Source organism: Kitasatospora sp. NPDC091276 (genome assembly GCF_040684355.1).
In the GTDB taxonomy this organism is placed as follows: Bacteria; Actinomycetota; Actinomycetes; order Streptomycetales; family Streptomycetaceae; genus Kitasatospora.
This window is the reverse complement of the sequence record NZ_JBFBFU010000033.1, coordinates 1-56,647: the sequence shown is the minus strand read 5'-3', so window position 1 is coordinate 56,647 and position 56,647 is coordinate 1. Positions and strand designations below refer to the sequence as shown.

49 protein-coding genes and 2 pseudogenes (1 of these 51 cut by a window edge) are annotated in these 56,647 nt (G+C 73.2%); 33 read left to right on the top strand and 18 right to left on the bottom strand.

Features of this window, described 5'->3' with window-relative positions:
* The 3 genes from ftsH to AB0O19_RS31670 all read left to right on the top strand — a co-directional run.
* Nucleotides 1–480, top strand: partial view of an ATP-dependent zinc metalloprotease FtsH gene (ftsH, locus tag AB0O19_RS31680; protein WP_363624529.1) — the final stretch only. It extends 1,437 nt beyond the left edge of the window; only the last 480 of its 1,917 coding nucleotides appear in the window; the start codon falls outside the window, past its left edge; the stop codon is at nucleotides 478–480.
* A gap of 110 nt (nucleotides 481–590) precedes the next feature.
* Entirely contained in the window at nucleotides 591–1,424 is an 834-nt protein-coding gene (gene nadE / locus AB0O19_RS31675) for an ammonia-dependent NAD(+) synthetase (RefSeq protein WP_363624527.1), read from the top strand.
* 120 nt (nucleotides 1,425–1,544) lie between these two features.
* Nucleotides 1,545–2,015: an SAM-dependent methyltransferase gene (locus AB0O19_RS31670; protein WP_363624579.1), complete on the top strand. Its 471-nt coding sequence runs from the start codon at nucleotides 1,545–1,547 to the stop codon at nucleotides 2,013–2,015.
* Nucleotides 2,016–2,132: 117 nt separating this feature from the next.
* Here AB0O19_RS31670 and AB0O19_RS31665 read toward each other — a convergent pair whose 3' ends face one another.
* A complete protein-coding gene (locus AB0O19_RS31665; protein WP_363624525.1) occupies nucleotides 2,133–2,876 on the bottom strand; it encodes a hypothetical protein in 744 nt (247 codons plus the stop codon).
* Between the two features lie 168 nt (nucleotides 2,877–3,044).
* On the opposite strand from AB0O19_RS31665, the gene AB0O19_RS31660 reads away from it, so the two are divergent.
* On the top strand, nucleotides 3,045–3,200 hold the full coding sequence (locus AB0O19_RS31660) for a hypothetical protein (protein ID WP_363624523.1): 156 nt from the start codon (nucleotides 3,045–3,047) through the stop codon (nucleotides 3,198–3,200).
* Between the two features lie 64 nt (nucleotides 3,201–3,264).
* On the opposite strand, the gene AB0O19_RS31655 is transcribed toward AB0O19_RS31660, so the two are convergent.
* From AB0O19_RS31655 to AB0O19_RS31645, 3 genes are all read right to left on the bottom strand, one after another.
* Nucleotides 3,265–4,965: a DUF885 domain-containing protein gene (locus tag AB0O19_RS31655; protein WP_363624521.1), complete on the bottom strand. Its 1,701-nt coding sequence runs from the start codon at nucleotides 4,963–4,965 to the stop codon at nucleotides 3,265–3,267.
* 152 nt (nucleotides 4,966–5,117) lie between these two features.
* A complete protein-coding gene (locus AB0O19_RS31650; protein ID WP_363585795.1) occupies nucleotides 5,118–6,059 on the bottom strand; it encodes an SDR family oxidoreductase in 942 nt (313 codons plus the stop codon).
* A 121-nt stretch (nucleotides 6,060–6,180) separates the two neighbouring features.
* On the bottom strand, nucleotides 6,181–6,609 hold the full coding sequence (locus tag AB0O19_RS31645) for a DUF5997 family protein (protein ID WP_363624519.1): 429 nt from the start codon (nucleotides 6,607–6,609) through the stop codon (nucleotides 6,181–6,183).
* A gap of 58 nt (nucleotides 6,610–6,667) precedes the next feature.
* Here AB0O19_RS31645 and AB0O19_RS31640 point away from each other — a divergent pair, with 58 nt between their 5' ends.
* From AB0O19_RS31640 to AB0O19_RS31630, 3 genes are all read left to right on the top strand, one after another.
* The gene (locus AB0O19_RS31640; protein WP_363624518.1) at nucleotides 6,668–7,477 is read left to right on the top strand and encodes a LysR family substrate-binding domain-containing protein; all 810 of its coding nucleotides are present in this window, start codon (nucleotides 6,668–6,670) and stop codon (nucleotides 7,475–7,477) included.
* 107 nt (nucleotides 7,478–7,584) lie between these two features.
* Complete coding sequence (locus AB0O19_RS31635) at nucleotides 7,585–8,166, top strand: YetF domain-containing protein (protein ID WP_363624516.1); 582 nt, start codon at nucleotides 7,585–7,587, stop codon at nucleotides 8,164–8,166.
* Between the two features lie 113 nt (nucleotides 8,167–8,279).
* Nucleotides 8,280–8,738 (top strand): hypothetical protein, encoded by a 459-nt coding sequence (locus tag AB0O19_RS31630; RefSeq protein ID WP_363585791.1) that lies wholly within the window; start codon nucleotides 8,280–8,282, stop codon nucleotides 8,736–8,738.
* A 53-nt stretch (nucleotides 8,739–8,791) separates the two neighbouring features.
* Here AB0O19_RS31630 and AB0O19_RS31625 read toward each other — a convergent pair whose 3' ends face one another.
* Entirely contained in the window at nucleotides 8,792–10,123 is a 1,332-nt protein-coding gene (locus tag AB0O19_RS31625; protein ID WP_363624514.1) for a cytochrome P450, read from the bottom strand.
* Nucleotides 10,124–10,363: 240 nt separating this feature from the next.
* Between AB0O19_RS31625 and AB0O19_RS31620 the strand changes: the two genes are divergently transcribed.
* On the top strand, nucleotides 10,364–11,767 hold the full coding sequence (locus tag AB0O19_RS31620) for an amidase (RefSeq protein WP_363624512.1): 1,404 nt from the start codon (nucleotides 10,364–10,366) through the stop codon (nucleotides 11,765–11,767).
* A gap of 71 nt (nucleotides 11,768–11,838) precedes the next feature.
* On the opposite strand, the gene AB0O19_RS31615 is transcribed toward AB0O19_RS31620, so the two are convergent.
* On the bottom strand, nucleotides 11,839–13,788 hold the full coding sequence (locus AB0O19_RS31615; protein WP_363624510.1) for an FUSC family protein: 1,950 nt from the start codon (nucleotides 13,786–13,788) through the stop codon (nucleotides 11,839–11,841).
* A 453-nt stretch (nucleotides 13,789–14,241) separates the two neighbouring features.
* On the opposite strand from AB0O19_RS31615, the gene AB0O19_RS31610 reads away from it, so the two are divergent.
* From AB0O19_RS31610 to AB0O19_RS31585, 6 genes are all read left to right on the top strand, one after another.
* The gene (locus AB0O19_RS31610) at nucleotides 14,242–15,336 is read left to right on the top strand and encodes a YbiU family protein (protein WP_363624509.1); all 1,095 of its coding nucleotides are present in this window, start codon (nucleotides 14,242–14,244) and stop codon (nucleotides 15,334–15,336) included.
* Nucleotides 15,318–16,730, top strand: coding sequence for a DUF6271 family protein (locus AB0O19_RS31605; RefSeq protein WP_363624508.1), 1,413 nt, complete (start codon nucleotides 15,318–15,320; stop codon nucleotides 16,728–16,730). Before AB0O19_RS31610 ends, AB0O19_RS31605 begins: the two co-directional genes overlap by 19 nt.
* A gap of 114 nt (nucleotides 16,731–16,844) precedes the next feature.
* A complete protein-coding gene (locus AB0O19_RS31600) occupies nucleotides 16,845–18,023 on the top strand; it encodes a type III PLP-dependent enzyme (RefSeq protein ID WP_363624577.1) in 1,179 nt (392 codons plus the stop codon).
* Nucleotides 18,020–18,628, top strand: a complete 609-nt coding sequence (locus AB0O19_RS31595) for a GNAT family N-acetyltransferase (RefSeq protein ID WP_363624506.1) — start codon at nucleotides 18,020–18,022, stop codon at nucleotides 18,626–18,628. Before AB0O19_RS31600 ends, AB0O19_RS31595 begins: the two co-directional genes overlap by 4 nt.
* Before the next feature lie 5 nt (nucleotides 18,629–18,633).
* Nucleotides 18,634–19,887 carry an MFS transporter gene (locus tag AB0O19_RS31590; RefSeq protein WP_363624505.1) on the top strand — a complete coding sequence of 418 codons (1,254 nt, stop codon included), beginning with the start codon at nucleotides 18,634–18,636 and terminating at the stop codon, nucleotides 19,885–19,887.
* A gap of 194 nt (nucleotides 19,888–20,081) precedes the next feature.
* Nucleotides 20,082–20,831 (top strand): PIG-L family deacetylase, encoded by a 750-nt coding sequence (locus tag AB0O19_RS31585; RefSeq protein ID WP_363624503.1) that lies wholly within the window; start codon nucleotides 20,082–20,084, stop codon nucleotides 20,829–20,831.
* A gap of 42 nt (nucleotides 20,832–20,873) precedes the next feature.
* Here the strand turns inward: AB0O19_RS31585 and AB0O19_RS31580 are convergent, their stop codons facing one another.
* The 3 genes from AB0O19_RS31580 to AB0O19_RS31570 all read right to left on the bottom strand — a co-directional run bounded on the left by AB0O19_RS31580 (nucleotide 20,874) and on the right by AB0O19_RS31570 (nucleotide 22,107).
* Entirely contained in the window at nucleotides 20,874–21,044 is a 171-nt protein-coding gene (locus tag AB0O19_RS31580) for a hypothetical protein (protein WP_363624501.1), read from the bottom strand.
* 50 nt (nucleotides 21,045–21,094) lie between these two features.
* Nucleotides 21,095–21,289, bottom strand: coding sequence for a DUF1918 domain-containing protein (locus AB0O19_RS31575; RefSeq protein WP_363585780.1), 195 nt, complete (start codon nucleotides 21,287–21,289; stop codon nucleotides 21,095–21,097).
* Between the two features lie 140 nt (nucleotides 21,290–21,429).
* The gene (locus AB0O19_RS31570) at nucleotides 21,430–22,107 is read right to left on the bottom strand and encodes a TetR/AcrR family transcriptional regulator (protein WP_363624499.1); all 678 of its coding nucleotides are present in this window, start codon (nucleotides 22,105–22,107) and stop codon (nucleotides 21,430–21,432) included.
* Between the two features lie 363 nt (nucleotides 22,108–22,470).
* On the opposite strand from AB0O19_RS31570, the gene AB0O19_RS31565 reads away from it, so the two are divergent.
* The 7 genes from AB0O19_RS31565 to AB0O19_RS31535 all read left to right on the top strand — a co-directional run bounded on the left by AB0O19_RS31565 (nucleotide 22,471) and on the right by AB0O19_RS31535 (nucleotide 32,086).
* Nucleotides 22,471–23,268 carry a phytanoyl-CoA dioxygenase gene (locus tag AB0O19_RS31565; RefSeq protein WP_363585778.1) on the top strand — a complete coding sequence of 266 codons (798 nt, stop codon included), beginning with the start codon at nucleotides 22,471–22,473 and terminating at the stop codon, nucleotides 23,266–23,268.
* Between the two features lie 80 nt (nucleotides 23,269–23,348).
* The gene (locus tag AB0O19_RS31560; protein ID WP_363624497.1) at nucleotides 23,349–23,939 is read left to right on the top strand and encodes a DUF6309 family protein; all 591 of its coding nucleotides are present in this window, start codon (nucleotides 23,349–23,351) and stop codon (nucleotides 23,937–23,939) included.
* Nucleotides 23,936–28,258 (top strand): amino acid adenylation domain-containing protein, encoded by a 4,323-nt coding sequence (locus tag AB0O19_RS31555; RefSeq protein ID WP_363624495.1) that lies wholly within the window; start codon nucleotides 23,936–23,938, stop codon nucleotides 28,256–28,258. The genes AB0O19_RS31560 and AB0O19_RS31555 overlap by 4 nt, the downstream gene beginning before the upstream one ends.
* Nucleotides 28,259–28,391: 133 nt before the next feature.
* The gene (locus AB0O19_RS31550) at nucleotides 28,392–29,666 is read left to right on the top strand and encodes an aminotransferase class III-fold pyridoxal phosphate-dependent enzyme (RefSeq protein ID WP_363624493.1); all 1,275 of its coding nucleotides are present in this window, start codon (nucleotides 28,392–28,394) and stop codon (nucleotides 29,664–29,666) included.
* An 18-nt stretch (nucleotides 29,667–29,684) separates the two neighbouring features.
* Entirely contained in the window at nucleotides 29,685–30,545 is an 861-nt protein-coding gene (locus tag AB0O19_RS31545) for a TauD/TfdA family dioxygenase (RefSeq protein ID WP_363624492.1), read from the top strand.
* Entirely contained in the window at nucleotides 30,542–31,312 is a 771-nt protein-coding gene (locus AB0O19_RS31540) for an SDR family oxidoreductase (protein WP_363585773.1), read from the top strand. The genes AB0O19_RS31545 and AB0O19_RS31540 overlap by 4 nt, the downstream gene beginning before the upstream one ends.
* Nucleotides 31,313–31,315: 3 nt before the next feature.
* Complete coding sequence (locus AB0O19_RS31535) at nucleotides 31,316–32,086, top strand: methyltransferase domain-containing protein (protein ID WP_363624490.1); 771 nt, start codon at nucleotides 31,316–31,318, stop codon at nucleotides 32,084–32,086.
* 102 nt (nucleotides 32,087–32,188) lie between these two features.
* Here AB0O19_RS31535 and cpt read toward each other — a convergent pair whose 3' ends face one another.
* Nucleotides 32,189–32,755 (bottom strand): chloramphenicol phosphotransferase CPT, encoded by a 567-nt coding sequence (gene cpt, locus AB0O19_RS31530; RefSeq protein WP_363585771.1) that lies wholly within the window; start codon nucleotides 32,753–32,755, stop codon nucleotides 32,189–32,191.
* A 250-nt stretch (nucleotides 32,756–33,005) separates the two neighbouring features.
* Between cpt and AB0O19_RS31525 the strand changes: the two genes are divergently transcribed.
* From AB0O19_RS31525 to AB0O19_RS31515, 3 genes are read left to right on the top strand one after another with little or no spacing between them, the layout of a single operon-like run.
* Nucleotides 33,006–34,169: a terpene synthase family protein gene (locus AB0O19_RS31525; RefSeq protein WP_363624488.1), complete on the top strand. Its 1,164-nt coding sequence runs from the start codon at nucleotides 33,006–33,008 to the stop codon at nucleotides 34,167–34,169.
* A complete protein-coding gene (locus AB0O19_RS31520) occupies nucleotides 34,166–35,581 on the top strand; it encodes a cytochrome P450 (RefSeq protein WP_363624486.1) in 1,416 nt (471 codons plus the stop codon). The genes AB0O19_RS31525 and AB0O19_RS31520 overlap by 4 nt, the downstream gene beginning before the upstream one ends.
* Nucleotides 35,578–36,975: an FAD-binding protein gene (locus tag AB0O19_RS31515; protein ID WP_363585768.1), complete on the top strand. Its 1,398-nt coding sequence runs from the start codon at nucleotides 35,578–35,580 to the stop codon at nucleotides 36,973–36,975. The genes AB0O19_RS31520 and AB0O19_RS31515 overlap by 4 nt, the downstream gene beginning before the upstream one ends.
* Before the next feature lie 150 nt (nucleotides 36,976–37,125).
* Here the strand turns inward: AB0O19_RS31515 and AB0O19_RS31510 are convergent, their stop codons facing one another.
* Nucleotides 37,126–37,350 (bottom strand): hypothetical protein, encoded by a 225-nt coding sequence (locus AB0O19_RS31510; RefSeq protein ID WP_363585767.1) that lies wholly within the window; start codon nucleotides 37,348–37,350, stop codon nucleotides 37,126–37,128.
* A gap of 243 nt (nucleotides 37,351–37,593) precedes the next feature.
* Here AB0O19_RS31510 and AB0O19_RS31505 point away from each other — a divergent pair, with 243 nt between their 5' ends.
* Complete coding sequence (locus AB0O19_RS31505) at nucleotides 37,594–38,934, top strand: GH1 family beta-glucosidase (protein ID WP_363624484.1); 1,341 nt, start codon at nucleotides 37,594–37,596, stop codon at nucleotides 38,932–38,934.
* 223 nt (nucleotides 38,935–39,157) lie between these two features.
* Here AB0O19_RS31505 and AB0O19_RS31500 read toward each other — a convergent pair whose 3' ends face one another.
* Both AB0O19_RS31500 and AB0O19_RS31495 read right to left on the bottom strand, forming a co-directional pair.
* Entirely contained in the window at nucleotides 39,158–39,883 is a 726-nt protein-coding gene (locus tag AB0O19_RS31500) for a transposase (RefSeq protein WP_363624482.1), read from the bottom strand.
* A gap of 71 nt (nucleotides 39,884–39,954) precedes the next feature.
* Nucleotides 39,955–40,290 (bottom strand): annotated as a pseudogene (locus AB0O19_RS31495) (transposase); the annotation flags it as partial.
* Between the two features lie 105 nt (nucleotides 40,291–40,395).
* On the opposite strand from AB0O19_RS31495, the gene AB0O19_RS31490 reads away from it, so the two are divergent.
* Nucleotides 40,396–40,899: a hypothetical protein gene (locus tag AB0O19_RS31490; protein WP_363624479.1), complete on the top strand. Its 504-nt coding sequence runs from the start codon at nucleotides 40,396–40,398 to the stop codon at nucleotides 40,897–40,899.
* Nucleotides 40,900–41,022: 123 nt separating this feature from the next.
* Here AB0O19_RS31490 and AB0O19_RS31485 read toward each other — a convergent pair whose 3' ends face one another.
* Together AB0O19_RS31485 and AB0O19_RS31480 are read right to left on the bottom strand one after the other, a co-directional pair.
* Nucleotides 41,023–42,186, bottom strand: a complete 1,164-nt coding sequence (locus tag AB0O19_RS31485) for a hypothetical protein (RefSeq protein ID WP_363624477.1) — start codon at nucleotides 42,184–42,186, stop codon at nucleotides 41,023–41,025.
* Nucleotides 42,165–42,686 carry a DUF4365 domain-containing protein gene (locus AB0O19_RS31480; RefSeq protein ID WP_363624475.1) on the bottom strand — a complete coding sequence of 174 codons (522 nt, stop codon included), beginning with the start codon at nucleotides 42,684–42,686 and terminating at the stop codon, nucleotides 42,165–42,167. The genes AB0O19_RS31485 and AB0O19_RS31480 overlap by 22 nt, the downstream gene beginning before the upstream one ends.
* 187 nt (nucleotides 42,687–42,873) lie before the next feature.
* On the opposite strand from AB0O19_RS31480, the pseudogene AB0O19_RS31475 reads away from it, so the two are divergent.
* Nucleotides 42,874–43,002: pseudogene (locus AB0O19_RS31475) on the top strand (family 1 glycosylhydrolase); the annotation flags it as partial.
* A gap of 190 nt (nucleotides 43,003–43,192) precedes the next feature.
* Here the strand turns inward: AB0O19_RS31475 and AB0O19_RS31470 are convergent.
* Nucleotides 43,193–43,822: an ABATE domain-containing protein gene (locus tag AB0O19_RS31470; protein ID WP_363624473.1), complete on the bottom strand. Its 630-nt coding sequence runs from the start codon at nucleotides 43,820–43,822 to the stop codon at nucleotides 43,193–43,195.
* Between the two features lie 128 nt (nucleotides 43,823–43,950).
* On the opposite strand from AB0O19_RS31470, the gene AB0O19_RS31465 reads away from it, so the two are divergent.
* The 4 genes from AB0O19_RS31465 (at nucleotide 43,951) to AB0O19_RS31450 (ending at nucleotide 49,024) form a co-directional block, all read left to right on the top strand.
* Nucleotides 43,951–45,018 (top strand): alcohol dehydrogenase catalytic domain-containing protein, encoded by a 1,068-nt coding sequence (locus tag AB0O19_RS31465; protein WP_363624471.1) that lies wholly within the window; start codon nucleotides 43,951–43,953, stop codon nucleotides 45,016–45,018.
* 43 nt (nucleotides 45,019–45,061) lie between these two features.
* On the top strand, nucleotides 45,062–45,193 hold the full coding sequence (locus AB0O19_RS31460; protein WP_363624469.1) for a hypothetical protein: 132 nt from the start codon (nucleotides 45,062–45,064) through the stop codon (nucleotides 45,191–45,193).
* 39 nt (nucleotides 45,194–45,232) lie between these two features.
* Nucleotides 45,233–46,045, top strand: coding sequence for an alpha/beta hydrolase (locus AB0O19_RS31455; RefSeq protein WP_363624575.1), 813 nt, complete (start codon nucleotides 45,233–45,235; stop codon nucleotides 46,043–46,045).
* A gap of 321 nt (nucleotides 46,046–46,366) precedes the next feature.
* Nucleotides 46,367–49,024, top strand: a complete 2,658-nt coding sequence (locus tag AB0O19_RS31450; RefSeq protein WP_363624467.1) for a SpoIIE family protein phosphatase — start codon at nucleotides 46,367–46,369, stop codon at nucleotides 49,022–49,024.
* Between the two features lie 67 nt (nucleotides 49,025–49,091).
* On the opposite strand, the gene AB0O19_RS31445 is transcribed toward AB0O19_RS31450, so the two are convergent.
* Entirely contained in the window at nucleotides 49,092–50,117 is a 1,026-nt protein-coding gene (locus tag AB0O19_RS31445; RefSeq protein ID WP_363624466.1) for an alcohol dehydrogenase catalytic domain-containing protein, read from the bottom strand.
* A 397-nt stretch (nucleotides 50,118–50,514) separates the two neighbouring features.
* Nucleotides 50,515–51,642 (bottom strand): NADH:flavin oxidoreductase, encoded by a 1,128-nt coding sequence (locus AB0O19_RS31440; protein ID WP_363624464.1) that lies wholly within the window; start codon nucleotides 51,640–51,642, stop codon nucleotides 50,515–50,517.
* A gap of 476 nt (nucleotides 51,643–52,118) precedes the next feature.
* On the opposite strand from AB0O19_RS31440, the gene AB0O19_RS31435 reads away from it, so the two are divergent.
* A complete protein-coding gene (locus AB0O19_RS31435) occupies nucleotides 52,119–53,798 on the top strand; it encodes a DUF885 domain-containing protein (protein ID WP_363624462.1) in 1,680 nt (559 codons plus the stop codon).
* Nucleotides 53,799–53,997: 199 nt separating this feature from the next.
* Nucleotides 53,998–56,178, top strand: coding sequence for a DEAD/DEAH box helicase (locus AB0O19_RS31430; protein WP_363624460.1), 2,181 nt, complete (start codon nucleotides 53,998–54,000; stop codon nucleotides 56,176–56,178).
* Nucleotides 56,179–56,647 lie beyond the last annotated feature (469 nt).

Genomic DNA, 56,647 nt, shown 5'->3' with positions numbered 1-56,647 from the left:
CCGGCCGGCGTCTCCCTCGGCGCGACCGAACAACTCCCCGAAGCGGAACGCCACCTGTACACCGAGGGCTACCTGATCGACCTGATCACCGTCCAGCTCGGCGGGCGGGCAGCCGAGCTGGTGGTCTTCGGCGAGGGTTCCACCGGCGCCGCCAACGACCTCGCCCACGCCACCGGCGTCGCCACCCGGATGGTCCGCGAATTCGGCCTCTCCCCGGAACTCGGCCCGGTCGGCTACTCCAGCGGCTCCCCGAACTACCTTGGCGACGGCCCCGAGGACCTGTTCCGCCGCCCGTACTCCGAGCAGACCCAGCGCGCCGTCGACGAGGCGGTGGCCCGCCTGCTGCGCCGCGCCGAACGCCGCGCCGTCGACCTGCTCCGCGAACACCGCCACCACCTCGACGAACTGGCCGCCCTGCTGGTCGCCCAGGAGACCGTCGACGGCGCCGTCGTCCTCGACATCCTGCGGCACCCCGCGTAGGCGCTCGCCCCGGCCAGCCGCGGCACCGACACCACCTCGTCGAACGCGTCGAACCCGCTGGTAGCGTCCAGGGCGGGCACCCACCGTGTCACCTTCACCCGGGAGTCGATATGACCGAAACCCTGTCCGCCGACCTCCAGCGGGAGATCGCCCGCACCCTACGGGTGGCCCCCGTCCCCAGCCCCGAGCAGGAGGCCGAGCGCCGGGCCGACTTCCTGGCCGACCAGCTCCGGGCGGCCGGCGCCCGCACACTGGTGCTCGGCATCAGCGGCGGCGTCGACTCCACCACCGCCGGGCGGCTCTGCCAGCTCGCCGTCGACCGGTTGCGCGCCGCCGGACACCAGGCCGAGTTCTGCGCCATGCGGCTGCCCTACGGCACCCAGGCGGACGAGGCGGACGCCCGCCGCGCACTCGACTTCATCCAGCCGGACCGGACCCTGACCGTCGACATCAGGCCCGCGACCGACGCCGCCCTCGACGCGCTGGCGTCCGCCGGCCTCACCTTCGCCGACCGCTCCCACGAGGACTTCGTCCGCGGCAACGTCAAGGCCCGCCAGCGGATGGTGGCCCAGTACGCGGTCGCGGGCGCCACCGGCGGCCTGGTCGTCGGCACCGACCACGCCGCCGAGGCGGCCGTCGGCTTCTTCACCAAGTACGGTGACGGCGCCGCCGACGTGATGCCCCTGGACGGACTGACGAAGCGTCAGGTCCGCTCCCTGGCCGAAGCCTTGGGGGCTCCAGCGGACCTCGTCCACAAGACCCCCACCGCCGACCTGGAGAACCTCGCCCCCGGCCGCCCCGACGAGGACGCCCTCGGCGTCCCCTACGAGGCCCTGGACGACTTCCTGGAGGAGCGGCCGGTGAGCGAGGAGGTCTTCCGCACCGTCCTCGGCCACTACCGCCGCACCGAGCACAAGCGCCGCCCGCCCGCCACCCCGGCGTAGGGCGTGCCTTCAGGCCGGGTGGGGACACCACCGTCGGCAGCCCCCGGTGACGACCCGGGCGGGGGCGTGGTTACGTACGGGGAACAGGCTTCGACATCGAAGGGGGACGGCGTGGACGAGGTGACATCGCGTCCGGTGGCATGGGTGGTCGGCGGTCGGGAGGACGTCCGGGACGACGGCTGGGGGAGCGTCGGGGCGGTGATCCGGGTGGACGGCGCGCAGTTCGGTGAGGAGGCGCTGTACGGGCTGGCGGACTTCTCGCACCTGGAGATCGTGTACCACTTCGACCGGGTGCCGGCCGACAGGGTGGAGACCGGTGCCCGGCGCCCGCGCGGCAACCCGGACTGGCCGCTGGTCGGCATCTTCGCCCAGCGCGGCAAGAACCGCCCCAACCGGCTCGGCGTCTCGCGCTGCCGACTGGTCCGGGTGGAGGGCCTGGACCTGTACGTGACCGGGCTGGACGCGGTGGCCGGCACGCCGGTGCTCGACATCAAGCCCTACCTGGCCGAGTTCGGCCCGCGCGGAGAGGTCCGTCAGCCCGTCTGGTCGGCCGAGCTGATGCGCGCCTACTACGTCGCCGAGACGGACTGACGCACGGACGGGTCGGCGCCGGTTGGGGTGAGGAGTTCACGCCGGGGAGGTCGCGGACGCCCTGGTGGGCCGCGCCGGCACCCCCGCCGACGTCGCCGAGACGGGCCCCAGGGGCGGTCAGTCCCCGTCGGTGTCGGCGGCCGGGGTGGGGGAGCCGCCGGACTTGATGCCGAGTTTGGCCTCGGCTGTGGTCCAGTCGGTGGCGATGGCCTGCTGGGCGGCGGCGAGGGTGGCCTGGCCCTTGCAGATCGCGGTGTGCAGGTGCGTCTCCACCGAGTCCTTGGGGTTGTTGGGGCCCTTGCCCGGGACATGGCCGGGGGAGGGCGGCTGCACCCACAGGTTGCGCGGGTCGTTGGGGTCGCCGCCGAGTTGCAGGCTGATCAGGTGGTCGTACTCGGCGTCGCCCATCGGGCCGGTGTAGCCGTAGGACTTGGCGTTCTCGGCCTTCTCCTTGCCGGTGATGTTTGCCGGCGGGCGGATCGTCGAGGTGTAGCCGCCCGGTTTGCAGATGGTGTCGTTGATGTTGCCCTGGTTGACCGCCGGGCTGATCGCGCCCGGGGTGCACTTCGGGTCGGGCAGCGGCTGCTTGTCCGCGGTGTAGCGGTACGTGCAGCTGCCCGGCGCGGGCTGCGGCTGGACGTCGTAGGAGCTCTTCGGGCCGGCGCCGGTGACGATCGCCGCCGGGGCGGGCGGCGCTCCGGCGGCTGCGGCGTCGGCTGCGGGCGGGGCGCCGGCTGCGGAAGAGGCCGGGCCGTGTCCGGCCGGCCGGGCAGTGTGGCCGCCGCCGGACGAGCAGCCTGAGGCTGCGGCGAGCAGGGCGGCCACGGCTATGGCCAGGGCGGCGCGGGCGGGAGCCGGCACGGGTTCCTCCAGATCGGGGCGGTGGGGCGCGGGGCGGGCCGACGGACCTGCCGGTTGCCGCGCCAGCGGACACTACCGCCTGGAGGGGCCGAAGGGGTGACGGCACGTCCGGGCGCGGGAGGACCGCTCAGGGCGTGCGGAATCGTCGACCGGTACGGTCCCTGGGCCGTGCGCCTGGGCAGCCGAGGCGGCCGGGTTCCCGGCTACGACGCCGTCCAGCGGAAGTTCGCCGGTGCGGTGACCCTGACCGGCTACGAGGTGGCCGAGGTGTACCTGGTCGGGCCCAAGGGCGACGGCTCGTCCCTCCGGGTGGTCGGCTTCTGACCGCGGTGCCGCTGCGGGGCTGAACCCGGCCCCGCAGCGGTGGGCCCCACTGCGTCGACGGGCCCTACCGCGTCGCGATCCAGTCCGTGACCAGCGTGTCCAGCACTCCCAGCGGCAGGCTGCCGTGCCCGATCAGCTGGTGGTGGAACTCCCGGATGTCGAACCGGGCGCCCAGCGACGCCTGCGCGCGCTCGCGGTGCCGGACGATCTCCCGGCGGCCGATCAGGTACGCGGTCGCCTGGCCCGGCCAGGCGAGGTAGCGGTCGATCTCGTTGCGGACGTTGGCCTCGGTGGTGGCCGTGTTGTCCCGCATGAAGGCGATCGCCCGCTCCCGGGACCAGCCGTAGTGGTGCAGCCCGGTGTCCACGACCAGGCGCACGGCCCGCAGCGCGTCGAGCGACAGCATGCCGAAGCGGGAGAGGTCCGAGCTGTACAGCCCCATCTCGTCCGCGAGCCGCTCGGTGTACAGGCCCCAGCCCTCGACGTGGGCGGTCAGCTGGCCGCTCGGCCGGCGCCGGAACTCCGGCAGGTGGTGCAGCGTCTGGGCGACGGCGATCTGCAGGTGGTGCCCGGGCACGCTCTCGTGGAAGGCGATCGCCTCGTACTCGTACCTGAACCTGGTCTGCGGGCGCAGCGTGTTGATCCAGTGGGTGCCGGGCAGGCCGCCCGGGCCCGGCGGCTGGTAGTAGGCCAGTGGCCCGGTCTCCGCCTCGATCGGGTCGATCTCCCGGGTCACGCAGTCGGCGATCGGGTAGGCCCGGAAGTAGTCGGCCGAGGCGCGGCGGGCGCGCTCCAGCGCCTCGTCGACCAGGGTGATGATCTCCTCGGCGCTGTCGAAGCGCAGCGCGCGGTCCTCCCGCAGCGCGGCCAGCACGGCGTCGGGGGCGGTGATGCCGAGCACCTTGCCGCCCAGCTCGGCGAACTCCGCGCGCAGCTGCGCCAGGGTGTCCAGGCCGATCCGGTGGACCTCCTCCGGGGTGAGCCCGGGCCGGGTGTAGCGCGTGACGGCGTCGGCGTAGCCCTCGGTGCCGCCGGGCACGTGGCAGACCCCGGCCCGGTCGTCCGGCCGGGCGTCCGCGGCCAGCCGCTGGGCCAGGCCGGCCCGGTAGCGGGCCACGGCCGGGCGCACGCCGTCGCGGACGATCACCTGGCCCCGGTCGAACTCCGGGCGGCCGTGCAGTGCGCGCAGCAGCTGGTCGTCGTCCGGGCCGGTGACCAGGTACGCGTCGAGCTGGTCGAGGGCGGCGTCGACGCCGCTGCGCAGTGGCGTGCGGCCCTCGGCCGCGGCGTCCAGGTGGAGCTGCAGGGCGGCGTCGAAGTAGCCCGGCAGGCCGGCCAGCCGCTCCAGGTACGCGTCGGCGCCCTCCTGGTCGACGGAGGTCATGGCGAGCGAGGTGAAGGCCTCGTTCTGCGGCGCGGTGATGGTCGCCGAGATGCTGAAGTCGCCCAGCCCGTGGGTGATCCGGCCGGTGCCGTTGTCGATCAGCCGCCCGAGCACGCGGTGGGTGACCAGGTCCTCGCCGGCCAGCGCGTCCACCGGGATCGCGGCCAGTCGCGTCCCGAAGCCCGCCAGCGCGTCCCGGTGGCGCAGCGCGGCCGCGCGGGACGGGTCGGGCACCTCGTGGGCGTAGCCCTCGACCCCGCTCAGCGTCGCGTCGAACGGGGCGTGGGCGTTCTCGGCGGCGAAGTACTCCTCGGCCAGGGCGGCGAGTGCGGTGGGGGCGGTGAGCGCGGCGGGTCCGTCGTGGTGCGGTTGGTCGGTCATGCGCGCTCCCCGGTCCGGTGTGGTCAGAGTGACGGGGGTTGCCTGGGCGCCCCGGTGGCGCCGATTATTCGGAGTCTGCGGCGGCGCGGTCAATACGCGGCGCGGGGAAAGCGGTTCTCCCCGGCGCCCGGTGCGCCGCCGCCGACGCCCCGTCAGCGGTAGCCCTCCGGCGCGGCCGGCTTGCCCGCGTCCTGCACCTCGACCAGGTAGCGCCAGCAGTCCGGCCGGCTGCCGTCGCGGTCGGTGAAGCCGTACTCCAGGGCCAGCTGCCCGCTGGACACCGACCCGCCGTTCCAGCGGGAGACCTCGGGGTCGGCGGCGAGGGCGGCGACCGCCCGGCCGACGAAGTACGGGCTCTCGGAGATGCCGAAGTGCGGCTCCCGGGCCACGGCGTCGCGCCAGTTCTCCTCGGTGACCCCGAAGTGGCCCAGCATGATCTCCGAGCGCATCCAGCCGGGCGTGAGCGCCAGGGCGGTGGCGCCGCGCGGGCCCAGCTCGTGGCCGAGAGCGAAGGCCATCCGCAGCACGGAGGCCTTGGCGAGGTCGTAGAAGAACGAGTTGCGGTAGGTGTCGCGGTTGTACTCGGCGGTGCCGTCGGTCATCTCGACGACCAGGCCGCCCGGGCGGCGCAGCAGCAGCGGGAGGGCGTGGTGGCTGGTGACGGCGTGCGTCTCCACCGCGAGGCGGAGCAGCCGCAGGCCGTCGTCCAGGTCGTGCTCCCAGACCGGGACGTTCCAGCCGAACAGGTTCTCGCCGCCCCAGATGTCGTTCACCAGGACGTCCAGCCGGCCCTGCTCGGCGTCGATCCGCTGCACCAGGGCGGCCACCTGGGACGGGACCAGGTGGTCGGTCGGCACCGCGATGCCCCGGCCGCCGGCCGCGGTGACCAGGTCCGCGGTGTCCTCGATGGTCTCCGGCCGGTCGTACTCCGAGCGCTTCTCGCGGGTGCTGCGCCCGGTCACGTACACCGTCGCCCCGGCGGCGCCCAGCTCCACCGCGATGCCCCGCCCGGCCCCCCGGGTCGCCCCCGCGACCAGGGCGATCCGACCGTCCAGCACTCCCGCCGCCCCTGTTGCCCCTGCTGTCTGTGCCATCCGCAAGCTCCCTGTCCGCATGTCCGCCGACGACTGTGCCGACGCCCGTGGAACGGACGTCGGCACCAGCCTTGCGCAGGGGTCTGACAATCGGGCCCGGCCGGCGGCCGGAGCGCGCGGGTCAGCCGGCCTTGGCGGCCTTGGCAGCCTTGGCGGCAAGCGCCGCGGCGTCCTTCTCCTGCTTCTCCTTGATCCGGGCGGCCTCCTTGCGGACGTCCACCTGGTTGGCGCGCTCGTGCTGCAGCCAGAGCGGGTTCTCGGCCTTGACGGCCTCGATCTGCTCGGTGGTGAGCGCCTCGGTCACGCCGCCGCGGGCCAGGCCGGCGATGGAGACGCCGAGCTTGGCGGCGACCACCGGGCGAGGGTGCGGGCCGTTCTGGCGCAGCTCCTGGAGCCACTGCGGCGGGTCGGCCTGAAGCGCGTTGAGCTCCTCGCGGGAGACCACACCCTCCTGGAAGCCGGTCGGCGCCGCGTCGAGGTAGATCCCCAGCTTCTTGGCGGCGGTGGCCGGCTTCATGGTCTGGCTGGTCTTCTGCTTGAGCGATGTCATGGTGACAAGGGTAAGGGAGTGCGCGGGCGCTCCCGGTCACGGTCGGTAGCCTTGCCCTGTGACAGACATGCAGGTGAACCCGTCCTTCCGGCTCGCGTACGTCCCGGGCGTGACCCCCGGCAAATGGGTCCGGGTGTGGTCCGAGCGGCTCCCGGACGTGCCGCTCGACCTCCTCGCCGTCCCGGCCGGGGACGGCGAGGCGACCCTGCGCGAGGGCACCGCGGACGCCGGGCTCGTCCGGCTGCCCGTCGACCGGGACGTGCTCAGCGCGATCCCGCTCTACGCCGAGACCACCGTCGTGGTCTTCCCCAAGGACCACTGGCTCGCGGCCGCCGAGGAGGTCGCGCTCGGCGACCTCGCGGAGGAGGTGGTGTTCCACCCGCTCGACGACACCCTCGGCTGGCCGGGCGGGCTGCCCGGCCGCCCGGCGATCGAGCGCCCGGCGAGCACCGCCGACGCCGTCGAGCTGGTCGCGGCCAACGTCGGCGTGCTGCTGGTGCCGCAGTCGCTGGCCCGGCTGCACCACCGCAAGGACCTCACCTTCCGGCCGGTCGCCGAGGCGCCGCAGTCCCAGGTGGCGCTCGCCTGGCTGGAGGAGCGCACGACGGACCTGGTCGAGGAGTTCATCGGCATCGTCCGGGGCCGCACGGTCAACAGCTCGCGCGGGCGCGGCGCCCAGCCGGCGGCCGAGCCCCAGAAGGCCGCGGCGCCGCGCAAGTCCCAGCCGCAGAAGGGCGGCCAGCAGAAGTCCGGCCAGCAGAAGGCGGGTCAGCACAAGGGCGGCCAGCAGAAGGGCCGGCCGAAGCCCGCGGCGGGCGGCCGGGGTGCGGCCGCCGCCAAGCGCGGCAAACCGAAGCGCCGCTCCTAGTCGGAAGCCCGGGTTCGTCCGGGTGCTGGCCGGGGCCCGGCGGGGCGCGTACCGTCGGGCCCGGGCGCTGCCGCCCCGTCCGGCCGAGGGGTTGAAGGAGCGGGGCCATGTGGCACGACCTGGTGATCGTCCAGATTCCGATCGTGGAGAAGATCCTCCGCACGATCGCGGTCTACGCCCTGATCCTGATCCTGTTCCGGATCGCGGGGAAGCGCGGGCTGGCGGGCCTGAACACCTTCGACATGGTGGTCGTCTTCCTGCTGTCCAACGTGGTGCAGAACGCGATCATCGGCAATGACAACAGCCTGCTCGGCGGCGCCATCGGCGCGGTCACCCTGATCGCGGTGAACGCCGCCGTCACCCGCTGGCTGGCCCACGACCCTCGTGCCGCCCGGCTGTTGGAGGGCACCCCGACCACCGTGGTGCGCGACGGCAAGCTCGTCCCGGGCGCACTGCGCGGGCTGGCGCTGCGCGCGTCCGAGATCGAGCACGCCGTCCGCGTCCAGAACGGCGACACCATCCGCGACGTCGCGGTCGGGCGGCTGGAGCCCGACGGCCAGCTGGTGATCAGCCTCAAGCCCGCCGAGCAGAGCGCCACCCGCGGCGACGTCGAGGACCTGCACCGACGGCTGGAGGCCATCGAGCGGCTGCTCACCACCCTGGCGGCCGACCGGCGCAGCGAGGACTGACCCGGCGGCCACCCCAGAGGTCTGGGATGGGAACGGCCGCACCCGGCCCGGCAGGATCGGCGTAGACCACTTCCGTCCACACTCGCCGGACCGCCGTCCGGCCGGAGGAACGCATGCTGCGCAGACTCTCCTGGATCCCGGCCCTGACGGCCGTCCTGCTCGCCCTGGTGGCCGGGCCGACGGCCGGTACGGCATCCGCCGCGACCGAACGTGAATTCCTCCAGGGCTACGGGCAGTTGGTGCCGCTGCCGGCCCCGGTGACGCCGGCGCAGCAATGCGTCGAGCGGCGGCTGTTCCTGGACGCCGGCACGTACGCCTGGAGCTTCGGCACGCCGGGCGGCAACGTGCCGTCCCAGGACGTCCAGCTCTCCTCGGGCTGGTTCCGCTGGACGATCTGCGTGTACCCGCGGGCGTCCGTCTACGGCGCGACCACCTGGCTCGACCCGGAGACCCCCGGCCAGCCGCACCTGGAGCGGACCACCAGCTTCGACGTCACCTTCGCCTACACCTACACGTGGGACTCCATGCTCTACCGCTGGCAGGGCGTCCCCCGCCCGCCGCGCACCATGTGACGCATCGTCGGGCAAGGCTCCCGTCCGCCGCCCGCGCGGGGCGGGAGCCCCGGTCACCACGGCCGGCGGGCGAGGGTGGCCGTGAAGGGGCGGGGGGACAGCGAGGAGCTGCGGGTCGGGCGGACCGGGCGGCCGGGGGTGGGGGTGACGGTCCAGCGGGCCGCGATGGTGGCGATGGCGAGGGCGGCCTCGGTGGTGCCGAACACGTCGCCGATGCAGCGGCGGGGGCCGAGGCCGAAGGGGGCGTAGGTGCCGGGGGAGGGGCGGGTGTTGGTGAGCCAGCGGTCGGGGTCGAAGCGGGCGGGGCAGGCGAAGACGTCGGCGCGGCGGTGCAGCAGGTACGGGCTGAACAGGATGGTCGCGCCGGCCGGGACGCGGTGGCCGCCGAGTTCGGCGTCGGCGGCGACGACGCGGCTGAGGATCCACACCGGCGGGTAGAGCCGCAGCGTCTCGGTGACCACCCGGGCGGTGAGCGGCAGGGCGGGCAGGTCCTCGTGGCGGGCGGGGCGGCCGTCGAGCACGGTGTCCAGCTCGGCGTGCAGGCGGTCGCGGATGGCCGGGTGGGCGGCGAGCAGGGTCCAGGCCCAGGAGAGGGTGGCGGCGGTGGTCTCCATGCCGGCGAGCAGGAAGGTGACCACCTGGTCGTGGATCTCGGCGTCGGTGAGCCCCCGCCCGTCCTCGTCGCGGGCGCTGAGCAGCATGGACAGCAGGTCGTTGTGGTCGGTGCCGGCGGCGCGGTAGTCGGCGATCAGCCGCCGGGTGACCTCCTTCAGGTCCTGCCGGGCGCGGCGGAAGCGGCGGTTGCCCGGGGTGGGGATGCGGTCGGCGCCGGGCAGCGGCATCATGACGCGCCGGCCGACGCCGCGGGTGATGACGTCCATGCTGTCGTGGACGGGCAGCGCGCCGGCCCGCTCGTGGGCGGCGAACAGGCAGCGGGCGGTCACCGCGGTGGTGAGGCGGTACATCGCGGCGGGGACGTCGACCACGTCGCCGTCGCTCCAGGAGGCGGTGGTGCCGGCGATCTCCTCGGCCATCATCGCGGCGTAGCCGGGCAGCCGGTCGCGGTGGAACGCGGGTTGCAGCATGCGGCGTTGGCGCCGGTGCGCGGCGGCCGGGCAGGTGGCCAGGCCGTCGCCGAAGACCTCGCGGGCCTTGTCGAGGACGAGCCCGCCCTTGTCGTAGGTGCGGTCCTCGGTGAGCAGTTGGCGGACCAGCTCGGGGTGGCAGGCGACGTACGCGTCCAGCGGGCCGAGCCGCAGCCGGACGAGGTCGCCGTGGGCGGGCAGGCCGGCGACGAACTCCAGCGGCCGGCGGACGAAGGCGGGGGCGTGGCCGAGCAGGGGGAGGGCGCCGGGGGCGGTGGCCGAGGTGTACTGGGTGGGCACGGGCGTCACCTTGGGGTGGGGGGTGGACCGGATCGGTTCGTGATCCGGCCTTTCCCCGGGGCCGTCGGCGAAACGATCTCCGACCGGCGGGTGGGGTGAACACGGGGGCGCATGCCGAACGCCCGTGCGCCGTCGGGGTTCGGCGGCGGGTGCCGGGGGTGGGGTATCCCTCGGCGCGGCCCCGCGCCTACACTGCGAACTCTTGCGCGACTACCGGTCAGTAGGGATTGGGGAGTTCGGATGACCGACGAGCGGGCCCACGGGTTCACCGACGACGCCCTCGGCGCGCACGACGCCGTGGCCCTGGCCGCCCTCGTCCGCGCCGGCGAGGTGGCCCCCGCCGAACTGGCCGCGGCCGCCGCCGCCCGCGCCGCCCGGGTCGACCGGATGCTCACCCCCGTCGCCCACCCGTCCTACGACCGGCCCCGGCTCGGCCCGGACGGCACCGACGGCCCGCTGTACGGCGTCCCCACCTTCCTCAAGGACAACGTCGACCTGCGCGGCCTGCCGACCGGCATGGGCAGCGAGGCCTTCCAGGCCCGCCCGGCCCGGCGCAACTCCCGGTTCACCGACCAGTTCCTCGCCACCGGCCTGGCCGTCCTCGGCAAGACCCGGCTGCCCGAGTTCGGCCTCAACGCCTCCACCGAGTTCGCCACCGCCCAGCCGGTGCGCAACCCGTGGAAGCCCTCGCACTCGGCCGGCGCCTCCTCCGGCGGCTCGGCCGCGCTGGTCGCCGCCGGAGTGGTGCCGATCGCGCACGCCAACGACGGCGGCGGATCGATCCGGATCCCGGCCGCCTGCTGCGGACTGGTCGGACTCAAGCCCACCCGGGGCCGCCTGGTCACCAACGCCCAGGGCGGCAAGCTGCCGATCGACCTCGTCACCGACGGCGTGCTCACCCGCTCCGTCCGCGACACCGCCGCCTTCTACGCCGCCGCCGAGCGCCACCACCGCAACCCCGCGCTGCCCCCGCTCGGCCTGGTCGAAGGCCCGGGGCAGCGCCGGCTGCGGATCGGACTGGTCGTGGACTCGCCGCTCGCCACCACCGACGGACCCACCCGCGCCGCCGTCGAGCAGACCGCCGCCCGGCTGGAGGCACTGGGCCACCACGTCGAGGAGACCACCCTGCCGTTCGGCGAGGAGTTCTCCCGCGACTTCGTCCTCTACTGGGGCTACATCGCCTTCGCCATCGCGGTCAGCGGCCGGCTGATGCTGGACCGCAGCTTCCGGATCAACCGGCTCGACGGCCTGACCACCGGGCTGCGCCGGCTCTACCAGCGGGAGTTCCTGCACACCCCGGCCGTGCTGCGCCGACTGCGCGGCGCCGAAGCCGCGTACGCGGGCCTCTTCCGCACCCACGACGTGATCCTCTCGCCGGTCCTCGCGCACGCCGCCCCGCCGATCGGTCACCTCAGCCCGAACGTGGCCTTCGACGAGCTGATCGAGCGCCTCCGGCGCTACGTGGCCTTCACCCCGGTCAACAACGTGACCGGCGGCCCCGGCATCGCCCTGCCCACCGGCGCCGCGCCGAGCGGCCTGCCGATCGGTGTGCACCTCTCGGCCGCGCACGGGCAGGAGCGGCTGCTGCTGGAGCTGGCCTTCGAACTGGAGGCGGACCGGCCCTGGCGGCGGATCCAGGACTGACCGGGCCTTCGGCGGGGCGGACGCCAGGGCGGGCGCTCCAGGACTGACCCGGCCCCCGGCCGGCCCGGCGCTCAGGCGGGCACCACCGCCCGCGCCGCCTGCACCTCGCGGTGCAGCCGGCCCAGCGCGCAGTCGGGCGGGAGGGCGTCCGGTCCGGCCTCGGGCAGCGGCCCGCCGCCGCGCAGCGCCCCGGCCAGGTCGCCCAGCTCCCGGACGACGGCGCCGACCTCGGCCGGGGACGGCGCCGGAGCGCCGTGCTCGACCCGGACCCGGGTGGCGGTCGTGGTGTCCACGATCCGCTCGACCGCGATCACCAGCGGCCACCAGGCCTCGGCCCGGGCCCCGACCGGCGGCGGTTCGGTGAGCGCCCGCTGGAACTCGCTGCGCACGGCGGACAGGTCCCGGTAGAGCCGCCGCCGGTACCGGGCGCGGGCCGGCTGGTCGGCCCCGGGCGCGGTGGTGAAGGCCAGCGAGACGTACGCGGCGGTGTCCGCGACGGCGTCGGCCAGCCGCTCCCCGATCCGGGTGTGCCAGGAATCCGGCCACAGCAGGTAGCCGGTCAGCAGCGCGATGCCGCAGCCGATCAGCGAGTCGTACAGCCGGGGCAGCACCAGGTGGAAGCCCCGGTGGTTGAGCAGGTCGGAGAGCAGCAGGATCACCGGGGTGATCGCCGCGGTCTGGAACGCGTACCCCTTCGCCGACAGCACCGGGATCAGGGTTGCCAGCGCCGCCATCACCGGCACGTCCCACCAGCCGTGCGGCACCTCGGCCAGCACCGGAATGGCGATCAGCAGCCCGGCGGCGGTGCCGAGCGCGCGCAGCACCGCCCGGGAGAACACCGAGCCGAAGTCGGGCTTCAGCACGAAGGTGACGGTCAGCGACACCCAGTACGAGCGGGGCACCGCGATCACCGACACCAGGATCTGGGCGAGGCCGATGCACAGCGCCAGCCGCAGCCCGTACCGCCAGGACGCCCGGGACAGCAGCAGCGCGTGGGTGGCCCGGCGGGCGCGGACCTGCAGTGCGGCGGGCCGGCCGAGCGGGTCGTCGCCGGCGTACGGGTCGGGTGCGGGCTCGTGCGCGACGGCCCGGGCGTGGCCGATCGCGGCGACCAGGGCGCGGGTGGACGGTCCGGCCGGATCGGGCAGTCCGGGCGGCGGGGTCGACCCGACGCGGCCCCGCTCGACGGCCGCGGCCAGCTCGCGCACCGCCGCCGGGTAGGCGGGCGGCAGCGGACCGTACTCGCGCGGGCGCAGCTGTGCCGCCGAGGCGGCCTCCACCACCGGGATGGCAGCGTTGAGCTGGGCGAGCAGCCGGACCAGGGTGGGGGAGCGGCCGTGCCGGCGGGCCCGCCGGGCGAGCAGCAGATCGTAGGACTGGTTCAGCGACTGGGTGAGCGCCTGCCGCGCGTCGTCGGCTCCGGGAGTGCCGGCGGCCTCCAGGAAGTCGGCGACCGACCGGTAGGTGCCGGCCACGGCGAAGCGCTCCGGCGCGCCGCCGCGCAGCGGCCAGGCGAGCAGGGTGAGGCCGAGCACCAACAGGCCGCCGAGCAGCAGCAGTCCGGGCGGCAGCCACCAGGGGGAGGGCAGCGGCAGTCCGGCGCCGACCACCGCGTTGAGCAGCAGGAGCAGTCCGGACACCGAGGCGACCGCGCCGATCGAGGAGATCATGCCGGAGACCAGGGCGACGGCGGTCAGCACGGCGACGGCCGTCCAGCCCGCACCGTACACCAGGGTGCCGAGCAGGATCCCGAGGGCGCCGAAGAGCTGCGGCACGGCGATGTTGAACACCCGCATCCGGTACGCGTCCGCGGTGTCCCCGATGACACCGGACAGCGCACCCATCGACACCAGCGCGCCGTACCCGGGCCGGTCGGTGGCCGTGCCGACCGCGAGCGGCGCGGCCAGCGCCACCGAGGCCCGGGCGGCGGCGGCCCAGGGGACCGGCGCGGCCTTGGGGCGCAGGCTCGCGGTCAGCCAGCCGGGCGGGGTGAGCCGGGTGGCGGTGGGACGGTGTGCCATAGGCCCAACGTACGGCGCGAAGGACGGGGCGCAACGCTGGGGAACTCGTTTCGGTTCACGTCCGGGTATGTCAATTCCCGAAACATACTCCGACTTATGTCACTCTCCGAAACATAAAGCGAACCCCGAGGGGCCATCTGAACTGCGCGGATTTCCCTATTGGTAACCAGCCGTCGAGGGTTGACACCATTAGTTGGTCTAGTCCAACGTATGAGGGGCGCGGTTCGGCCGGGGCTGAGGCAGGGTGAGAGGCCGTGCCGGACCGACGAGTTGGCCCCCTGACGTGGCGGAACCTTGCACGGTCGGGGCCCGGGCGAGGTGGAGCGCATGCGGACGGCATGCGGTCCACGGGCTGAATTCCACGTACGGCCGGTGACGGGCCGTCGGCTCGCCGTGCCCGCACTGTGCGTCCAGGAAGCGCTGCGTCGACTACGAACCATGGAGTGACTGCCCATGCCGAGCCCTGACGGATATCTGCACCGAGCCGCCTCGGCGCGCCCCTACTTCAGCGAGGACGGGGAGAGCTACCTCGCGCGCACGGCGCTGCGCGAGGTCCGCAAGGAGCGCCCACTGCGGGTGCTCTCCGAGGAGGACTTCGCGTTCTGGCAGACCTACGGCTACATCGTGGTCAAGGAGGCCATCCCGGCCGAGGCCGCACGGCGCCTGCTCGACTTCGCCTGGGACTTCCAGGGCCTCTCGCCCGACCGCCCCGAGGACTGGTACCGCGAACGCGACTACCGCGACGAACTCGACCGGGAACTGCACATCTACGGCTTCGTCGAGGCCTACCACCACCAGCTGATCTGGGACAGCAGACAGGCCCGGAGGGTCTACGACGCCTTCGTCGACGTCTGGGACTGCGAGGAGCTCTGGGTCACCCTCGACCGGCTCAACCTCAACCCACCGAACGTCCGCAACCGCGACCGCGCGCTGATCGAGCCCACCGACCGGGGCTTCGACATCGAGCTGCACTGGGACGTCGACACCACCCAGGGCATGCTGCCCCAGCGCGTCCAGGGCATCATCGCGCTCGACGACACCCGGCCCGACCACGGCGGCTTCCAGTGCAACCCGGAGCTGTTCCGCCGCTTCAACGAGTGGCAGGCCGCCCAGGCCGCCGACCGCGACCCGATCCGCCCGGACGTCGACCGCACCGAGTTCCCGGTGGTGCGGCCCGAGTTGAAGGCCGGCGACCTGCTGATCTGGAACGGCCTGCTCGCCCACGGCGTCGCCCGCAACACCTCCGAGAACGGCGTCCGCGCCGTGCAGTACCTGTCGATGATGCCCGCGCTGGAGGAGGCCGCGCAGATGCGCCGCTCCCGGGTGGAGTCCTGGCGCACCCTCGCCACCCCGGACTGGAACCGCACCCTGGTCGGCGACGCGACCCGCCACGAGTCGCTGCGCTACGGGCCCGCCGAACTCACCGAACTCGGTGAGCGGCTGCTCGGACTGCGCTCCTGGCACGACCCGGATTCCACGGGCGACCGGCCCGCCCCGCAGCAGCCCGCCGAGTCCGCGGGGGAGCCGGCATGCGCGCCGTCTGCCTGACCCTGCCCACCAACCGCGAGTGCGCGGCCACCATCGCCGCGGTCGGCGCCGAAGCCGCCTACGCCGCAAGGCGGTTCGGCGTTCGGGTGCACCTGCTGGTCCTGGACTCCGCCGACCCGGCCACCTACCGGCGGCACGCCGAGGCCGTCGCCGCGCTGCCCGCCGTCGGGTCCGGTGCCGCCTCCGGCACCGATTCCGGCACCGATTCCGGCACCGCGTTCGGCGCTGCTTCCGGCACCGCGTCCGGGGCCGGGGAGGTGGTCGTCCACCACCTCGACGAGGCCGCCCAACGCGGCTTCCTGCGCGACGTGATCGAGCGCTCCGGCGCCGCCGGCCCGGACGGGCCGGTCGGCGACCAGCTGCTCGACCTGATGCTCCCCGACGCCGTCTCCTACGGCGCCTGCACCAACCGGGCGTTCCTGCTCGCCGGCGCGCTCGGCTGCGCCTCCGTGCACCGCCGCGACTCCGACAGCGCGTACCAACTGCTCGACGGCGAAACGGTGTTCCCGATCGAGCACGAGCTCGCCACGCTCGGCCTCAAGGCGGCCGACGCGGCCGCCGCCGTCACCGAGGTCACCCTCGACCCGGTGCACGCCGACAAGCCCGTCGCCCTGGTCGGCGGCTCCTTCGTCGGTGAACTCTCCGTCGACATCGGCGAGATCCGCGAACTCGACCCGGACGCCTACCACCAGGTCGTCGCGCTCTGGGCGCCCACCGGCGCGAGCGAGCAGGAACGCCGCGAACTCGTCGCCGACTCCTTCACCGGCGGCGGCACCGACCCGTTCCGCCACGACCGCGCCGTGCTCGACCTGCCCGACATCTGGCGGATCGACATGTGCAACGTCGCCCTCGACCACGAGGTCTACGACCGCGTCCCGCTGCCGCCCGCCACCGCCACCATCGGCAGCGACTACTTCCTGCTGCACCTCGTCCGCGACGCCACCCTGCCCGGCGTCGTCCACAACCGGCACATCGTCAACTACTACACCCCGGAACGGCGCACCGGCGCGGGCTTCACCGCCTACCAGCTGCGCTACGCCAAGTTCCTGCTCTCCATGCTCTACCTGTACCCGGTCTACTCCGAGATGGAGGCGGCCGGCGGGGCCCTCCTCGACGAGGCGAACCACATCCGCGCCGACGTCATCGCCGACTCCGCCCGCCGCAGCGCCGCGACGGACCGCGCGGAGAACCACCGACGGCTCGACGCGCTGGACCACTGCTACCGGCGACTCGGCGGGAAGTACGCCGAGTTCGCCGACCACCTGGCGCCCCAGCGGGCGCGTCTGCTCGACGAAGCGCAGGCGGACATCGAGGACTTCGCGCTGCTGATCGACGCGTGGGGCCCGCTCATGCGAGCGAGCAAGGCCACGCCCGCCGACCGGCTGCCGCGGTAGCCGCACCGGGAGCCATTCGTGATACGTCAGACCATCGCCCACCGCGCCCCGGCGCACCACACCACCGCCCACACCGGCGCCGCGCCCGACCCGGCCGCGCACGACCGGACGGCGATCCGCGCCGCCCTCGCCGCCGCCACCGACGACCGGATCATCTACGACCTCGACGGCATCGAGCGCCAGTACACCGACCTGATCGGCGAACTGCCCGACGTCGCCGTCCGGTTCGCCATGAAGGCCTGCCCGGTGGACGAGGTGCTCGGGCGCCTCGCCGCCCTCGGCTCCGGCTTCGACGCGGCCAGCCCCCAGGAGATCGCCCAGGCCCTGCGCACCGGGGTGAGCCCCGACCGCATCCACTACGGCAACACCATCAAGTCCGACCGCAACATCGCCGAGGCCTACCGACTGGGCGTGCGCGACTTCGCCACCGACAGCCTGGAGGACGTCGCCGCCATCGCCGAACACGCCCCCGGCTCCCGGGTGTTCTGCCGGGTCGCCACCTCGGGCGACGGCGCCCTGTGGGGCCTGAGCCGCAAGTTCGGCTGCTCGCCCGAGGACGCCCTGCGCGTCCTGGACGCCGCCCGTTCGGCCGGCCTCACCCCGTCCGGACTCTCCGTGCACGTCGGCTCCCAGCAGATGACCGCCGAAGCCTGGGGCGCCGCCGTGGACTCGCTCGCCGCCGTCCTGGAGGCGCTCAACTGGCGCGGCATCACCCCGCGGCGGATCAACCTCGGCGGCGGCCTGCCCGCCCTCGGCGTCCTGGACCGGCACGGCCGCCCGCTCGACCCGCCGCTGGACAAGATGTTCGCGGTCATCCGCGAGGGCATGGACCGGCTGCGCACCGTCAACGCCGCGCCGCTGGAGTTCCTGCTGGAGCCCGGCCGGCACCTGGTCGCCGACCACGGCGCCATCCGCGCCCACGTCGCCCGGCTCTCCTCCCGGCACCAGCTCGACGGCACCCGCGAGGACTGGCTCTTCCTGAGCTGCGGCAAGTTCAACGGCCTGTACGAGATGGACGAGCTCCAGTACCGGCTCGAATTCCCCACCCACCCCGGCGGCCAGTTCGTCAACGCCGTCGTCGCCGGCCCGACCTGCGACAGCGACGACGCGTACGCCCAGGAGGACGGCCTGGTCCGCGTCCCGCGCGCGATCGCCTCCGGCGAACCGGTCTGGATCCACTCCTGCGGCGCCTACGCCACCGCCTACACCACCCAGGGGTTCAACGGCTTCGAGCCGCTGCCCTACACCTGCATCGGCGGGACCGGCGGCCCGGACGGAGACACCGGCAGATGACCGACCTCCGCATCCGGCTGCTCCAGGAGGACGACTGGGACGGCGTCGTCGCGCTGGAGGAGCGGGCCTACGCCGCCAGCGGCCTGTCCGAAGGCCGCGAGGCGCTGCGCTCCCGCCACCGCGCCTCGCCCGACACCTGCTTCGTCCTGGAGCACGCCGACGGCCTCGGCGGCTACCTGCTGGCGCTGCCCTACCCGCTGTTCCGGTGCCCGGACCTCAGCCGGGCCGAGGCCGGCGGCGTCCGCGCGACCAACATGCACCTCCACGACCTGGTCGTCGCCGAGGAGCTGCGCGGCCGCGGCCTGGCCCACCGGATGCTGCGCGGCCTGGAGGAGACCGCCCGGGCCCGCGGCTACCGCACCATGTCCCTGGTCGCCGTCCGCGGCTCGCAGGTGGTGTGGGCCCCGCTGGGCTACCGCGCCCGCCCCGAGATCGGACTGCCCGGGAGCTACGGCCCCGAGGCGCTCTACATGGCGATGCCGCTGAGCCCGGCCGCTGCTTCTGTCGCCGTCCAGGCCCCGGCCGCCGTCCCGGCCGCCGTCCAGGAGTTGACCCCCTCCACCGACCCGTCCCCCGGGTTCCCACCCAGAGCCGAAGTGGGCTGATGCACATGTCCCCCGTTCGCGACGACTTCCGCCGGTCCCAACTGGCCATCGCCGCACTGTTCTTCCTGCTCGGATTCCAGTACGCGACCTGGGTCTCCCGGATCCCCGCGCTGAAGACCAGGCTCGACCTCGGCGAGGCCCAGATCGGCCTGCTGCTGATGACCTGCGGGGTCGGCGCCGCGGTGTCCTTCCCGCTGGTCGCGGTGCTGATGCGGCGGTTCGGCTCCCGCCTGCTGTCCGTGCTCTCCGCGCTCGCCCTCGGCGTCGTCCTGGTCGCCCTGTCCGTGGTGCCCGACTACCCGCTCACCCTGCTGGTGCTGTTCTGCGACGGCGTCGCCGTGGGCTGCCTGAACGTCGCGATGAACGCCCAGGGCGCGGCGCTGGAGGCCCGCTACGCGCGGACCACCATGTCCCGCCTGCACGCCACCTTCAGCGCCGGCTCGCTGCTCGCCGCGCTGCTCGCCTCCGGCGTCACCGCCTTCACCGGCACGCTCGCCGTGCACTTCGGGGTCGCCGCCGCGCTGCTCGCGGTGCTGGTCGTGGCCGCCCGGCCCGGACTGCTCACGGACGACGCGCCGGCCGCGGCGCAGGACGGGCCGGACCAGGAGCAGGCACCGGCCGCGAAGAAGGACCGCCGCCGCTTCGTCCTCCCGGCCGCGGCGACCCTCTGGATGGGCCTGGCGATGGTGTTCGGCACCGTCACCGAGGGCGCCATGAACGACTGGTCCGCGCTCTACCTCAAGGACGTCGTGAACGCCGGTGCCGGGCTCGCCCCGCTGGGCATCGCCGTCGTCTCGGTGATGATGGTGCTCGCCCGGATCTTCGCGGACGGCTGGCGCACCCGCTTCGGCGACGGCCGGATCGTGCGGACCGGCAGCCTGCTGGCCGGCGCCGGACTGGCCCTCGCGCTGCTCGTCGGCGGCGTCGTGCCGACCCTGATCGGCTTCGCCTGCGTCGGCCTCGGCGTCGCGGCGGTCACCCCGTGCGTCTACGTCGCCGCGGCCCGCCAGGGCTCGGACGCGCTCTCCCTGGTCGCCGCGATGGGCACCACCGGGCTGCTCGCCGGGCCCGCCGTGATCGGCTTCATCGCCGACGCCACCAGCCTGGTGTGGGGCATGGCCGCCGTCGCCGTCTCCGCCGCGGTCGTCTCGCTCTGCGCCACCCGGATCGGCTGGCCCGCCCCGGAGCCCCGCCCCGAGCCCAGCCCCGAGCCCCATCCCGAGCCCCTCGACGGCCGACTCGCCCCGGACGCGAGCTAGCCTCCCCACAGACCTCGCCCGGAACGCCGCGCCTCCCCCGTCGCGGTGTTCCGGGCGAGCCGTGCTGCGTCAGGGGCGACCCCGCCGGCCCGGGGTGGTGTCCGGCGGGGTGTCGGTGTGGGGTCTTCTAGAGTCGCCTGCGAAACGACCGTAGGACCATGCGACTGTGAGCCGCACCGAGAGGGACGAGCACCATGAGTGAGCAGGCCGTCGAGCCCTACCAGCCCGTCGACGAGGACTGGCGGACCGCGCTGGCCGTCGTCGCGCACCCGGACGACATGGAGTACGGCGCCGCCGCGGCCGTCGCACGGTGGACGTCGCAGGGCAAGAAGGTCGTCTACGTGATGGTCACCAGCGGCGAGGCCGGGATCGACTCGATGGACCCCGAGGAGTGCGGGCCGCTGCGGGAGGCGGAACAGATCGCCTCGGCGCGGGTGGTCGGCGTCGACGTGGTCGAGTTCCTCGGGTACCCGGACGGGATGGTGGAGTACGGGCTGCCGCTGCGCCGCGACATCGCCCGGGCGGTGCGCCGGCACCGGCCGGACATCGTGATCACCAGCAACTTCCGGGAGACGTACGGCGGGACCGCCCCCAACCAGGCCGACCACATCGCGGTCGGTCGGGCCGCCCTGGACGCGGCTCGGGACGCCGGCAACCGGTGGGTGTTCCGGGAACTGCTGGCCGAGGGCCACGAGCCGTGGAACGGCGTCCGGCAGGTGTGGGCGGCGGCCTCGCCGGAGTCGGGCCACGCGGTGGACACGACCGAGCACTTCGACCTGGGCGTGGCCTCGCTGGAGGAGCACAAGGCGTACCTGGCCGGGCTGGGCGGGTTGGGCGGTGCGATGGCGGACGCACGCGAGTTCCTGGAGGGTGCCGGGCGGGGAGCGGGCGGCCGGCTCGGGGTGCGGTTCGCGGCGCCGTTCGAGGTGTTCCCGCTGCGCTGAGCCGCCCGGCCATCCGGACGGGTCGGCTGCCCGGCTGCCCGGCTACTCGGTGTCGGCGTACACGGAGGCGAGCACCAGGACGGTCTGCCCGGGCACCGGGACGCCGCAGTCGTCGAGCAGCACGAGCAGCGCCACCGCGAGGTACCCGTAGTGGTCCAGCAGTGGCGCGAGCCCGGCGAGCGCTCCGGGCAGCGGGGCCGTGGGGACGGACACCGCTGCTCACCACCTCGCCCGGGTGGGGTGCGGGGCGGCGGGGGAGTCGGTCAGCGGTCCGCCGGGCGGTGCTCGATGGCGCAGTCGGGGCCGGGGTAGATCAGACCTTCGTGGCCGTCCTCGAAGCGGACCATGTACGGCGGTTCGCCGTCGACGCCGCGCACCTCGACGATCTCTCCCTTCTGGTCCGTCATGCCCACCGACCTGCTGTGGATGTGGAGCTGGTCACCTACCGCTGCGTGCATGGTCTGCTCCTCGGGTCGTGGCGGCCGCCTCCGCGGCCGTTCCGCTTTCCACTGTGCTGCTGCGGCGACGGGCTCGCAACGGCGCGGGCGGGCGGGACACGGGGGCGGGGCGGGACCCGAGGGGCGTGCGGGGACCGGTCTCAGCCAACGGGCGGCTGCTCCGCGAGGTAGGCGCGGACCAGCCGCTTGCACTCGGCGATCAGCGCCGGATCGCCCTGCGGATCGCCGCGGAAGGCCAGCTTGAGCACCGCGTCGGCGGCCTCCAGGGCGACCCGCAGGGCGAGGGTGAGCGCCGCCGGGTCGCCGGTGGCGAACACCTCGCCGCCGAGCGCCTGGAGGCGCAGCGCGACGGCGGTGTTGTTGTCCACGCCCGGGTCGAGCAGGTGCCGGTCGTCCCGCAGCCCGGCGGGGGCGGCCGCGTCGGCGAGGCCGAAGTCGAGCTGGCCGAATCCGGGCACCGCGCGCTTCATCGCGACGAACTCCTCCACCGCGAGGTCGGTGAACCCGGCCGGGCCGAGGGGCGCGGCGGTCGCCAGCCGGTGGTCGAGCCGCTGGAGGTAGCGGTCGAGGTTGCGGCCGGCGAGGGCGGCCAGCAGGTCTTCCTTGCCGGCGAAGAACTGGTACAGGGTGCCGATCGGCACCTGGGCGCGCTGGGCGACCTGCTTCGTGGTGAGCGCGGTGGCGCCGACCTCGTCGAGCAGCCCGGCGCAGGCGTCGAGGATCCGGCCGTACCGCTCCTGGCTGCGCTGCTGGACCGGACGGCGCCTGGTCACGGGGCCCCGCCCGGCGCTCTCGTGACTCCTGGTGTCGCCGCTCATGACGTCACTGTGCCGCATCCGCTGTGCCAGCGGCGAATCACCGGGGCTCAACGGGTCCGGAGTTTCGGGTGGGGAACGAGTCGATCGGTGGCTGGAGCTGAACGTCACGGTGGCGGGAAGATGTCCAGGAGTCGGCGATGGTCTTGTGGTGGACACGAACAACGGTTCATACTCCTCAGCGGACTACCTTGCGTGATCAACTCGTGCCCTTTCGTGGTGAACGTGTGTCAGCTGTGGCGACGACGGACGAACCCGGCGCCACCCGAGGTCTGGATGATCCCGTGCGTTTCATAGAACCCGTTCAGGTCCCATCCGCCGTGCCCGACTGTGCGACCCGTCATCCGGAAGGAGGGGGCCGGTTCGGTGACGCAGACTTCCGGAGGGCGTGAAGCCCTAGACACCGAGCAACACCGCCAGTTCCTGGAATCCGGATACCTGGTCCTGCCCGGCCTGGTGCCGGAGCCGCTCGGGGCCAGGCTGGCCCCCGAGGTCGACCGCTGGGTGGACGAGGGCCTACGGGCCCGCTCGATCGCCGCCTGCACCGACCCCGCCCGGCACGGCCCGCCCCCGGTGCTGGAACTGGAACTGCCGGCCCACGGTGAACTCCTCACCCACCCACCGCTCTTACGGACGCTGTCCGGTCTGATGGGGCCGTCCTTCGTCTTCCACCACCTGCACAGCGACCGCCAGGCCCCGGGGATCCCCGGCAAGGCCTGGCACCACGACTGCGAGCCCAACGACCGCGCCGACCCGTCGCTGCTGATGGTCCACGCGCTGCACTACCTCGGCGGCCTCGACGAGAAGGTCGGCAGCCTGGCCGTCCTGCCCGGCTCGCACCGGCGTACCGTCGGGAAGACGGCGTACGCCCACCACGGCACCGCCGAACTGCCCGGCGAGGTGGTCATCGACCGGCTGCCGCCCGGCTCCACGGTGCTGCTCAACTCGGCGCTGTTCCACACCCGCAGACCGGCGCCGGACGGCCCGGGCAGGCCCCGGTACTTCATCGACGCGTCCTACTGCCAGGTGGGGGCGCGCTGGCGCCCGGTGAAGCCGCACTGGCGGCTGATGCTCGCCCGGGCCCGTGAACTCGGCCTGGCGGAGGGCCGGTGGCCGGAGCTGTTCGCGGAACGGCACTTCACCGAGTACGTCGGAACCGCCTGACCGGAACTGTTCGATCGGAACCGCCTGACCGGAACGCCCTGGCCGGAACAGCATGATCGGAACTGTCTGAGGAGCACCGCGTGGAGATCGTCACCGCCGTCGCCTACGCCGAGGTCCACCACGCCTACCTGCGGGACCACCCGGTGGAGCGCGCCCACGAGGCGAACAGCAACCGGGACGGCGAGGAGAACGTCGAACGCGCCGGCCGGATCCCCGGCGGCTGGTGGCGCGTCCGGCTCTCGCGCTCGGACGTCCTCGGCGTCGTCCTGCCCTGGCACCTGAGCGAGGGCGGCGCGCGCGAACTCGTGCCCCGCTCCGGCCTGACGGTGGCCGAGGCGGCCGAGCGCATCCGCTCCGACGAGGCCGCCTGGTCGGCCGCGAACCCGGTCTGCGCCGCCAAGCTCCGGCTGCTGCGGTGGGCCCCGTTCACCCCGGTCTACCTGAGCACCGGCGCGGTCGACCACCCCGACTACACGGACCTGCTGGTCCGGGAGGGACTGATCCACATCGACGGCCTGCACCGCATGCTGGCCTGGGAGCTGGCCGGACGCCTGCCCGACCGGCCGCGCCTGGACGCGTTCCTCGCGGGCGATCCCCTGGTCGTGGACCCGCACGCGACGGGGCCGGTCCGCGCCGGGCGGGCGGCCCGGACGGGAGGCGAGCCGGAGTGACCTTCGCGACGCAGCACGTCCGGTCCACGCCGTCCGCACCGTCGGCATCGTCCACGCCGTCCAACCGGGCCGCGTCGTCCGCCCGGTCGCTGTCCGGGTTCCTGTTACGGCTCGCCCGGGAGCACCCGGACCGGACCGCCCTGACCGACGGCGACCGCACCCTCGACTACCGCACCCTCGACGCCGCGGCCGGCCGGATCGCGGCCCGGCTGGCCGCGTCCGGCACCGGCCCGGGCGACCGGGTCGCCCTGCTCGGGCCCCGGGACGCCCGCATGCTGGTGCTGCTGCACGGCGTGCTGCGCTCGGGCGCGGCGGCGGTGATGGCCGACCCGGACTGGTCGGCGGCCGACCTCGCCCGGAGGCTGGCGGCCGTCCGGATCGGCCGGGTGCTCAGCACCGAGGCGGCCTTCCCCGGGCCGGAGGGCCATCCGGCCGAGGTGGTGGACGTCGACCGGCTGGCCGGGCCCGAGGGCCTGCCCGACGCGCCGGGCAGCGTGCCCGCCACGACCGGTGACCTCATGCCCGGCGGGGCCGGTGACCTCATGCTCTGCGGGGCCGAGGAGCTGATGCTCGGTGCGGCCGAGGACCCCGCGTACCTGTCCTTCACCTCGGGGTCGAGCGGCGAGCCCAAGGCGGTGGCCGTCACCCACGCCAACGCGGTGCACTACGCGCGGGCGCTGGCCGACCGGCTGGGCTTCACCGAGGCCGACGCCCCGTGCGTCGCGCACGTCACCACGCTGGCCGCCGACCTCGGCCACACCGCCTGGCTGCTGGCCCTCGCGGTCGGCGGTTCGGTGCACGTGGTGCCGGACGGCGAGGTGCGCGACCCGGAGGCGTTCTGGGCGTCGCTGCGGCGCGCCGGGGTGTCCGTGCTGAAGACCACCCCCTCGCACCTGACCGTCCTGCTGGAGGGCCGGCCCGGCGACGCCCCGCCCCTGCACACCGTGCTGCTCGGCGGTGAGGCGCTGCCGCGCCCGTTCGCGGCCGCCCTGCTCGACACCGGCGTCACCGCCCGGCTGGTCAACCACTACGGCCCGACCGAGACGACCGTCGGCGCCACCTGCTTCCTCGCCGCCACCGCCCGCCAGCTGCCGGCCGAGGAGCCGACCGTCCCGATCGGCACCGGGATCGGAGAGGTGCGGCTCGCCCTGCTGGACGGCGACGGGCGGCCGGTGCCCGACGGCGCGGTGGGGGAGCTGCTGATCGGCGGCCGGGGCGTCAGCGCGGGCTACTTCGGCCGGCCCGCCGAGACGGCGCGCGGCTTCGTCCGCCACGACGGTGAACGCATGTACCGCACGGGCGACTTGTGTCGACGCCGGGCGGACGGGAGCCTGGTCTTCCTCGGCCGGGTGGACCGCCAGGTCAAGATCCGGGGCTACCGGGTCGACCTCGCCGAGATCGAGCGGGCGATGGACGACTTCCCGGGCGTCGCCCGGTCCGCGGTGCTGGTCCGGGAGACCGCCGTGGGGAACCAACTCCTGGCCGCCGTACGGTTGTCGGCCGACGGCGCCGGGCTGGCCGGGATCGGCTCCTACCTGCGCGACCGACTGCCCGGCTACTCCGTGCCGCAGCCGATCCTGACCCTGCCGGAGTTCCCGGTCGGGCCGAACGGCAAGCTCGACCGGGATCGGCTGGCCGAGCTGGTCGCCGAACTGGTCGAGGCCCGGGCGGAGTCGGGGCCGTCCTCGGACGGGGACGCGCTGGCCCGGTCGATCGCCGGGTTCTGGGCGGCCGCACTGGGCCTGCCCGGGGTCGGGCCGCACACCGACGTGCTGGACCTCGGCGGGGACTCCATCCTCGCCATGCGCACCGTCGCCTTCCTGCGCCGGTCGGGCCTGCGCGTCCACTACGACGACTTCTACCGGCACCCGACGGCGCACGGCCTGGCCGCGGCCGCCGCAGCCGTACCGGTTCCGGCCTCCGCTCCGGCCGGGCGGACCGGAAGCGGCGACCGGGGGAGTCAACTCGCCCCCGCGCAGCGGTGGCTGTACCTCCAGCGGTCCGTCGACGACCTGCGGCACTGGAACCAGTCCGTCCTGCTGCGCTGCCGGACGGCCGTCGACCCGACCGCGCTCTCGGCCGCGCTCGCGGCCGTCCTGGAACGCCACCCGGCGCTGCGGCGGCCCGTCTCGCCGGAGGGCTACGACGCACCCCGGCCGGTGGCCGACCTCGACCCGCTGTCCTTCTCCCGGATCCCGCGCGGGACGGCCCCGATCGCCGAGACCGTCGCCGGGGCCTGCACCGAACTCCACCGCAGCCTGGACCCGTTGGCCGGCCGGCTGCTGCGCGCCCACCTGTTCACCGGCCCGCCCGGCACCGACGACCGGCTCGCCCTGATCGCGCACCACCTGGTGGTCGACGGGCTGTCCTGGCGCATCCTGCTGGACGACCTCGCCCACGCCTACCGGGCGGTGCTCGACCAGAAGCCGGCCGACCTGCCGCCGACCCCGGACTTCTACCAGTGGGCCGCTGCCGCGCCGCCGCCCCCGGCACCGGCGTCGCCTTCTCCGGCGTCCGCGCCGGAGTCCGCACCGGAGTCCGCGGTCCGCGCGCAGCCGGCGGCCGTCGGCTGGACGCTCGACGAGGACGGCACCGCCCGGCTGGTCGGCCGCCACGGTGGCGGGACCGGCCTGGAGGCCTTCCTCCTGGCCGCCTTCGCCGACGCCGTGACCGGCTGGAGCGGCCACCCGCGGCTGCCCGTCGAGGTGGAGACCCACGGCCGGGACACCGCCGGCGATCCGGGCGAATTCCTGGACACCGTCGGCTGGTTCACCGCCGTCAAGCGGCTGGTGGTCGAGGCGTCGGCCGGCCCCGAGGGGGCCGCTCAGCGCCTGCGCGAGGCCCCCGTCCAGCCGATGGACGCACCAGGCACCCGCCCCGCCGCCGGGTTCAACTTCCTCGGCACCTTCCGGCTGCCCGACGAGCCCGCACTGGACTGGACCGTCGCGGACGAGCAGGCCGGAGTGGCCCGTTGCACCGGCGGAGACCCGCTGTACGACCTGCGGCTCACCGCCCGCATCGTGGAGAACCGGCTGGTCGCCGACCTGGTGTACGGGTGGCCCGGTCTGCCGCACCCCGCCGCCGAGCGGATCGTCGCCGCGTTCGCCGGGACGGTGGCCGCCGAGGCCGGTACCGGTGCCGGTACCGCCACCCGTCCCGTCCGGGCGCCGCTGTCGACCTCCGGCCAGCTGCTCCACCCCGGCACCCGGGCACCCGCCGTACCGGCGGCCCGCACCACGGTGCGCGAACCCGCCCGGGTACTGCTCACCGGCGCCACCGGCTACCTGGGGCGGCACCTGCTCGACGCCTTCGTCCAGCGGGGCGCCCACGTCACCTGCCTGGTCCGGGCCGAGCACGACGCCGGCGCCGTCCGGCGGTTGGGCGCGGGCGCCGGCGACGGCCGGATCCAGGTCGTCGCCGGGGACATCGACCGGGAGGGGCTGGGCCTGTCCCCGGCCGGACTGGCGTGGGCCCGGGGCGCGCAGCTCGTCGTGCACGCCGCCGCGGACGTCCGGCTGGTGGCCTCGCCCGACGACCTGGAGCGGACCAACCACACCGCGGTGCGGCGGCTGCTCGGCTGGATCGACGAGCACGCCCCGGCGGCCCGCGTCCACCACGTCTCCACGCTCGCCGTCGCGGGCGGCGTGGACGGCCCGCCCCGTCGCTTCAGCGAGGCCGACCTGCGGATCGGCCAGCACTTCCGCACCCCGTACGAGCGGACCAAGTTCGCCGCCGAGCAGACCGTCCGCGCCTGGGCGGCCACGGGGCGGGCCGCCTACCTGTACCGCAGCGGCCACATCGCGGCGCACAGCCGGACCGGCGCCTTCCAGGCCAACATCGGCGACAACCGGATCTACCAGCTGATCCGCGGCTACCTGCTGGCCGGCGCCGCCCCGCGCCGGCCGCGCACCACCTACGCGTTCTCCTACGTCGACACCGTGGCCGCCGGGATCGCCGCGATCGCGCTGGACCCGTACGCCGCGCCCGGCGCCTACCACGTCGAGAGCCCGCACGAGACGCCGCACGACGAGCTCGTCCGCTGGCTCGCCGGCCACGGCCACCCCGTCCGGCTCACCGACGACGAGGCCTTCGCGGCGGCGATCGCCCGGGCCGAACGCGACCACCCGACGGCGGCGGGGCTGGCCGCCGCGTGGTCCCTCCAGGAGGAGCGCAACGTCCTCGTGGACCGCGCGTACACCACCTCCGTGCTGGACCGGCTGGGCGTCCGGTTCGCCGAGCCCACCCCGCAGTGGTGGTCGGCCGCGCTCACCCGGGCCGCCGAGGCCGGCTACCTGCCGCCCGTCGCACCGCCGCACTGACCCCCGTCCGCCGCACTGACTCCCGCGCGTAGGACCGACCCCCGTCCGCCGTACCGATCCGTCCGCCGCGCCGGCGCCCCGTGAGCCGCGCCCCCACCGACCCGTACCCCCAGACCCATGGAAGGCGGACCTCGTGTCCCAGCTCTCCCCGGTGCTCAAGCAGGCCACCCACGTCGTCGCCACCCGCGGCGAAGGGCTCCACCTCTTCGACGCCGACGGCCGCCGCTACCTCGACTTCACCTCCGGCGTGGGGGTGACCAGCACCGGCCACTGCCACCCGCGCGTGGTGGAGGCGGTGCGCGAGCAGGCCGGCCGGCTGATCCACGGCCAGTACACCACCGTGCTGCACGACCCCCTGCTCACCCTCACCGAGCGGCTCGGCGAGGTGCTGCCGCCCGGCCTGGACTCGCTGTTCTACGCCACCGCCGGCACCGAGGCGGTGGAGGCGGCGCTGCGGCTCGCCCGGCACGCCACCGGCCGGCAGAACGTGATCGTCTTCGAGGGCTCCTTCCACGGCCGCACCATGGGCGCGGCCGCGCTCACCACGGCCGGCAGCCGCTTCCGCGCGGGCGTCGGCCCGGTGATGCCCGGTGTCGCGGTGGCGCCGTTCCCCGACGCCTTCCGGCTCGGTCTGAGCCTCGGGCTGAGCGAGGCGCAGGCCGTGGAGCACGCCCTGCGCGGACTCGACCAGGTGCTCGCGACCGTCAGCGCCCCCTCCGAGACCGCCGCGATGTTCGTCGAACCGGTGCTCGGCGAGGGAGGCTACGTGCCCGCGCCCGCCGGGTTCCTCGCCGGGCTGCGCGAGCGCGCGGACCGGCACGGCATCCTGCTGGTCGTCGACGAGATCCAGACGGGCTTCGGCCGCACCGGCCGGTTCTGGGCCCACCTGCACCACGAGGGCGTGGTGCCCGACGTCCTGATCACGGCCAAGGGCCTGGCCAGCGGCTTCCCGCTGTCCGCGATCGCCGCGCCGACCGACCTGATGCGGCGGGCCCGGCCCGGCTCGCAGGGCGGCACCTACGGCGGCAACCCGGTGGCCTGCGCCGCCGCGCTGGCCACGCTGGACGTCATCCGGGACGAGCAACTGGTCGACAACGCGGCCGAACAGGGATCGCGGCTGCTGGACGGCCTGCGGGCGGTCGCCGCCGGAGCGCCGGGCGTCGCGGACGTCCGGGGCCTCGGGCTGATGATCGGCAACGAGTTCTGCCACCCGGACGGCTCCCCGGACCCGGACACCGCCAAGCGCGTCCAGCAGGCGGCGGCCGACCTCGGCCTGCTGCTGCTGATCTGCGGTATCCACCTGAACGTGGTCAGGATGATCCCGGCCCTGACCGTCACGGCCGGGCAGGTCGACGAGGCGCTGGCGCTCTGGTCCAAGGCGGTGGCGGCGGCCGCCGCCCAGCGGTAGAGAGGAGTGGTTCCGCACATGTACGACGACACGGTGTCCGAAATCGGCTGGAGCAGCGAGGAGTTGGAGGCGCGGCGGGAGCAGTGGTCGCTCCCGCTCGACGAGGGCGAGCGACAACTGCTCTGGGCGGACGCGCGGGCCGGGCGGTGGGGCGCGGCCGAGCCGGTCCGGGCGAAGCTGCGCGCGCTCGTCCAGGGCGGTGCCCGTTCCGTCGGCGTCGCCCACGTCACCGGGCTGATGGATCCGACCGCCCCGGAGGAGGAGGTCGCGGCGGCCCTGTCCTTCCTGCTGCGGGACTTCGGCGAGATCGTCCCGCAGAACGGGCGCGGCGACCTCACCCAGGTGCTGCACGACCAGGACGGCGACGGCAACACCGAGCTCGGATTCCACTGCGACACCTGCGACCTGCTCGTCCTGCTCTGCATCCAACCCGCCTACAACGGTGGAGGGTTGACCAAGCTGGCGAGTGCGCGGCACGTCTACGACCTGATCAAGCGGGAGCGGCCGGACGCCCTCGCCACCCTCACCGAGGACTGGACGTTCGACCGGACCGGTCGGGCCGGGCCGCAGGTCGTGGTCTCCCCGATCCTCTACACCCAGAAGGACGGGACCATCGCCTGCTACTACCAGACCCGCACCGTCCGCTCGTCCCCCGACCGCGGCGGCCCGCCGCTGACGGACCGCCAGTGGGACGCGCTCGGTGTGCTCGACGAGGTGCTCTACCGGCCCGAGATCGCCTTCGGCCTCCCGATGGCCGCCGGAGACCTGCTGATCATCCGCAACAGCCGGGTCCTGCACGGGCGTTCGGCCTACGTGGACGAGCCTGCGCCGAACTCCCGGCGGATGCTGCGGATCTGGATGAACGCGGAGGACATGTGACCGGGAGCGTACAGGCACCACACGGGCGGACGGCCGTCGTCACGGGCGGCGGCAGCGGGCTCGGCCGGGCCGTGTCCCTGGCCCTGCTGGGCGCAGGCTGGTCCGTCGCGCTGGCCGGGCGACGCAAGGACGCCCTCCAGGAGACCATCGCCCTCGCGGAGGTCGACCCCGCCCGGGTGCTGGCCGTCCCGACCGACATCCGCCAACCGGAGGAGGTCGCGGCCCTGTTCGACGCCGTCCGCGACCGCTTCGGCCGGGTCGACCTGCTGTTCAACAACGCCGGCGCCGCCGCCCCGCGCCGACCCATCACCGAGACCCCGTTCGAGGACTGGAACCGCGTCCTGGACACCATCGTCACCGGCGGCTTCCTCTGTGCCCGTGAGGCCTTCCGGGTGATGAGCACCCAGTCCCCGCAGGGCGGGCGCATCATCAACAACGGCGCGCCGTCCGCCCACGTCCCGCGGCCCAACTCCATCGCCTACACGGCCGCCAAGCACGCCGTCCTCGGCCTCACCAAGGTGCTCTCCCTGGACGGCCGCGCGCACGGCATCGCGGTCGGCCAGATCGACGTCGGCAACGTCACCCCGGTCGACGGCGGCCCGCAGCCCGCCGCCATGCAGGCGGACGGCACGATGGCGGTCGAGGCGACCATCCCGGTGGAACGCTTCACCGAGGCGGTCCTGCTGATGGCCTCGATGCCGCCGGACACCAACGTCCAGTCCCTGACCGTCCTGCCCACCACCATGCCGTACATCGGAAGGGGCTGAACCGTGCTGGTCAGCGCACGTTCCTTCGACGAATACCGCGCGATGTTCGCGCTCACCGACGGCGACCTCGCCCCCGGCCGGCGCATCCTGGACTGCCCGGGCGGCGCCGCCGCCTTCACGGCCGAGGCCGGCCGGCGCGGCATCGACGCGGTGGCCGTCGACCGCGAGTACGCCCACCACCGGGAGGACCTCGGCGTCCTCGTCGAACGGGAGACCCGGCACAAGCGCGACCAACTGGTCCGAGAGGCATCGGACTTCGTCTGGACATGGTACGGCGACCCCGACCGCCTCACCCGGCAGTGGATCGCCAACGCCCGCGACTTCCAGGCCGACATCGCCGCCCGCCCGGACCGCTACGTCGCCGGCTCGCTGCCCGAACTCCCGTTCGCCGACGACTCCTTCGACCTGGTTCTCAGCTCGCACCTGCTCTTCTCGTACGGCAACCGGCTGGACGGGGACTTCCACCTGGCGGCCCTCCTGGAACTCGCCCGGATCGCCCGCCGCGAAGTCCGGCTCTTCCCCGTCATGGTGTACGACACCGGCGTCCGCTACGGGGAGCTGGACGGGATGCGCCAACACCTGGACGCCCTCGGGATCGCGAGCCGCGTGGAGCGGGTGGACTACGAATTCCAGCCCGGGGACAACGAGTTGCTCGTGCTGTCGTGCGCCGACTACCGGCCGCTGGCGCGGACCGGGGCCGGAGCACCGGGAGCCGACGCGTCGGTGCCGAGCGCCGCCGACCCGGTGCGGTGGCGGCACCGGGAGAACCCCTGACCTCAGGCCTGAGCCCTGCCCGTGCCCCTGGCCCTGGCCGACGCCGACTCCGCGTCGGTCAGGGCCAGGGGCACGGGCAGGGCCAGGGCCCACAGGCCCAGGTCACCCGCCCACGGGGGCGGATCCGGCGGCGCCGCCCCCGAGGTGGGCGGCAATCCTCCGCGCGCACTCCAGCGACTCGGTGCGCGAGGTGTCCACCTCCAGGTCGTAGCGCACGCCCTGGTGGACCAGCTCCGCCTGCGAAGCGGCCATCCCCAGGATCCGGTTCCCCCGGGCAAGCTCCCGGCCGGTGGCCACCGCCGCCTCGCAGCGGACCCCGACCCACAGCACGTCCAGGCCCACGAGTGCCTTCTCCCAGCGGAGTTGGGACTCCGACCGGCCGAGGAAGACCTCGTCGACGATCACCCTCGCGCCCGCCCCCGCCATGGCCGCGACCCCCGCGATCCACGCCGCCTCCAAGGCCCGGAACGCCGCCCCGACGCTCACCCCGCCATCGGCCGCGAAGCCGATGCCCCCGTCCGTATCGTGCAGGGACGCGGGCGCCGCCTCGATCAGGGTGTCGACCCCGACCGTCAGCCAGGGCTCCGGCAGCACCGCCTGCAGACACCGGGCGATCCCGGACTTGCCCGAGCTGGAACCACCGTTCAGCACAATCACCTGAGTCGCCATCCCGCCACCGTAGCCACTCCGGCACCACGTCCCAACCGGTTATCGGACGCCCGGCGAGAGCCTGGCCGTCGAGGGGTGGGGCGCGTCGGGAGGGGGTGGGATCGGTCACGGTCCGTGTCGACGTGGTGACGGCGCGATCACTCGTGCGGGGGAAAAGCGATGGTTGCGCTTTGAACAGTCGCGGTGGCTGGCCAGACTGGTCCTTCTCCGACCGGCCGGTCGGAGGTGGTGAGCGAGGGGGAGCACGGGCATGGGCATTTCGCCGTACCGCGGCATGTGCGGCCTCGCCGCCGAGCACCCTGGAGGCCCGGACCTCCTCGCGGGAGTCGCCAGACCGGCGCCGCACGGCGAGGCCGACGCCCTCCGCCGGGACGTCGGGGCGTGGCTGGTGGCGAGCGGCGTGCTCGGCGGTGACGTCCAAGGGTTCCTGGCACAGGGCCACCTGGACCTGGTGGCGGAGGCGTGGGGCGACGTTCCCCGGGGTCCGCGACTGGTCGCGGCGGCGAAGTGGCTGGTGCTCACCTGGATCCTCGACGACCGCTTCGACGACCAGTGGATCGGCGGGCCCGTCACGGCGGCCCGGCGGACCGTCCGGGCACTCACGGACGTCCTGGGCGGCGGTTCGGGCGGCGGTTCGGACGGCGTTCCGGGTAGCGCTCCGGGCGGCGGCTCGGGTGGTGCTTCGGGCGGCGTTCCGGGCGGCGGTTCGGATGGCGGCTCGGATGGCATCGAGCCGCCCGGCGACGCACTCGTCGAGGCGTTCGCGGTGCTGTGGCGGGAGACGGTCGAGCTGACGCCGCCGCAGTGGCGGGCGCGCTACGCGGCGTACTTCCGCGCGTACCTGGACACCTCGCTCGGCTACCTCGACGAGGCCTCGCTCCGCGACACCCCCTTCCGCGACACCCCCTTCCGTGGCACCGCCTTCCGCGACCTCGGGGCCGCCGCCCCGGCCGGCGCCGTGCAGACCGTCCCCGAGTACCTGCGCCGACGGGACCAGGACGGCGCCGTGTCGTGCGCGGCGGGCTGGATCGAGCTCGCCCACGGCCTGGACCTCGCCGACGAGGTGTTCCGGCACCCGAGGGTGGCGGACCTGCTGATGCGCTTCAACCACGTCGTCTGCTGGGTCAACGACCTCTACTCCGCCGAGGGGGAGTCCGCCGCCGGGAACGGCAAGAACCTGCTGCGCTCGTTCACCGTCCACGAGGGCCTGGCCCCCGAAGAGGCGTCGGCCCGGCTCGGGGCGCTGTGCGAGGCCGAGTCGACGACGCTGGAGTTCCTGGCGGACGGCATCGCCCGCGACCCTTCGTCGCCCGGCGAGGTGCGGGCCTTCGCCCTCGGACTGGTCCGCTTCACCCGCGCGCTCATCCACTGGACGGCGACGGCCGCCCGCTACCGTACGGAGTCACCGCGATGATCCCCCGTCCGCCCGGCGGCCTGCCGCTGCTCGGGCACCTGGTGCCGTTCCTGCGCGACCCGCTGGCGTTCCTGCGTTCCCTGCCCCGGTACGGCGGCCTCGTCCAGATCAGACTGGGGCCGGTCTCGGCGGTGGTGGTCTGCGACCTGGAGCTGACCCGGCACGTCCTGCGCGAGGACCGGGTCTTCGACAAGGGCGGGTTCCTGTTCGAACGGGTCCGCGACTTCGCCGGCAACGGCCTGGTGACCTGCCCCCACGCCGACCACCGCCGCCAGCGCCGTTACGTCCAGCCCGCCTTCCGCGCCGACCGGATCGCGCGGTACACGGAGGTGATGGCCCGGGAGGCCCGGCGGCTGGCCGGGTCCTGGAGCGACGGGCAGGAGGTCGACATCACCGCCGAGTTGAGCCTGGCCGCCGGGCGCAGCCTGGTCTCGACCCTGTTCACCCGGCTGCCGTTCACCGGCCTCCAGGAGACCGTCGACGACTTCGTGCTGCTGATCGGCGGCTCCTACCGGCGCATGCTGCTGCCCCACCGGCTCAACCGGATCCCGCTGCCGGCCAACCGCCGCTACGACGCCGCCCGCACCCGGCTGGTGCGCCTGGTCGACGAGGTCGTCACCGCCTACCGCGCGGATCCGGAGGACCGGGGCGACCTGGTGTCGACGCTGGTGGCCGCCGACGCGGGCGGGCAGGTGCTCTCCAACGCGGAGGTCACCGACCAGGTGATGACGATCTTCGCCGCCGGCTTCGACACCATCGCCAACTCCACCGTGTGGGCCCTGCACCTGCTCGCCCAGCACCCGGACATCGCCGATCGGGTCCGGGCCGAGGTGGACGCGGCCCACGTGCGCGCGGCCGGGGTGAACGTGCTGGGGGTGAACGCGCCCGAGGCCGACGCGCTCGGTGTGGGCGCGGCCGAGACCGCCGCCACCCCGGCGGCCGGCACGTCGGCGAGCGTGGACGGGCTGGAGCTCACCACCCGGGTCGTCCGCGAGGCCGTCCGGCTGTACTCCCCGGGCTGGCTGCTCACCCGCGTCACGGCCACCGACACCGAACTCGGCGCGCACCGCCTGCGCGAGGGCACGACGGTCGTCTACAGCCCCTACCTCCTGCACCGCCAGTCCGCCCTGTTCCCCGACCCCGACCGCTTCGACCCCGAGCGGTGGGTGGGCGTCCACCCGCAGCGCGGTCCGTTCATCGGCTTCGGCGCGGGACCGCGCCGCTGCGTCGGCGAGCAGTTCGGCATGACCGAGTCCGTCCTGCTGCTCGCCACGATCATGCGGGCCTGGCGGCTGGAGCACGTCCCCGGCCGGACCGTCCGCGAGTTGCCGCTCGCCACGCTGCGCCCCGGCCCGGTGTGGATGCGCGCGACCCGCCGGGACGGCCTCGCCTCCACCGGAGCCGCCGGGTGAGCACGGCCCTCGTCCTCGGCGGCGGCCTGGCCGGCACGCTGGCCGCCGCCGCCCTGGCGCCGCACGCCCGGACCGTCACCGTTCTCGAACAGGACGTCCTGCCCGTCCTGCCCGGCCCGCGCCGGGGCCTGCCGCAGGGCGAGTTCAGCCACATCCTGCTCGGCGGCGGCGCGGACGCCGTCGAGGAGGTCCTGCCCGGAACGCTCGACGCCCTGCTCGCCGCCGGCGCCCACTACCGCTCGATCCCCGCCGGCCTGCTGATGCGCCTCGGGCCGGGCTGGCTCCAGGGCTTCGACTCGCCGGCCTACCTGATCGCGTGCAGCCGCCACCTGCTCGACCACGTCGTGCGGCGGCGGCTGCGCGAGCAGGCGAACGTGACGGTCCGCGAACGCACCTCCGTCCTCGGCCTGGTGGGCGGCCCGGGCCGGATCGTCGGGGTCCACATCGAGAACCCGGACGGCTCGCGGGAGACCCTGCGGGCCGACCTGGTCGTGGACGCGACCGGCCGCCGCTCCCGCGCCCCGGAGTGGCTGCGCGCGCTGGGGGTCAAGGGCCTGTGCGAGGAGACGGTGGACGCCGGACTCGCCTACGCCGCCCGGGTGTTCGAGACGCCGGGCGGAAACGAGGGCTTCCCGGTGGTGAGCATCGTGCCCGTCCCGGGGCGTGGCCGGCCCGGTCGGGGCGCCACCATCATCCCGATCGAGGACGGGCGCTGGATCGTCACGCTCTCCGGCACCCGGGGCGGCGAACCCGCCCGGGGCGAGCGCGAGTTCCACGACTTCCTGAAGGCGCTGGACCACCCGGTCGTCCACGACCTCGCGCGCGCCGCCCGCCCGCTCGGCCCGATCCGCACCTGCCACGGGACACTGAACCGCCGGCGCCGCTACGAGTGCTACGAGGGCGGCCCGCTGGCCGGGTTCGCCGCCACCGGCGACGCGGTGGCGGCACTGAACCCGGTGTACGGGCACGGCATGACGGTCGCCGCCCAGTGCGCCGCCGCCATCCGCGCCGCCGTCGACAGCGAAGGCCTGCACCCGGGGGTGAGCGCACTGATCCAGCGGCGGATCGCCAGGGTCGTCGACACGCCCTGGGACATGGCCAAGGACCAGGACGAGGGCTTCCCGGACGCGCTGTCGAGCCATCCCGCCACCGCCGCCGGGCCCGCCGCCGTGTTCACCCGCTGGTACACCCGCCGGGTGCTGGGCGCGGCCCTCACCGACCCCGCCGTCTCGGCCGCCTACTTCGAGGTGTTCTCCCTCGCCGCCAGACCCGCCCGGCTGGCCAGGCCCGCGGTGGCCCTCGGCGCACTGCGACCCCGGCGCGCCCACCCGCCGACCGCGGGCCAGGCGATCGCCCGCTTCCCGGGGGTGGCCGCACTGGCCGGGCCGTACTGACCGGCCCGGACGGTCGGAACCGCCCGACCTCCCGCTCCGGCACTCCTGTTCACGCCCTCGCCGTTGCCGTTGCCGTCGCCGCCCTCGGACGCCCAGGTCCCGTCCCGCCAAGATCGGCCGGACGGACCTGGGGCGACCTGACGGCGTCGGTCACCGAGCCGCCGCGGCCATGGCCTCGCGAACGGTGATCAGGCATGGATCGCAGTAGCGGTCCGGGCCCGCCGACTCCCCGCCGCCCGCGGCCGGCGCGACGCGCTGGGCGGGTTCGAGGAAACGTCCGCACAGGGACGTCGACGAGTCGTTCTTCGTCACCACGTGCCACACCACGGCCGGCGGTGACACCGCCGGGTCGTGCTCGGCCCACATCTCGTACACGGCAGCCTCCCGAATCGCTGGGGCCCGGTCACCCCATGCAACCTCCCTCCCCGGCGGTCGGCCACCGGACGGGGCCCGGTGGGATGGCGCGCGGGCGGTCGGGGCCCGTCCGACCGCTCCCGCCGGGGCGCGCGCCGCGCTCCTCCGGCCGGGTTTCCCTTGTCGTGGTGGCCGGTTGCCCCTGGCGTTTCGGTGTCGCGTCAGTAACATGAGTTCCCCTCACGTTCACGTCAGGAGGCAGTCATGCCGGACCGCTACGACCTGCCGACGGGGTTCCGCTGGGGCGCCGCCACCGCCGCCTACCAGATCGAGGGGGCGGTGACCGAGGACGGCCGCGGGCCCTCCGTCTGGGACGTCTTCGCGGCCCGCCCCGGCACCGTCCGCGACGGCCACACGGGCGCGGTGGCCTGCGACCACTACCACCGGTACCCCGAGGACATCGCGCTGATGAAGAACCTCGGGCTGGACGGCTACCGCTTCTCCATCGCCTGGCCCCGCGTGCTCCCCACGGGCAGCGGTCCCGTGAACCCCGCCGGACTCGCCTTCTACGACCGCCTGGTGGACGCTCTCCTCGACGCCGGCATCACCCCGCTCCCCACCCTCTTCCACTGGGACCTCCCGCAGGCCCTGGAAGACGGCGGCGGCTGGTTGAACCGCGACACCGCCCACCACTTCGCCGACTACGCCGCGATCGTGACCGACCGCCTCGGCGACCGCGTCCCCGCCTGGATCACCCTCAACGAGCCCTTCGTCCACACCGTCTTCGGCTACGCCCTGGGCACCCACGCCCCCGGCCGCACCCTGATGCTGGAGGCCCTCCCGGCCGCCCACCACCAGCTCCTCGCCCACGGCCTGGCCGCCTCGGTCCTCCACGACCGCGGCCTGGAGGTGATGCTCTCCAACAACCTCACCCCGGTCGAGCCGGCGACCTCCTCCGACGCCGACCTCGCCGCCGCCCAGGCCTACGACGCCCTCCACAACCGCCTGTTCACCGACCCCGTCCTCCTCGGCCGCTACCCCGACCTCTCCGCCCTGGGCGTCCCCGACGACCTCTACGGCGCCATCCACCCCGGCGACACCGACCTCATCGCCGCCCCCGGCCTCGACGGCCTCGGCCTCAACTTCTACAACCCCACCCGCATCGCCGCCCCCACCGAGCCGGGCCTCCCCTTCGACTTCGTCGACATCCCCGACGTCCCCCACACCGCCTTCGGCTGGCCCGTCGTCCCCGACGCCCTCCGCCAACTCCTCCTCTCCCTCCGCGACACCTACGGCAAGACCCTCCCACCCATCACCATCACCGAGAACGGCTGCTCCGTCACCGAGTCCACCACCCCCGACCAACCCCGCATCGACTTCATGTCCGCCCACCTCGACGCCCTCGCCGCCGCCACCGCCGAAGGCATCGACATCCGCGGCTACTACACCTGGTCCCTCCTCGACAACTACGAGTGGGCCGAGGGCTACCACCAGCGCTTCGGCCTCATCCACGTCGACTTCGCGACCCAACAGCGCACCCCGAAGGCCTCCTACACCTGGTACCGCGACCTGATCGCCGCCCATAAGGCGCGGCATTCGAAGTAGGAAGCTGATATGTCTGGCAAATCCAACTGTCGGATGGGTGGGGCATAGTACTGCAGCGGCACTTGTAAGTGGTGAGGGTAGCCGCGTCGTCGCCAGTAGCTGATCTTGGCCTGGGCCTGGTGGTGGCGGAAGCGAGACCAGGCCAGGATGTGGGCAAGGTCGTCGAGCGGCCGTAGGAGTGTGCGCGCGAGGAGCTTTCGGATCTCGTTGCAGGACAGGCGAATCAGGCTGATTTGTCCCGCGTGACTGCCCCCTTTGGGGTCGGGTGGTCGGCCCGGATCACCGCCAGGAGGGCGGTGGCGAGCATCGCCAGCGTTATGTGTCGATACCAGGCCGGCCACTTGCGGACCTCGTACTGGTCCAGGCCGCACTCATTCTTCGCGGTCTCGAAGCACTCCTCGACCGACCAGCGCGCGCCCACCGCGGCCACCACCTCCGCCAGCACGGTCCTCACCGGCGCGTGGACGAGAAAGAACGCGAACTCGGCCGGACCAGCGATGGAACGCCGTACCGGCAACAGGTGCTCGAAGCCCGCGGCTGGTGCGGCCAGTGCCGCGCCCCGTCGGGCCGAGTGCCGCACTCCCACCTCTACGGTCGCCCAGTCGTAGCGCCGTATCCCCTTGGAGCCCTGACCACAACTACGCCGCTCCCACGCCTCTTTCGGGATCCGGGGCAGCAGGGTGTGAACCTGGACGGACCGGCCGGCCGCCGTGACCTTGAAGTGCGACGGGACCGCCATCGCATACCGCAGGGACTTCGCCTCGCACCACTCCCGCAGACCCGGATGCTGACCGTAGACCGCATCCGCGGCCACCCACGCGAACGGAGCCCCAGCCGCCAGCGCACGGGCCAACATGCGACGGCCCAGCTCCGGCCAGGACGGCCACCGCCTCCTGGACCTCCATCGCGTCGCCGTCACACCACTGCCCGGGTCAGCCGCCCGAACCATCGAACAGCTTCGCGTTCGCTTACCTGACGCGGATCACCAGGAAGGTCGACCCTGACATTCATTCAGAAACGCCTCCCCGCCGTGCCCGTGTACTGCCGCTGTACGCCCGCCGACCGGCTGCCATTCTTCAAGAACCCCGTCTCGTCCAGGACCAGCACCGCGTCAGGCTCACCCAGACGCTCGACCACGTAGGAGAGCACCACATCGCGGACCCCGTCCGCATCTCAGCGGGCGGCCCCCGACAGCCGCTGCGTCGACCAGGGCGTCGCGGCCCCGGCCTGCTCAGCCAACTGCCATCCGTTCTTGCGCGGCACGTCCGCCAGCAGCCCCCTCGCATAGGCGACCGCTGTCGCCCGCGGCTCCGACCGCTCGAAACACCCAGCGACCCGCGGCCCCAGACCCGCCAGCTCCGCACCCCACAGCTCCACCTGATCCGAAGTCACCACACGACGATCATCGCAGGCAGGATGATCCACGCGGCGAGTGCCGCCGCGGCACCAGGGAGACCTCGAATGGCTGACTACTATCCGTACCGAATCGCGACCAGGCGAGGGGACCTGACGCTGATCTGGCGGCCCGGAGAGGGCGATGCCCCCGATGGGCTCGCCATTGACGACCTCGGAAGACTCCTCGCGTTCCATGACCTCAAGGCGCTGCGGGAATACTGCGATCGCAACGGCTGGGAGCTTGCCTGGGAAGGCGAAGGCACTCTCGACCTGGGCGTCGTACGGCGGTGGGTCGAGCATCCTGACCTTGGCCCGGTCCCGGCAGGGCTGCTGCTGGACGCGTGGAACTTCTTCGAAGACCTCTCCCATAGCCTGAAGGCCAGCCCACCCCTTCCCTCCCAAGGATCGATCCACGACAGCGCCTATGAAAAGATCTTCGGCGGCGAAGCTCTCGAACCGGCCGCTGGCGAGGGAGCCTGGACGGACGAGGAGACCGCCGCCGTGCGCGAACTCCTCCGCGCGGGGCTGGACCTCTGGGTACAGGCCGCAAACGGGTCCGGCACCGGCTGATCGAATCTACGAGTCTTCAGCGCACACCCAGCTCAACTGCCGCTGTAGTAATAGGAGAGGCGCCAATTGCAGTTGCGGTCCCGAGTTACGGGCACGGTGACGGGTCCACGCATGGCCTCCAACTCACAGAAGCGGCAGGAGGATCTCGTCAATGGGGCGGCACTTCACCGGATCGTCGACGATCAGGCGGCGTCCGGGGCCGATTCGTACCTGACCCTCGACGATGACGGCACGTTGGGCATGGTGCCAGGAGACGGCCTCCTGGTAACGTTCGAACGGGAGTTGGATCCGGATCTCCGATACCCGTCCTCGGCGGACTGTCGAGATGGTGACCCAACCGAAGGGCTCATCGGTGACGTGACGCAGTTCCACGATGCTGCCCGAGAATGTCGAACGGGCATCGATGCGGCTCCGCTTGAGCTGTATCGCAACCTCCTCGATCTTCTGAGAGGCGTCGCTGTCGATGACCACGGAGTCAGGCATGGTGGATGGAGCAGGTAGTGATTCGGCCCAACCGAACCTGGTCTCGAACTCGCCGACCGCCGGTTCGGCCAGGATCTGTGCCAGGGCTGAGCAGAATTCCCTGCTGACACCGCGTTCCACGACCGAGTAAAGGTCGCTCTCGGTAGGTGAGTGCTCGGGATCGAGGATGATTTCCTTCACCGCCATGATCGACTGAGCGAACGTTCGGGTGACACGTCGTTCGAACGGTTCAGGGGGCGAGAGCAGTACTTCCACGCCGGGCAGGGCCGGTTGTTCGTAGGAGCGGTGCTCAGGCTCGGGAAGCGGCACCAGGAGTGGGATAATGAATGACCCCTCCTGAGTGTGATCCATCCGCGCTTTCCTGAGAACCTCGTCCCCTCGGCGTGCGTAGTTGCCGCCGATTTCGCCGCGCTCGTTCCAAGCCGTGGTTCCAGCGGCGCGGAGAAGCTTCCTGGCAGAACTAATGACGGTCGAAGCCGCCTCGAACGGGATGGTGTCGGTGATCCGACGGTCGTTGGCCGCGCGCAGGAGAGTCACATCCATGCGGTGGTAGCGGATTCTGGGCCCGAGGAGCGCTGTAGTTGTGCCTTCGTGGGTGGCAAGGCGGTCGAGAATTCCCTTGGCGATGACGGAATCGTTCCCCTCGATCGCGGGGACGCCGATCCGTGCCTCACCTTTGCCCCATAGGGATCCCCCTACGCCGGGCGGTTGGCAGACCCAGCCGCTGTACTCCATGTAGGTTCGCAACTGTGCCAGCGTCGGAAGACGGACGACCGGAACGCCTAGGCTGCCGGCGTGAAGCATGCTTCAACCTCCCTGTGCCACTGCTCGACGACGTCGACCGTGAGGCGTTGGTCCTTGGGAATGCGGATCTTGTCCCCAGTGCTGGTGTTGTTGACACGCACCCAGAAGGCAGCAGCTTTGTGGTCGGTGCCCCCTGGATGGTGCTCGATCCATCGAGGGCGCTCGTCGAAGTCGAGAACGACGAGGACGAAGTAGACCGGAAGTAGGCTTTGGCCCCACTGTTCCCTCCAGTGGAGTTCGGACTTCCAGGTAGCGCTGCTTCCGCCGATTGAGAACTGTGACGTGCATTTGACCTGTACACGGGCCGACGCGACCGCGAAGTCGATGGTCCCGTCCACAGCCAGGACGTCTTCGTCGGGAGAGGTCTCAGTGAAACCAACTCCTGCCTGGCTTGCGATGGAGCGGATGTAGGAGACGCCGAATCGGCCCTTCGCGCCACTGTGGCTCAGGGTGACGAATGCGGAACCGTTCGGGGGGTCGGGTGGCGGCGGCACAGTCATGCGCGTCATCTTGGGTGAGGCGCGAACTGTCCGCTACCCCTTCGGCATAAATCATCTTGGTGGCTGCCGTCTTGACTTTCCGGTAAGACCAGGATCTCCAAGGTCGCGATGGCTTCACAGCGCATAGTGCGGGCAGATCGCCACTGGCCAGGACGAGCCGTGACTCCAATGCCACCCTGTTCGACGGGCTGAGGGCCACCACCAGCGCTTCGGCCTCATCCACGTCGACTTCGCGACCCGACAGCGCACCCCGAAGGCCTCCTACACCTGGTACCGCGACCTGATCGCCGCCCACCGGGACCGGCGCGTGCGGTAGTTGGGACGTCGTTCGGACGTAGCGCTCGGCAGGCCCAGTACGGGTTCGGCGGGGATCCGAAGGCTGGGAGCCCATGTCTGCGCGGTGCGCTTGCGAATGCCTGGTGACATAGTCGGGTAGCCGGGTCACGGCAATGTGACCCGGCTACCCGACTTACTGCTTCTTGATTGTCCGTGCGGCGGCCTATGCGCTACTGGGCGCCGTCGGCGGGTATCTGTTGCCTGGCCCGGTAGGCGCGCTTCTTGACGAGGGCGCCGCAGGTCTTCATCGAGCACCAGCGGCGGGCGCCCGCGCGGGAGGTGTCGACGAAGGGGGCGCCGCAGTCGGGGTTGCCGCAGATGCGGACGCGGGTGCGGTGCTCCGATGCGCAGAGGGCGATCAGATCCCGGGCGACCATCGAGAGTACTGCCGCGAGCGCATCGCCGTGCCAGCGCACGGTGGTCGCGTCGGGGGCGAGCTCGGGTGTCGAGGGGGGCTCGGCGGCGGCGCGGTTGACGAGCGCGATGTCCTCGGGCGCGGGCGGCGTGGTGTCCGCCAGAGCGCGGCCGGTCCGCTGGATCGCCTCACGCAGTTGCCTGGCGCGGTCGAGGTCGGCCTCGGTGCAGGGCGGTGCCGCTGTCGTGCAGTCGCTTTCGACGGCCCAGCGGCTCAAGTCCTCCGGCCGGGCCAGCCGTTCGAAGGGCGTGTCCGCGCCGCGGTCGGCCAGGGTGCCGGCGAAGGCGAAGCACAGCCGCGCGTCGTCGAAGCGGAAGTCGGCCTTGGCGCGCTGGCGCCCCTCGCGACTGCCGTCCCCGCCGTCCCTGCTGGCCCTGTCATCCATGTCCACCACTCTATGTGGTTGACATGATTCCGGGCAAACGGCTAGCTTCAAAGTCCACCACTTGAACCGGTGGACTTCAGGCGGTTGCTCCCCGCTCCCGTCGACTCCCAGCACGAGGAGGCCGCGCCATGCGCGCCGCAGTCATCGAGGAACTCCACAAGCCGCTCGTCATCCGCGACGTGCCCGATCCCTCCTGCCCGCCGGACGGCGCGATCGTGCGCGTCGGGGCGAACGGGATCTGCCGGACCGACTGGGCCCTGTGGGCCGGGGAGTTCTGGACGGGCGGGCCGCGTGTCGAGGCCCCGTTCGTCCTCGGCCACGAGTTCGCCGGCACCGTCGTGGAGGTCGGCCGTGAGGTGCGGGGGTGGAAGGAGGGCGACCGCGTCATCTTCCCGATGAACCCCGGCGAGGGCGCGTGCGAGATGTGCCGCAGCGGTAATCAGCACGTCTGCGAGCACGTGGACTCGCTCGTACCCGGGGTGTCCTACTGGGGTGCCTTCGCCGAGTACGTCATGGTCCGCTTCGCCGACGTCAACCTGGTCGAAGTGCCGGAGGGCGTCGGCTTCGTGAACGTCGCCGCGCTGGCCTGCCGCTACATGACCGCCTTCCACGGCGTCGTCGACCAGGCGAAGGTCCGCGGCGGCGAATGGGTCGCGGTGTACGGCGCCGGTGGCGGCATGGGGCTGTCGACGGTCGAGATCGCCGCGGCGACGGGCGCCAACGTCATCGCGATCGACATCACGGACGACAAGCTGGACACCGCCCGCGCACTCGGCGCCGTCCACACCGTCAACGCGGCGACCGATGACCCCGCCGAAGCGGTGAAGACCCTCACCGGCGGCGGTGCGCACGTGTCGGTCGACGCCGTGGGCATCGCCGCCGCCTGCCGCAACTCCGTCCTCTCCCTACGCACCCGCGGCCGCCACCTCCAACTCGGCCACACCACCGCTGCGGAACAGGGGGACGTCGCGCTGCCGGTCGACGTCATGATGGTCAAGGAACTGGAGTTCCTGAGCGCCTTCGGCATGCAGGGCCAGCGCTTCGGCACGATGTTGAACATGATCGCCGCCGGTCGCCTCGACCCCGGCCGCATCGTCTCGCGCACCGTCGGCCTCCACGAGGCGAGCGGGGTCCTGGAGTCCCTGGAGACGTACGGACCCACCGGCGTGGTCGTCATCGACGCGTTCCGCCCCTGAAACGCCTCCCGCCGAAACACCTCCCCCGAGAGCAGGAACGGCCATGCCCGCATCCCGTCAACTGATGGACCAGGAACTGAGCCTGGCCCTCGACGCAGTCCCCATGACCCCCAACGGCGCGTTCGACCTGACGGACCTCGCCGCAACGCGCGCGGCGTTCCGCGCCCAGGCCTAGGCCGCCGCCGACGCGCAGCCCGGCGACCCGTCGGTCACCATCGAGACGCACCTCGCGCGCCGAACGGGCGGCCCCGACGTACCCATCCGCCTTCTGCGCCCCACCGAAGCGCCCGGACCCCTGCCGGTCCTGCTCTGGTTCCACGGCGGCGGACAGGTCCTCGGCTTCGCGGCCCAGGACGACCCGTGGCTCACCCAGCTGGGCGCGAGCCTCGGCTGCGCCGTCGCGGTGGTCGACTACCGGCTCGCCCCCGAGACACCCGCTCCCGGCGCCGCCGAGGACGGCTTCACCGCCTACCAGTGGCTCGGCCGCGAGGCGGAGGCCCTGGGCCTGGACGGCACCCGCATCGGCATCGGGGGCCAGAGCGGCGGCGGAGGCGTCGCGGCGGCCACGACCCTCCTGATCCGCGACCGAGGCGGCGTGGCACCGCTGTTCCAATCACTCACGTATCCCATGCTCGACGACCGCAACCGCACCGCATCGAGCCACGAGATCACCGACATCGGCATCTGGGACCGCTCGACCAACCTCCTCGCCTGGCAGGCGATCCTGGGCGACCGCGCCGGCACCGACGACGTCTGCCCCTACTCCGCCCCCTCCCGCACCACCGACCTCAGCGCCCTGCCGCCCACCTTCATCACCGTCGGCGACCTCGACTGCTTCCGCGACGAGAACCTCGACTACGCCACCCGCCTGCGGGCCCACGGCGTCCCGGTCGAATTCCACCTCTACCCCGGCGCCTACCACGCCTTCGACCTCATCGCCCCCCACTCCCGGCTCGCCACCACCTTCCACCAGACCTGGTCCAACTACCTCACCCGCCAGTTCCACACCGCTCCGTCCCCCACCTGACATCCGCGCCGACGACTGTTCGACCGTGGAGGAGACGAGAGGAGACGAGAGGAGACGAGAGGAGATGAACGGCGTGCGCCCGGCCGGTCGCGGGGCGGGTGAGCCGTTCGGTGTTGCGGCGGGACATGCTGCCACCTGCGCTTCGCCCCCATCAGCGTAGTGTGGCCCGCCCGTGCCCGGGGTGCGGTGGATCATGGGTGTATGGCCAGAGACACGGGCCGCTCCTCCTGGCTGCCCCTGCGCCGATCGGGTAGCCGTCGTGAGCGGCGACACCCACGCTCAGCCCCGCGGGAGCAGTCGGCGCATCGCCTGTGGTCGGTGATGAGCATCCGGAGTGTCGCCGGTCAGATGTTCGTCCTACAGGTGCTCATCGTGCTGTTGCTCGTGGTGACGGCCGTCGTCGTGCTGCTGGTCCAGTCCCGCAGCGACCGGTTCGACGCGGCGCGCGGCCGCACGCTCGCCGCGGCCCAGGCGTTCGCCCACGGTCCCGGCCTGGTGGCGACGATGCAGGGCCCCGACCCCAGCGCGGTGCTCCAGCCGCTGACCGAAGAGGCCCGCACGGCTGCCGGGGTCGACTTCATCGTGGTGACCGACCGCAACGGCATCCGGTACACCCACCCCGATCCGGAGCTGATCGGCAAGATGTTCATCGGAACCATCGGGCCGTCGCTGCACGGCCAGGTCACCGTCGAGGACGTGCACGGCCCACTCGGCTCCGAGTACCAGGTGGTCGTCCCGGTGGAGGACTCCCACGGGGCGGTCGTGGGCATCGTCTCGTCCGGGATGAAGGTCTCCAACGTGAGCAGCGCGTTCAACCGCCAGCTGCCGGTCGTCCTGGGCGTCGGCGCCTTGGCGCTCGGCCTGGCCACGGCCGGTACGGCGCTGGTGGGCAGGCGTCTGCTGCGGCAGACCCGCGGCCTGGGGCCGGAAGAGATGACCCGGATGTACGAGCACCACGACGCGGTGCTGCACGCGGTGCGCGAGGGCGTGGCCATCGTCGGCGGCGACGGCCGGGTCCTGCTCGCCAACGACGAGGCGCGCCGCCTGCTCGACCTGCCCCCCGACGTGGAGGGGCTTCCCGTCGCCGACCTCGGCCTCGCCCCCCGTACGGCCGAACTGCTGATCTCCGACCGTGCGGTCACCGACGAGGTGCTCCCCGTCGGAGACCGCCTGCTGGCCGTCAACAGCCGCCCCACCGACAGCGGGGGAGGCCCGTCGGGCAGCGTCACCACCCTGCGCGACTCCACCGAACTGCGCGCCCTCGCGGGGAAGGCCGAGGTCGCCCGCAGCCGGCTCAGGCTGCTGTACGAAGCGAGCCTGGCCATCGGCACGACCCTGGACGTCCGGCGCACCGCGGAGGAGCTCGTCCGGACGGCCGCCCACGAATTCTGCGACTACGCCACCGTCGACCTCGCCGAGGCGGTCCTGGACGGCGAGGAGCCGCGGGCCCTGGTGGTCGATGCCCCGGTGGAGCTGCGGCGGGTGGCGCTCGCGGGCGTCCGGGACGATTCGCCGCTGTACCCCCAAGGGGAGCTGGTCAGGTGGGATCGGGGCACCCCGCAGGCGGCGGGTTTCGTCAGGGGGCGTCCCACGCTGGTCGCCGAGCTGGCGACCGACGCCGGCTGGCGCATGCAGGACACCGAGCGCACACAGGCGGTGCTGGAGTTCGGCCTGGCATCGCTGATCGCCGTTCCGCTGTCGGCACGGGGCGTGCTGATGGGCATCGCCTGCTTCTGGCGCAGCCGTGACCGAGGTCCCTTCGAGGACGAGGACCTGTCCCTGGCCGAGGAGCTGGCCGCCCGGGCCGCCGTGTCCATCGACAACGCCCGCCGCTACACCCGCGAGCACACGATGGCCGTCACCCTCCAGCACAGCCTGTTGCCGCGCGCGTTGCCCGAGCAGAGCGCCCTCGACATCGCCTACCGCTACCTCCCCGCCCAGGCGGGGGTCGGCGGCGACTGGTTCGACGTCATCCCGTTGTCGGGCACCCGGGTCGCGCTCGTCGTCGGGGACGTGGTCGGCCACGGCCTGCACGCGGCCGCGACCATGGGCCGTCTGCGCACCGCGGTCCAGAACTTCTCCACCCTCGACCTGCCGCCGGACGAGCTCCTCGGACACCTGGACGAACTGGTCGCCCACATCGACCAGGAGACGGCGGCAGCCGAGGGCGAGCTCGCGATCACCGGCGCCACCTGCCTCTACGCCATCTACGACCCCACCACCGGCATCTGCGCCCTGGCCCGGGCGGGCCACCCGCCGCCCGCCCTCGTCCATCCGGACGGCACGGTGGAGGTCCTCACCCTTCCCGCCGGTCCGCCGCTCGGCCTGGGCGGGATGCCCTTCGAAGCCACGGAGGTGCGGGTGCCGCAGGGCAGCAACCTGGTCCTCTACACCGACGGCCTCATCGAGGACCGCACCCGCGACATCGGTGTCGGCCTGGACGTCCTCACCGCCACCCTGGCCCGCGCCGACCGATCGCCCCAGGAGGTCTGCGACGCCGTGCTCGACGCCCTGCTGCCCGTCCGCCAGACCGACGACATCGCCCTGCTCGTCGCTCGTACCCGGGTGCTGGCGCCCGATCGGACCAGTGAGTGGGACGTGGCCGCGACCCCCGAGGCCGTGGGCAGGGCGCGGGCCGAGGCGACCCGGCAGCTCACCGAGTGGGGCCTTGAGGAGGCCGTGTTCGTCACCGAGCTGGTGCTCAGCGAGCTGGTGACCAATGCCATTCGCCACGGGACCGAACCGATCAGGGTGCGGCTGCTATACGACCGCACGCTGATCTGCGAGGTCGCCGACACCAGCAGCACCGCCCCGCACCTGCGCTACGCGGCCGCCGAGGACGAGGGCGGCCGCGGCCTGTTCCTCGTCGCCCGGCTCGCCGAGCGCTGGGGCGTGCGCTACACCCCCTGGGGCAAGATCATCTGGGCCGAGCAGTCGCTGCAGCCGAGCGCCTCGATGGCCTGGCCCGTGATCGAGTAGCCCGAGTAGCCGGGGGAGGCCTGTGGTGGTCGAGTAGCCGGGGGAAGTCCGTGGTGGCCGAGCCGGATCAGCCGGTGGTGAGCACCATCCGGAAGCGGGCCTTCCCGGCGAGCATCTTCTGGTACGCCTCCTCGGCGTGGTCCAGCGGCACGGTCTCGGTCATCGGGCGGATGCCGTGCAGGGCGCTGAACGCCATCGTGTCCTCCACGTCCTGCGCGGTGCCGGACGGGTGGCCCCGGACGAGGTTGGCACCCATGAGCAGTCCGGCCGGACTGATCGCCATCGGAGCGGTGTCCGCCCCGATCACCACCAGCTCCCCGCGGGGGGCCAGCCCGTCCAGGGTGGACGCGATGGCCTCGGAGTTGCCGGCGGTGGCCAGCACGGCCCTGGCGCCGCCGAAGGACTGCAGCGCCTCGGCGACCGGGGTGCCGGCGGTGCTGTCGACGTAGTGGTGGGCGCCCAGTTGCTCGGCGAAGCCGGCCTTCTCGGCGCCCCGGGCGATCGCCACGGTCTCGAAGCCCATCGCGACCGCGTACTGGACCCCGAGGTGCCCGAGGCCGCCGAGCCCGAGCACCGCGACCAGGTCGCCGGGCCGGGCGCTGCTGCGCCGCAGCCCGTTGTACGTGGTCACGCCCGCGCAGGCCATCGGCCCGGCATCGCCCGCCGCCAGTTCGTCGGGGATCCGGGCCAGCGCGTCGGCGGGCGCGATCACCTTCTCGGCGAAGCCTCCGTCGTACGCCCATCCCGGGACCTTCAAGTTCCGGCACACGATGAAGTCGCCCTGGCGGCACGGCTTGCAGTGGCCACAGCTGCCGCCGAACCAGCCGACCGCCACCCGGTCACCGATCTGCCATCCACGGTCCCGAGTGCCTTCGCCGAACTCCTCGATGTGCCCGGCGATCTCGTGTCCGGGCACCTCGGGGAACGACACGCCCGGTAGCGCGGCGTTCACGAAGAGTGTGTCGGAGTGGCAGACGCCGCACGCCTCCACGGCGATCCTCACGTGGCCGGGTCCCGGCTGCGGCACCTCTCGCTCGGCCGGTCGGAGCGCACCGCCCGGGGCGGTCGCCTGTGCCACTCGATAGGTACTCATTGTCAGCGCTCCTCCGGGAAGATGATCAGCGCTCCTCCGGGAAGTCGCCGCCGTGCGTCGGCAGGCTGCTCAGGGGTCCGTCCGGGAGGTCTTTTCTTCACCATAAGGCCGCACGGGACCCTTCGCAGGGCAGTGGGAGCAGCAGACCGAGGAGGCATTCGGCCGGGTCGGCGGGGTGAGTTGGGGGTGTCGGCTTTGATGACGGCCTGTTCGGCGGACCGAGGGCCACCACCGGCGCCACGGCCTCGTCCGTGTCGACTTCGTCCGAAAACACGGCTCGCGCAAGCTTGTTGACATCTCGTACGGCCGGCGCGATCCTGCGGGACTCCGAAGGGACCCGGCCCCGCTGTACTTGCCGCTGTACCTGCCGCGCGGCCGGGTCCTCGGGGGCTGGTGGTCAGCTGAGGGTGCGGAGCGCGTCGGCGTCGTACGGGCGCAGCTCGGCATGGCGGCCGGAGAGGACCTTGGCGGCCCACTGCGGGTCCTGGAGGAGGGCACGGCCGACGGCGACCAGGTCGAACTCGTCGCGCTCCAGCCGGTCGAGCAGGTTGTCGATGGCCTGGACCGGGGAGCCCTCGCCCCTGAAGGCACCGACGAAGTCGCCGTCCAGGCCGACCGAGCCGACGGTGATGGCGGGGCGGCCGGTGAGCTTCTTGGTCCAGCCGGCCAGGTTGAGGTCCGAGCCGTCGAACTCGGGGACCCAGTAGCGGCGGGTCGAGGCGTGGAAGGCGTCGACGCCGGCCTCGGCGAGCGGGGTGAGGACCGCCTCCAGCTCCTGGGGGGTCTCGGCGAGGCGGGCCTCGTAGTTCTCGGACTTCCACTGCGAGTAGCGGAAGATCACCGGGAATTCCGGGGAGACGGCCGCTCGCACCGCGGCGACGAGCTCGGCCGTGAACTTCGTCCGGGCCACCGGGTCGCCGCCGTAGGCATCGGTGCGGCGGTTGGTGCCCGCCCACAGGAACTGGTCGAGCAGGTAGCCGTGGGCGCCGTGCAGCTCGACGCCGTCGAAGCCGATCCGCTCGGCGGCCGCGGCGGCCTCGGCGAACGCGCCGATGACGGCGTCCAGATCGGCCCGGGTCATCGCCCGGCCCGTTCCCTCGGTGCCGTCCAGCCGGATCCCGGACGGGCCGACGGCGGGCGCGTCGGCGAACGGCGGGTCGCCCTGCCGGCGCACCATGCCGATGTGCCAGAGCTGCGGCACGATGGTGCCGCCCGCCGCGTGGACGTCCTCGGCGACGCGGGCCCACCCGGCCAGCTGCTCCTCGCCGTGGAAGCGCGGGATGTCGTCACTCTGGCCGGCGGACTCGTGGCCGACGTACGTCCCCTCGGTGATGATCAGGCCGACGCCCGAGGCGGCGCGGCGGGCGTAGTACGAGCGCACGTCCTCGCCGGGCACGCCGCCAGGGGAGAACCTGCGCGTCATCGGCGCCATCGCGATGCGGTTGGGAACGGTCAGCCCGTTGAGCGAGACGGGCCGGGACAGGATTTCGGCCGCGCGGGAGGCTGCGGGCTCGGTGACGGTCATGGGATCCCTCGTGGGTGCCAGTGGAGTGCGCCGGGGCGGAATTGGTTGCCTGTGCAAACAACCTGGGCGGCCCCCGCATTTCGCCGACGGCGCGAAACCCGCTGTGATCAGCGCCACTGCGCGCCGGAGGGGGCGGCCGTCTCGTCCGGCCCGGCCGTCTCGTCGGGGCCGGCCGTCTCGTCGGGGCCGGCCGTTCGTGCCGGGCCGTTCGTGCCCGGCCGTGGCCCAACCCGTCCGCTGCGGTGCGGGCTTGGCGGCCGTCCGGGGCGGGCGGGCGGAGCCTGGCTACAATGCACGACGTGTTCGACGGCCTGAGGGCTTCCGCCGGCGCTCCGGACTCGTCCACGTCGGCTTCGTGGCGCAGCGACTTCGCGGCGCACCGACTTTGCGGCGCAGCGACTTTGTGGCGCACCGGCGCACCCCGAAGGCCTCCTACGCCTGGTACCGCGACCGATCGCCGACCGAAGGAGCTGACGATGACTCCACGACAGATCGCCGACGACTACGTGGCCCGGGTCGCCGCACACGATCCCGTCACCTCCACGTCCCTGGGCCTGGCCCCGGGCGACGACCGGATGCCCGACCTGTCGCCGGACGGCGTCGAGGAGACGGTCCGGCTCGCGCGGGAGGCGCTGGCGCGCCTGGACGCCGTCCCCGAGACCGGGCCCGACGGGGATCCGGCGGAGCTCGTGTGCGCGCGGCTGCTGCGCGAGCGGCTCGACGCCGAGGTGCGGGTGCACGAGGCCGGCGAGAACTTCCGCGCCGTGCGGAACCTGCACACGCCGGTGCACCAGCTCCGGGGCATCTTCACGATGATGCCCACCGCCACCGACGACGACTGGGCCCCGGTCCTGGGCAGGCTGCGCAACCTGCCCACCGCGCTGGACGGCTACCGGGCCACGCTGGCGGAGGGCGTCGCCCGCAAGCTGCTCGCCGCGCCCCGCCAGGCCGACGTGCTGTGCGCGCAGCTCACCGCGTGGACCGGCGAGACGGCCGGGGGCCCCGGCTGGTTCGCCGAGTTCGTCACCCCCGCGCCGCAGCGGCTCCGCCCCGAACTGGACACCGCCGCGAACGAGGCGACCGCCGCCGTGGCCGCGTTCCGGGACTGGCTCCGCGACAGCTACCGGTCTGCTGCGGAAGGCACGCCCGACGCCGTCGGCCGCGAGCGCTACCTGCTCGGGGCCCGCCGGTACACCGGCGCCGACCTGGACCTGGACGAGACCTACGACTGGGCCTGGGAGGAGTTCCACCGGGTCTGGGCCGAGCTGCGCACGGAGGCCGAACGGGTGCTGCCCGGCGCCACCGTCCAGGAAGCCCGGGCCCACCTGGACCAGCACGGACACACCGTGCGCGGCGCCGAGCAGATGCGCGGCTGGCTGCAGCAGCTCACGGACGACGCGATCGAGGCACTCGACGGGCGCCACTTCGACATCACCGGCCCGCTGCGCCGGGTCGAGACCAGGATCGCCCCGGCCGGCAGCGCCGCCGCGCCGTACTACAGCGGGCCGAGCCTCGACTTCGCCCGCCCGGGCCGGACCTTCCTCCCGCTGGCCAACGGCGACGCGCAGGAGCGGTTCCGCACCTGGCGCCTGGTCAGCACCTGGTACCACGAGGGCGTCCCCGGGCACCACCTGCAGCTCGCCTCCTGGACCGCGGCGGCGGAACAGCTGTCCCGCTACCAGGTCACCCTCGGCAAGATCAGCGCCAACGTGGAGGGCTGGGCCCTGTACGCGGAGCGGCTGATGGACGAGCTCGGCTTCCTCACCGATCCCGGACGCCGCCTCGGCTACCTCGGCAAGCAGATGATGCGCGTCGCCCGCGTCATCGTCGACCTCGGCATGCACCTGGAGAGCGTCGTTCCGGCGGGCTCCCCGTTCCACCCGGGCGAGCGCTGGACCCCGGAGCTGGCCACCGCCTTCATGGCCGACTACGTCGGTCTGGCGCCCGCCCACCTGCACAGTGAGATCGTCCGCTACCTCGGCCGGCCCGGCCAGGCCATCGGTTACAAACTCGGCGAGCGCGCCTGGCTGGCCGGCCGCGAGGCGGCCCGCCGCCGGCTGGGCGCCGACTTCGACCTCAAGCGCTGGCACATGACGGCCCTCCGGCAGGGCTCCCTGGGCCTGGACGACCTGGAAGCCGGCCTGGCAGTGCTGTGACCCCCGGCTGACGGCCCTGTGCCCGAAGTCGGTCGAGACGGACGCACGGACGCACGGACGCACCCGGCCCGGAGACTCCGCCGGGGCAGTGGGCGGCCGGGGTGTGGTCCGGAATCCGGGGCGGTCGGCGGTGCCTGGATGGAATCATGTGGACGCCCGGAGAGGGTGCCGCATGGTCGAGTCGGGACAGGAGCCGTAGGTGGGAGAGAGGCAGCGGGCCGTCCGGAAGCCCAAGGTCGTGCTCGCGGACGGGGAGCGGCTCCATGCGGTCGCCCGCGCGGTCGTCGACGATCACCAGGGTGCTGTCGAGCACGTGCGCCGGGCCGCGGCCGGTCTGCGGGGCCAGTTGGTCCGTGACGAACTGGACGGCATTCCCGTGGCCCGGCTGAAGGACGTCACCGAGGGGCGTCTGCGCGTCGGAGCGTTGGAGGCCGCCGGGATCAGGACCGTGCGGCAGGTGGTGGACGCCACGCCCTACACGCTCCAACTGCTGCCCGGAATCGGAGCCCAGAGCGCTCTCCAGGCCATCGCCGCCGCCGGGCAGATCGCCCGGGCCGCCGAGCAGGCCGTGGCGATCCGGCTGGACGTCGACCACCAGGACGCGGCCGGCACCGCGCTGGTCGTCGCACTCCAACGGCTGGTCGCCGCCGGGCCCGAGGCGAGACGGGCCAGGGAACTGGCGGAGCGTGTCGCCGACGAGGCCGCCGCCCTGATCGCCGCCGCCCAGCCGGCCCGGGGCGTTGTGAGAGGCCTGTTCGCCGGGCGGCAGCGCCGACAGGAGGCATTCGCCGCGGTCGATCGGTTGGACGCCCTGCTCGCGGAGACGGAGGACCGGGGAGCGTCCATGCTCTTCGCCCAGGCCTCGGTGGACCTCCTCCGCCCACTGGCCACGGACGTCGAGGCCTGGGGGGAGTTCGAGGTCCGCTCGGCCGAGTTCTACGGCATTCTGGGCGAGTTCGTCGGATCCGGCTCCGACGGGCTCACCGCCTCCGAGGGCTTCCTCCCGGAGAGCCTGTCGGACCGGGTCCGGGCCGAGCCGCTGGACGACACCCGGTGCACGGTCTCGCTCCGTGGCTACCAGGCGTTCGGTGCCCGCTTCGCCCTCGCACAGAAGCGGGTGATCATCGGCGATGAGATGGGCCTCGGGAAGACGATCCAGGCGATCGCCGCGCTCGCGCATCTCCGGGCGCACGGGAGCGCACACTTCCTCGTCGTCTGCCCGGCCAGCGTCCTCATCAACTGGATCAGGGAGATCGAGTCGCGCAGCACGCTGAGGGCGTTCCGATTCCACGGCCAGGAGCGGGAAGTAGCGCGCACCGAATGGCTCGGCAGCGGAGGTGTCGCCGTCGTGACCTTCGACGGACTGCGTCGCCTGGAGGTCCCGGAGGACGTCACGGTCGGCATGGTCGTGGTGGACGAGGCCCACTACGTCAAGAACCACAGCGCGAAGCGCTCGCAGGCGGTGGCCGAGTGGACCGACCGCGTTGACCGCGTCCTGTTCCTCACCGGCACCCCGATGGAGAACCGGGTGGAGGAGTTCCGGAACCTGGTCCGCTATCTGCAGCCTGATCTTCTGCCCGGAATCCACAGCAGCTCGGCCGCCGCAGGCCCGACGTCGTTTCGCAAGGCAGTGGCACCGGCCTACCTGCGCCGCAACCAGCGGGACGTCCTGACGGAACTCCCCGACGTCGTTCATGTCGACGAATGGGAGGAACTGTCCGCGTCCGATCTCGTCGCCTACCGCTCGGCGGTCGCCGAGGGGAACTTCATGGCCATGCGCCGTGCCGCGTACGCGGACCCGGCAGGGTCGGCGAAGCTGCTGCGGTTGATGGAGGTCGTCGACGAGGCTGCGGAGAACGGGTTGAAGGTCGTTGTCTTCTCGTTCTTCCGGGATGTCCTGCGGGTCGTCCAGGACGCTCTGGGGCAGCGTGCTTTCGGCCCGCTCGACGGAGGCCTGGACGCTGTCCGACGACAGGACGTGGTGGACGAGTTCGCCGCCGTGCAGGGCCATGCGGTGCTGCTGAGCCAGATCCAGGCCGGCGGTGTGGGACTGAACATCCAGGCGGCGTCGGTCGTCATTCTCTGTGAACCCCAGGTGAAGCCCACCCTGGAGAGCCAGGCGATAGCCAGAGCCCATCGAATGGGCCAGGTCCGGCGTGTACAGGTGCACCGCCTGCTGGCCGCGGACAGCGTCGACCAGCGGATGGTGGAGATTCTTCGCGCGAAGAGCCAGCTGTTCGACGACTACGCGCGCCGCAGTGACGTGGCCGAATCGACTCCTGAAGCGGTCGACGTCTCGGAGCAGTCGCTGGCTGCGCTGATCGTGGAGGAGGAACAACTGCGCCTCGCCCGGACGGCTGCCGACGGTGCTGCGACCTGACGCCGTGACCGGGGGCGGTCGCACGTCCGTCGCTCGACGTTGCGGCGGGGGCTGCTGGGGCTGGGCGTTTGTTTCGGGCACTGAATTGGGGGTACTGTCTCCCAGTCGCTCGGCAGGGAGCACCGGACACGCATCGGCGCGGACGGTCCCGGGGCGGCCAGTCCTCTGAAACACCACCTCCTGGTTCGGGCCGGGTCGCGCCTTGTCGCGGCTTGGGCCCTATTCGGCGTGCTTGTTTTATCGGATTGCGGCCGATTCGCTTTTCGAAGTGGGGCTCGGCTAGAGTTTGAAACGTCGGACGGGGCATACAGCCGTAGAAGACACCAGCGAATTGGATGAACGAAGCGCCGGAAAACGGAGCGGAAAACATCTGATAAGCTGGGAACACGAAAGAACGAAGCGCCCGGAGGGCCCGCTGGAAGGCGGTCCGAAGGAAGTGTCCGTTCCTTGAGAACTCAACAGCGTGCCA

Excerpts from the sequence above, each read along its gene's own strand:
- AB0O19_RS31505 (WP_363624484.1), top strand. The coding sequence starts at position 37,594 with ATGCCGGACCGCTACGACCTGCCGACGGGGTTCCGCTGGGGCGCCGCC.
- AB0O19_RS31615 (WP_363624510.1), bottom strand. The coding sequence starts at position 13,788 with ATGGCACACCGTCCCACCGCCACCCGGCTCACCCCGCCCGGCTGGCTG.
- AB0O19_RS31490 (WP_363624479.1), top strand. The coding sequence starts at position 40,396 with ATGGCTGACTACTATCCGTACCGAATCGCGACCAGGCGAGGGGACCTG.
- AB0O19_RS31570 (WP_363624499.1), bottom strand. The coding sequence starts at position 22,107 with ATGAGCGGCGACACCAGGAGTCACGAGAGCGCCGGGCGGGGCCCCGTG.
- AB0O19_RS31480 (WP_363624475.1), bottom strand. The coding sequence starts at position 42,686 with ATGACTGTGCCGCCGCCACCCGACCCCCCGAACGGTTCCGCATTCGTC.
- AB0O19_RS31470 (WP_363624473.1), bottom strand. The coding sequence starts at position 43,822 with ATGGATGACAGGGCCAGCAGGGACGGCGGGGACGGCAGTCGCGAGGGG.
- AB0O19_RS31450 (WP_363624467.1), top strand. The coding sequence starts at position 46,367 with ATGAGCATCCGGAGTGTCGCCGGTCAGATGTTCGTCCTACAGGTGCTC.
- AB0O19_RS31465 (WP_363624471.1), top strand. The coding sequence starts at position 43,951 with ATGCGCGCCGCAGTCATCGAGGAACTCCACAAGCCGCTCGTCATCCGC.
- AB0O19_RS31645 (WP_363624519.1), bottom strand. The coding sequence starts at position 6,609 with ATGACATCGCTCAAGCAGAAGACCAGCCAGACCATGAAGCCGGCCACC.
- AB0O19_RS31620 (WP_363624512.1), top strand. The coding sequence starts at position 10,364 with ATGACCGACGAGCGGGCCCACGGGTTCACCGACGACGCCCTCGGCGCG.
- AB0O19_RS31440 (WP_363624464.1), bottom strand. The coding sequence starts at position 51,642 with ATGACCGTCACCGAGCCCGCAGCCTCCCGCGCGGCCGAAATCCTGTCC.
- AB0O19_RS31485 (WP_363624477.1), bottom strand. The coding sequence starts at position 42,186 with ATGCTTCACGCCGGCAGCCTAGGCGTTCCGGTCGTCCGTCTTCCGACG.
- AB0O19_RS31635 (WP_363624516.1), top strand. The coding sequence starts at position 7,585 with ATGTGGCACGACCTGGTGATCGTCCAGATTCCGATCGTGGAGAAGATC.
- AB0O19_RS31445 (WP_363624466.1), bottom strand. The coding sequence starts at position 50,117 with ATGAGTACCTATCGAGTGGCACAGGCGACCGCCCCGGGCGGTGCGCTC.
- AB0O19_RS31500 (WP_363624482.1), bottom strand. The coding sequence starts at position 39,883 with ATGGTTCGGGCGGCTGACCCGGGCAGTGGTGTGACGGCGACGCGATGG.
- AB0O19_RS31655 (WP_363624521.1), bottom strand. The coding sequence starts at position 4,965 with ATGACCGACCAACCGCACCACGACGGACCCGCCGCGCTCACCGCCCCC.
- AB0O19_RS31520 (WP_363624486.1), top strand. The coding sequence starts at position 34,166 with ATGATCCCCCGTCCGCCCGGCGGCCTGCCGCTGCTCGGGCACCTGGTG.
- AB0O19_RS31605 (WP_363624508.1), top strand. The coding sequence starts at position 15,318 with ATGCGCGCCGTCTGCCTGACCCTGCCCACCAACCGCGAGTGCGCGGCC.
- AB0O19_RS31525 (WP_363624488.1), top strand. The coding sequence starts at position 33,006 with ATGGGCATTTCGCCGTACCGCGGCATGTGCGGCCTCGCCGCCGAGCAC.
- AB0O19_RS31610 (WP_363624509.1), top strand. The coding sequence starts at position 14,242 with ATGCCGAGCCCTGACGGATATCTGCACCGAGCCGCCTCGGCGCGCCCC.
- AB0O19_RS31435 (WP_363624462.1), top strand. The coding sequence starts at position 52,119 with ATGACTCCACGACAGATCGCCGACGACTACGTGGCCCGGGTCGCCGCA.
- AB0O19_RS31545 (WP_363624492.1), top strand. The coding sequence starts at position 29,685 with ATGTACGACGACACGGTGTCCGAAATCGGCTGGAGCAGCGAGGAGTTG.
- AB0O19_RS31585 (WP_363624503.1), top strand. The coding sequence starts at position 20,082 with ATGAGTGAGCAGGCCGTCGAGCCCTACCAGCCCGTCGACGAGGACTGG.
- AB0O19_RS31630 (WP_363585791.1), top strand. The coding sequence starts at position 8,280 with ATGCTGCGCAGACTCTCCTGGATCCCGGCCCTGACGGCCGTCCTGCTC.
- AB0O19_RS31460 (WP_363624469.1), top strand. The coding sequence starts at position 45,062 with ATGCCCGCATCCCGTCAACTGATGGACCAGGAACTGAGCCTGGCCCTC.
- AB0O19_RS31590 (WP_363624505.1), top strand. The coding sequence starts at position 18,634 with ATGTCCCCCGTTCGCGACGACTTCCGCCGGTCCCAACTGGCCATCGCC.
- nadE (WP_363624527.1), top strand. The coding sequence starts at position 591 with ATGACCGAAACCCTGTCCGCCGACCTCCAGCGGGAGATCGCCCGCACC.
- AB0O19_RS31595 (WP_363624506.1), top strand. The coding sequence starts at position 18,020 with ATGACCGACCTCCGCATCCGGCTGCTCCAGGAGGACGACTGGGACGGC.
- AB0O19_RS31650 (WP_363585795.1), bottom strand. The coding sequence starts at position 6,059 with ATGGCACAGACAGCAGGGGCAACAGGGGCGGCGGGAGTGCTGGACGGT.
- cpt (WP_363585771.1), bottom strand. The coding sequence starts at position 32,755 with ATGGCGACTCAGGTGATTGTGCTGAACGGTGGTTCCAGCTCGGGCAAG.
- AB0O19_RS31575 (WP_363585780.1), bottom strand. The coding sequence starts at position 21,289 with ATGCACGCAGCGGTAGGTGACCAGCTCCACATCCACAGCAGGTCGGTG.